Genomic DNA, 55960 nt, shown 5'->3' on the forward strand with positions numbered 1-55960 from the left:
TTGTTTGTTGCATGGGAGCTAATGAGTATTCCAACATACATTTTAGTTGGCTACATGAAAAAGAACCCAAGTTCAAATGAAGCTGCTCTAAAATATTTCTTGTTTGGAGCATTATCTTCTGCAATCATAGTTTACGGAATTTCAATTTCTTATGGACTAACAGGCTCTACAAATATTGGTGAAGTGATTCAAGGTTATTCTACACTTGATCCTTCCATGTTGCCTCTTGCATTGCTTTCAGTTGGGATGTTTATTGCAGGATTTGGATTCAAAATGGGACTTGTCCCATTTCATCAGTGGTTACCAGATACCTATGAAGGAGCTCCCCCTACAATTACTGCACTATTAGCTGCTGCAACAAAGAAAGCAGGATTTGCTGCATCGATTAGAATTATAGTTCTTGGTATGGTTGTTCTAAATCTTGACTGGACATTAGCTCTTGGAATTATTGCTGTGATGACTATGACAATAGGAAATGTGGCTGCAATTATGCAAAAGAACATTTCAAGAATGTTGGCATACTCTAGTATCGCTCATGCAGGATACATCTTGATTGGACTTGCAGTAGCACCACATAGTTCTCTTGGATTGCAGGGTTCCTTGTATCAAATTATGAATCATGCAGTGATGAAAGGTGCTGCTTTTATTGCAATAGCAGGTATTGTCACTACGCTTGCAGTTACTCATATTGACAAACTGAAAGGGCTTGGAAGAAGAATGCCAATTACTGCATTAGGTTTAGTAATTGCTCTGTTTGCACTCGCTGGAGTACCTCCGCTTTCTGGATTCTGGAGTAAATTGATGTTATTTGGAAGTGCTCTTGATGCTTCATCTGCTTTATGGTGGGCACCTTGGCTAGCAATTGCAGGTGTACTAAACAGTGCACTATCTCTTGCTTACTATGGTTGGATTACAAGAAAGATGTACTTTGAAGGAGAAACCGAAAAGAGAGTTGCAGAACCAAAATCTGTTATTGCTGTAATGATTTTCTCAACAATATTCTTAGTAGGATTTGGTGTATACCCAGAACCATTACTAAAGTTTGTAGAGTTTGCAACTCCTGTAATTAGTTTAGGTCTTATGCCTTAAACGAAGTAAATTTAATTAAATTATCTAGATTTATCTTTGCATCATTATCTGGAATTTTCCTCAACCCTGATCTAGCTTTTTCAGAATATTCTTTTAGTAATTCTTCCATTTTGTTAAAGACATCTCTAGGGTCAGAACTTTTTTTGATTAGTAAATTGAATAACTTGTCTTCATTCTTCCAATCTAGTAAATCATCTCTAATTTGATATGCTATACCGATATTCTTTCCATATTCAGTTAATGCTTCAATTTGTTCTTCTGTTCCATTAGCAATAATTGCACCAATTCTTGCTGCTACCTCAAATGCTACTGCTGTTTTGTATTCGATTACTTTTAGATAGTCATCAAATGTTACATCTTCACCTGTTTCTAATCTGCCTTCGATCATCTCGCCTTCACTCATTAGCATGGCAGTTGTGGCCAAATCTTTTGTAATTCTAGCATTGTCTAACCTTGATGATATTGCAAGAATCAATCCTAGAACAAAATCTCCAGTTAAAACACTGGTATTGTATCCATATTTGACATGGAAAGGATCCTTTTGTCTTCTCATTGTTTCGTTATCTATGATATCATCGTGAATGATTGATTCCATATGGAGAAATTCAACCGCACATGATGCTGATAGTACATTTTCATCAATTTTACCCACACTTTCAGCTGCCAAATTCAAAATAATAGGTCTAATTCGTTTACCTCCTTCTAGTGAATATTTTAGAGGTTCAATAAACTCTGATTCAGAATAAATTGCAAGTTCATTTTCCAAAGCTTGATCTATACGTTGAATATATTTTCCATAGGTTTCAAGTAGAGGATTTATCTCGATATTTTTCCTGTCCAAGATGGGCCTGATCAAAAAACTTTCCCATTAGTAAATAAATCTTGGTGCTCCAGCCGGGATTTGAACCCGGGATCTTTGCCTTGAAAGGGCAAAATGCTTGACCGGTCTACACCACTGGAACCCACGAAAATTCTGCATTATCATCATAAAATCTTTTGTACACCACAAAGATTTTTTTATTGGCGTAATTGCAGATGAATCATGAATATAATACAGAAAATTGATGAAATGATTGAAGAAAGAAGTTTACTAAAACACCCATTTTACCAAATGTGGTCTGATGGAAAATTAACACAGAAATCTTTAGCAGGGTATTCCAAAGAATATTTTCAACTTGTAAAAGCTGTTCCTTCATTTATGACTCCAATAATTGAAAAATCTCCTGAATCAGTAGTTAAGGAATTAGTTGAAAATCAGCAAGAGGAATCTGATCATATCAAACCCTGGATTGCTTTTGCAGGTGAACTAGGAATATCTGAAGATGAATTAATTTCATATTCAGGAACTGCAAAAACCCAAAAAGCAGTATCTGACTTGACTCAATTAATGAACACTTTTGATGGTGGTGCATGCGCTATGTATGCTTTTGAAAAAGAAATTCCAAAAATCAGTCAAACAAAACTTGATGGATTAGCAGAATTTTATGGAATGACAAGTCATGAAGCCACAGAATACTTCAAACTTCATACTGAAGCTGATATTAGACATGCAGCATCATGGAGAAATATACTGGAAAAATCTTCAGTTGACTCTAGCAACTTGATTGAAATTGCAGACAAATCAATTTCAGCACAAAACTTGCTGCTTGATAGCTGTTATGAAGAATACTGTTAATCTCATAACATTTTATACCTGAGAAAAAATTCCTTTGCTTAGGGCCCGTAACTCAGCTTGGTAGAGTAACCGGCTCATAACCGGTGAGCCAAGGGATCGAAGCCCTTCGGGCCCATACCCTATCTGAGTCTTTATTTGGTCCCATGATTATAGGGGGTATCATGAGCCAACACATCGAACCTTAACCTTGTGTCTGTGGAGAATTTTGTAAAATTAGTTGATGTCGAATTATTTTATTTTTAAATCCTGTTAATTTTCTATCTTTCTGTTTTTATTTTTTCAAACTTGCTATGCTATTTTCTAAAACATTCTTAATTTATCTGCTAAATTAGTTATCTCCCTTTAACTTCTCATTTTTAGTATGATGGTAATTGCTATAATTGCCATACTTATTCCAATTAAGATTAATCCAATAAACCATGTTTCTGAAAAAATATCTGTAAAATTTATGATTAGTATTCCAGCTGTAAATAAAATTCCAATAATAATGTAAATTATTGCTTTTGGTTTTATGTACACAGTGTATCATTAATTCCTATGTCATATTTAACATGATAAGCTAATTTTTGGAAAATAATCTTCGTTTTCTTTTTTGTATTATGAAAATTGAACTGTTGTCATCATGCTATTCTATTTCTGAACCGCCCGTAGGTTGTTTTTTTGATATCTGGAACGAAAATTGGCCTCAAAATAGCTTAAATTCAACAATTTAGCTTATTTGGATTTATTGCATCTTGAGTGGTAATACAACTATGTCCTCACAAATATCTCTCACATCAGTTAGTCATGCTTGTGATACATTATTAGCCAATCAAAGTATCAGATCTATTTGCATTATTGATCCTTTAGGAAATTTAATTTTTGAAAAAAATCAAAAAAACAAAATCTTTCCCTTAACTGACAAAAACTCACAATCCTTGTTTATTCAATCTGTATTGGATGTTGCATTAAAGAAAGATTTTGATGAACAAATTGGCCTTTTAAAATATAATGTAAGTTATAGGGATAAAATGAATTTCATAACTATTCCTATTTTTGGCTTTGTTGTTTTGATATCTGTAGATCCACATGAAAATTGCGAATTAATTGCTAATACTGCAATAAAAATTTATGAAATAATTTTCAAAAACTTTTCTCACTCTGATTCCTAATCTTGGAAATATTTTATTAATGTTAAATTAAGCTATTTTTGTGAAATTATTCATTTTTGTTTACATGAGTTTATAGTTATTTATTGTATAAACAATGTATGATTCATGAAATTTTGGTAATTTGTAATGATGGGAAGAGAGATTATGCAATTGAAAGATTAAAAGAATTTCAAGATATACAGACTATAGAACAAAGAAAAAATCAGAATGAAATTCTAGCCAAAGTTGAATCTGATGATAAAAACTATGTAACAACTAATGTAGTTCAAAGAATTCAAGCTATAGATGGTATAGATCAGGCATCAATTCGACCTCTTTAATTTGGCATATTTTTCAAAATATTTAAAAATAATTTAAATCCAAAATATCTATGTAAAATTTATTGAGTTTACATAAAAAATTTCTGATGTTTACATTATTTAATTGAAAAAATTTTTAATTTACAATGGCAGCAAAAAAACGTACTGCAAAAAGAAAACCTGTTAGAAAAGCAAAACGAACAGTTAGAAAAACAGCTACAAAAGCAAAACGAACAGTTAGAAAGCCTGTCAAAAAGGCCAAACGTACTGTTAGAAAAGTAAAACGAACAGTTAGAAAAGCAAAACAAACAGCAAGTAAAGCAAAAAAACGTGCTGAACAAGTAGCAAACAAAAGAAAGAGAGAACTTCTACAGGCAAATAACAAAATCAAGAGTATGAAAAAGGCTATAAAATCTGCAGAAAAATCTGCAAGAAAAAAGAACTCTATATACCAAAAAGCGTTAAAGAGAGCCAAACAAACTCTATAACCTCTTTTTTATCTTATTTAGATAATTTAGAAATAATGAGCTTAATTTATCAGAAAAATTTTCTCGATATCCTTATTGTAATAGTAAAGTAAGATATTCTACTCGTTCAAATAAACATAGGTTGGAAACTAAAGTAAAACGTATTTAAAAATTATCTACTCTGTAACACTGATTTCTGCAGAATCTGCTTGAAATCCTACTTTAGTATGAGTTCCATCACAGCTAGGCTGAGTGCTGGATTTACCACATCTGCATAATGTAACAGTTGTTTTTTTATCTACTTCTACTAACAGTGGACCGTTTTTTATTGCTTTGATTTTTACATTTGCCATTGATAAAATATATCATTTATACTCTAAAAACCCCGTTAAGCTTTCGTTTTTAATTTAAGCTAATTCTTGAAAAAGTGTTAATGTAATTTTCTATACAAATTAAACCATGACAAAACTACAACAACTACAAAAAATGGTTGATGAAAAAGGTGAGCTGATGGTCATGTCAGACACTGGTGAAAAGTTTGAACTTCACAAACACAATGTGAAGTTTGATGAGTCATCAGATCTGGTAGAAATTGATGGAGGCACAAAGAAATTTTGGCTTATTCCATCAAAAATAGCATACTACTGGACTCATGATAAGGCCAGAGAGGAATAATTCCTTTTTTATTTTTGTATTGATTATGATAACTATTACAAAATGTTTGATTGAACAAGAGTTTATCATTTGATAATTTTTAAAAATCCTTGGATTAATTTTATGGGATATGCATTTTTCTTTTTCCATTCTCATCAATAACTAATGCTCTTTTGTTTTTAGGTGATTGAACAAAATGCCAATTAACAAAAACACTTCTCTTTTTTTGTAAACCCATCAATTTCCATAATTTATCAGAAATCTGTATTCCACTTTTATCTGTGGTTTTATTCTGAAAGTCTTTTCCAGTTTCAGCCTGGGGCCTCTTTTTAGCTCTCCAATATGGATCATCATATTTATCGTTCCAACCGCCACCATTCCATGGACCTATGTGCCCAATAGGAACCACTGCTCTTGGAGGTAGTGGTGGGATAGTTAGCTGAACCCATTTTCCTTTCATTTTTGATGCAGGAAGCCCTACAAAAATACCCTCAGCCATACTGTATCCATATGCCGATTTTGATAGTTTTTTTGGAATTTTTGAAGCCTTTATGTGTGTCTGTATGTGATATTTCAAATTTTTACTTTTCATTATTTACACTAACTCAGAAAAATTATCTGTTATTCTGATTTGCTAATAACATCATTGTCATAATATTCTATGATGCTATTTTTAATGGTGATTGTTGAATCTTTTTTAAAAGAAAAAATTTCATTCCATTCTGACCTTATTCCATACAAAATTATTGATGCTCCTTCATCTAAGGCTACATATTCATGAAAAGAATTTTTTTTAAGATTCCATCTGCCTTTTAATTTACAACTTTTGAAAGCCTTGTATAATTTTACATTTAGATTTAATTGTTGATTAACACTCATGATTAACATCTTCCTTGCTTTTTTGATTTAGATAAAATTTTATTTTCATGAAAAATTCCTTCTCCCTATTTTCCATTTCTCTAATCTTTTTCTTTCATAATCTTCAAGATCTCTATTTTTTGCCATACCTTTAATGATTCTTTTTTTACATATAGTATATTATCATCAAATTAATTGAAATTCAATTAATTAGCTTATGAATTAATAATAATTATTTTGATCAGTGTAAATTATGAACGCTTCATATTTGCCTCTTACATGTACGATTCACAAAAACATTGAAGTTGCAAATACCGTTCAAAAACTGTCAGGCGTAAAGAAAGATGTGCCTGTACGTGGTGCATATGATTGCATTGTAAAAGTCGACAAATCAGTTCCTAGTGATGTTGATCAATTTGTTTTGTCTAGTATATTTTCGCTAGACAATATCAGAAGTATCCATACTTTGCATGAAGCACCACCCATAATTGTGAGATCAAAATGATTGCTCTCTTCAAATTATACAAAACATGTAGAGGTAATCATTTTTGAATTCCGGTAGTCAGATTCACGATAAAATGAAAACACAGAAGTTATTTGACACTTGTAAATTAATAGGTAGATGGAAACATGCTAATAGCTCTTCACCTTCTTCTTATGAATCTCTTGAAGATGGTGCAACCATTGAGTTTAGTATGATTCAAGCAAATTTTACTGAATCCTTCAGATTTAAGAAATTCTCTAGAATTACCATTAAAGACAGTATGATTGAATTTTATGAAGAGGATTTATTTCGATAAAAATTGTCTGAAATTTATTTTGCAGTATTATCCGTAGTTCTAACTATTTTTCTATATTTTCTTACAAGGCATATTATAAACACAAAATTACATGAATTACAAGGATCCGATAAACTGCTGGGTATGTTGTTAATATTCATACTTTTAGGCGAATTTGTTTATCTTGGAACAATGTTTGGCCTCTTTGATCTCGCACTGGAAGCAATAACTTCTATTGGTGCTGTTGCTGTTGTGTTTGGTATTGCATTACAGAACCAATTAAAAAATGCCATGTCTGGAATTAGCATCTTTTTGAGTCCTCAGATCAACGTAGGTGATTCCATTGAATTTGACTATGTTAGATGTACCATCACTGGATTGCATCTTACTAAAGTTACAGCAATTACTGAAGATGGAACAAAAATAATAATTCCTAATCATAAACTAAGTGAAGAAATGGTGCAAATCTTTTCTAGATATCGTAAAACCAGGTAAAACCTATTTTGTCAGTAAAATGCATGTAATTTTTGAAATTGGATTTTCACTGTAATTTGTGTGAAAAACTTAATTTTTAGTTATTTGTATAGATGATATCCTAAAAGAGAAAAATTATCATGCCTGGATTGAATCTAAATGTAATGACAAAATATCCTGAAGCCCTTCGGGCCCATTATTTTCCATTAGTTTTAAAATGAGCAAATCAAAAATTATCTGGCCGCAATGAAGAATCAGAGTTATATCTGAATTGATGATTGGAAGGCATTTGTCTGAGCAGCCATAAATTTACTTGTTGATTTGTTTTTTCACTTTTTCCAATACGTTTTCATCAATTAGATTTTGTTCGAATAAAGTCTCTGTAATTTGTAAAATATTTAAAATAGAATGCATTTTTACACCCAATCCCAATAATGCGTCGGCAGCTCCCTCCATTCTATTTACTATAACATATGCGTCCTTAACTGAAATGTTGACTTCTTTTAGATCTTTTACAGCATTAACCACTGAACCTCCAGTGGTGGCAACATCATCTATCATGACGACTTTCATATTATTGTGAATTTTCCCTTCGACTGATTTTGATGTCCCATAATCTTTTGGTTTACTTCTAACATAGATTAGCGGTTTGACTGTTTCTATTGCTAGTGCTGATGCAATTACTAAACCTCCTGTAGGAACTGAAACGATTGAATCAAAATTGTCTAATCCGATATCTTCAACAATCTGATTTTCAAGATATTTCACCATTTTTCTAAATTCAATAGGATAACTTGGTACTAACCTTAAATCAACATAGTATGAGCTATGTTTTCCACTAGCTAATGTAAAGTCGCCAAATTTTATGATGCCTTTTTGATGTAAAAATGTTGCAAACTCTTTTACAAATTCCATACAAAAGTTAACTACACTGGATTTATTTTGTTTTGTATTGAGAGATAATTATGCCTGAAATCTGGTTAAATTATGGAATTACTGATGTAGTTTTAGATATAAAGGCTGAAAATTTAGAGCAAAAAATTGATTCTGAAGGTAAAATTTTAGATGATACTGCGATCAATGAAAAACTAAACACTCTTGATTTATCAAAACCTATGGAACTTGTGGTATTACATAATTCGAAAACTATTCTAAAAATAATTTCTTCCCTGTTTACATTATGTGAACAAAAATCAAAACCCTTTCCAAAAATACTAACTGACAAAAGAATCCTCAATTTAGTAAAATCCGGATTACCTGAAGGCAGTTCAATTAATGAATTTGACGAGGTTGGAATTGAAAATTCAAATCTTGTTTTCATGGGGGAGATGGAATTTAATGGCTTGTTTGGTTATGAGACTATTTCCACACGTTTAATCAAAAAATTTGGCCAAGAATCTATGCTTGCAGCTTATGCAAAAAGACAAGGAAATTTTCCTACTCCTGGGCAGTATTCTGAGAGTTTAACTGAAGCAAAAAAATTTACTGACAATTTTGAAATTCAGGGAATAGAAATAGTTGCAAATTCTGAGGGAATTATAGATTTCTCAATTGGTCATCCTTCAGAAACTATATCATCAACCAAAATCCTTGAATCAAATTCTATCAAAGATATTGGTGAACATAAAACAATGGTGATTAGCACTGGAAAAGATGCAAGTAATGATGATCTAGGACACTCTCTCTCTTCTCTTTGGAATTGTTCCAATGCAATCAAAAAAGATGGTCTTGCTATTTTAGTAGCTGAATGTAAAGGTGGATTAGGTTCTGATGCATTACAACAATACATTGAAGATAGATTGACTCTAGAACAACTACGAAACCCTACTAAATACATTAACGGGATGGAAGATTTACTGTTTCTCTCTGAAATACAAAAGAAATTTCAAATTGGACTTGTTTCAATTTTACCTGAATTTTATGCAAAGAAACTCAACATGATTTCTATGCAGGGAATAAAATATTCGATGGACTATATTCTAAAAACACAAGGATCACGTCAGAAAGTTGCAGTGGTTACCGATGGTGCAAGACTTTTGTTAAGGTAAAAGCATAGGTAAGAAATCTGATGGTAACGGTGCACACAAAATTGCTAAAACTATAATTCCAATATATGCAAGTTTTCTATTTCTTGAAAGAGGAGAAACATCGTCCAATGGCATTGCACTAGGGTTTCTTGAACTCATTATTAGAATCAGAATTGCCATTAACCAATAATTTAACAAAACAAGAATTCCAATACTTCCAAAAGTTGCATATCTGTGCAATTTTACTCCAAGTAATGTTCTTGCCATATGACCTCCGTCTAATTGCCAAGCAGGCAATAAATTTAAAAATGTAATTAAGAAACCAATCCATGCCGCAAACATAACTGGTGTCATTAAAACTTCATATCCTGATCCTCCTTTTCCAAACAAAGCCAAACTTGCAGTCATTAGTAATGGCTCACCTTGATTCCATTCCATTAATCTTGAATCTTCAAATAATCCTGCTGCAATTTGAGGATCTAAAATTGGTGCAGTATATGCAGCATAAATTGAAACTATAATTGCAATTACCAATCCTGCGATAGGCCCTGCAATAGCAACATCAAATAATATTTCTCGATTGATTGTTAGTCCTCTTGATTGAATAAATGCCCCAAATGTTGGTATGCCAATAACTGGAAGTCCTGGAATAAAATATGGCCAAGTAGTTTTTAGACCATGTGCCTTTGCAGCAATAATGTGACCTAGTTCATGAATTCCTAAAATCCCTAATAATGACAATGTGTAAACTGCTGCCATTTCAAGGGGATCGCCTATTTCTACAATTGAATTTGTCCCTGACGTTCTGTAATACCCATCAATCATTACAAATGAAATAACAATGGCAAACAATATTCTTGGAGTCCATGAAGTACTCATCCATTTTCTTTGTTTATTTGGGGAAAATTTTTGAATGATGACGTACAGTTCTCCATCTCTTTTTTCTAATTTACAAACATATTTCATATCTTCTAATTTTCTAGCCAAGCCTTCAAATTTTGATTTGAAATCATCATCTTCTATTCTAAATTCTAGTGAAAATTCAGTTTTGGTAAAGTCGCTAACCTGAAATAGGGAATTGACTAGTGAAATAATGTCTTCTTGTGAGGGATCTTCCATCTGTTTAAGATTAGATTTTTCCATTAAATGGACTTTTGGTTTAAAATTAAATATTGATAATACTAAACAACATCATGCAAGTAATTCTTAGGCAGTTGGGGGATTGCAATATTAGACGCGCAGAACCAAGCGATCTAATTTCCATAATGGAAATCAATCTGAAAACTCTTCCAGAACACTATTCTGATTATTTCTATGAAAGCTTACTTGCTGAACTTCCAGAGGCTTTCATTGTTGCAGAAATTGGAGGAAAACATGTTGGATACATTATGTGTAAAACTGAATTTGGGTTTTCAAATTTTAAGAAGCTAGGCTTTGTCAAAAAGGGACATGTTGTTTCCATAGCAGTTCTTGAAGAATATAGAAGAAAAGGTATAGGAAATGCGCTTGTTGAAGAATCAGTTAACGGTGTAAAATTAAGAAAATGTGATGAATTCTATTTAGAAGTTAGATGTAGTAACACTGAAGCTGTACGACTATATGAAAAACTAGGATTTGTAATTCGTCAACAATTAAACGCATATTATCGAGATGGTGAGGATGCATATCTCATGGCAATTGAACTACAATAGTTCAAACCAATAAATAACTCACAAAAAATTCTTCGCCATGGATAAACGAAAAGGAATGGGTGTTACCATTTTTGTGCTTTGTATTGGCGGATTTTTCCTTTATGCATATTTACTAATGTTATCTGAATGGAGTCCAATTGTATTACAATTATCTGTATTAATGATTGCAGGTGGTATTTTGGGAGTTATTGCATGGATTGGATATGTGATGGCTACCACAAAACCTTCATCTGCATCAATTACCTCTGAAGATTAGTTTATTTGAAAATTTTTACATCTACAACTGTTTGATAATATCTTGGACCCACTGCTCTAACAATTTTTGAATCTAAAATTTCTGATTTTACTGGGGTGATCTTTAGATAGTGTTTTTCTGATAATTTTCCAGCTTCTGATTTTTTATCTGCATGTATATGTGAATAATAATGAATAATTCCTTGATTTTTGGTTGTTTTAATTGCAGATTCTAAAAACTCATCAGACCTTTCAGGTAACAACATCAATGTTCTATCAGATTTGTCTACTAGTTGTTTATTGATAATTTCCGTTGCATCTCCGTTTATTGAAATGACATTTCCTGCAAGTTTGTTTAAACTGCTATTTTCATCACACAATTTTGAAGCTACTGGATTGATATCAAGACTATATACGGTGCATTTCTTCTTTTTTGCCGCCATTATTGAAAACATTCCAATTCCTGCAAACATATTGGTTATTACCTCTCCATCTTGAACCAGATTGGCAATTCTTTCTCTTTCTGTAGATAGTCTTGGTGAAAAAAATGCATTTTTTACATCAACCTTGAATCTACAGCCAAATTCTTTGTATTCAGTTTCTGTGTTATCTTCACCTGCAAGAATTTCAAGATCTCTAGTACGAAATTCCCCCTCTACTGCAGAAGCTTGATAGAATACACTTCTTACAATTTTTACCTCATCTAACAATGTTTTTCCGATAATTTTCTTTTTTGAGAGTAATGATTCTGGAATTCTTACAATAATTATTTCCCCAATCTGATCAAATGCTGAGATTAATTCATCACTTTCTTCTTCTGTGAGCACATTTTCTAGTGCTTTTTTTAGCATCCGAGTCAATGCTTGTAATAGAAGTTTCCAGTTGATTTTTGATCTTTATCTAACCTGCTTTCTAATTTATTTACACGGGGTCTTAGACTTTTTTCATCTCTTCTAAATGACATGTCAAGTGATTTTAGAAATCTATTCATGGCTTCTGCTTTTGGCATAGGTGATGTAGCAATTCCTGCAGATCCTGATTCTCCCTCAAATATTATCATTGAATCTGAAATTAGATCCATCAGTTGTAAATCATGATCAATGATTATCGCTGATTTTCCAAAAGAACGAACAAATTTTTGTAAAAATTTTGCAACTGCAATTCTATCTTCTACATCCAAAAATGCTGATGGTTCATCTAGTGCATACAAATCAACTTTTTGCAATAGGCATGATGCAACGGCTACTTTTTGCAGTTCTCCTCCAGAAAGATTCTTGATTGATTTATTATACAGTTTTTTGATTTTTAATGGATCTAGAATTTGTTCTTCTTCCATACTACCTTCAACTGGATTTTCATTTGCTTTATCTAGAACTGATATGACTTCCACATCAAGATCGTTTTGAAGATATTGTGGTTTGTATGCAATCTTTAATTTTTTATCAATATGACCTACATCTGGCTTTTCAACCCCTGCAATCATTTTCATCATAGTTGTTTTACCAAGCGCATTAGCTCCCATAATTCCTAAAACTTCTCCTTTTCTTACTCTTCCAGGCTCAATTGTTACTGAAAATGAAGGATATTTTTTCTCCAGTTTAGGATATGTGAGAATATCACTACCTTCTTGAAAAATATCTGTAACTGAAGATGATACATCAAAAGAGAATTTTTTATCCCTAAATCTTACATTTTCATTTGGTAAATATCCATCAAGGAAAACATTGATTCCAACTTTTGTAGATAGAATACTTGAGACAATTCCATATGCTGTAGGTTCTCCATACAACACTTCGATATAATCACTTAGAAAATCTAGTAATGTTAAATCATGTTCTACTACCATTACACTTTTCCCAATTTTTGCCAAATTTTGTATTACTCGCGCAACACCTGTTCTTTGAAATACATCATTATACGATGATGGTTCATCAAAAAAGTAAAACTCTGTATCTTTTGATGCCGCAGCTGCAACTGCAATTCTTTGTAATTCTCCACCACTTAATTCCTTTAAACTCTGTTCCATAGAGTTCTCTAATCCTAATTCTTTGATCAGTTCTCTTGATACTCCGCGTTCATCATATTTGTCGAGGAGTTCTTTTCCAGTTCCATCAAATGCCTGAGCAATATGATGAACTTGCTGTGGTTTTATTGATGCTCTGATTTGTTTTTGTTCAATTTTTTCAAAATGTTGTTTGAGTTCTGTTCCACTGTAATGTTTTAAAATTTCATCCCATTCAGGTGGGTTATCATATCTTCCCAAATTTGGTTTAAGATTTCCTGATAGTATGTTGACTACCGTACTTTTTCCCATCCCATTTCTACCTAATAATCCAACAACTTCTCCCTTCTTTGGTGTGGGTAATTTGTAAAGTCGAAATGAATTCATTCCATACTGATGAATTTTGTCCGTAGCTAGTTCGCTTGCTAGGTTGACAATTGTTATTGCATCAAATGGGCATACTTTGACACAAATTCCGCATCCATTACAAATATCCTCATCAATTTGAGCTTTCTTTGATTCTTCGTTAATAGTGACACATTCTGCGCCTGATTTGTTGACTGGGCAATATTTTATACATTCTAAACCACATTTTTGTGGCTGACATAGATCCTGATCTAAAACTGCTACTCTATGAGTCATGTTGTAATCGAGTATTTTCTTTGCTTTATACCTATTTTGAGCATCACCAAATCCGGCGTTACGTTAATAGATGAGAATTTGACATCTAATTTCAAGCCGGCCATAGCGTTAGGGTGCGACCCAATCCCGTTCCGAACTTGGAAGTCAAACCTGACGTCGCTGTTGTGCTACTAAGATGCGAGAGCTCTTGGGAAGCAACAGTGCTGGCATTTTCTATTATACAATCAATCTTTTAATACTGACTTGATTGGATTGATATGAATTCAATGCCTAATTGTAGTGTATGTGGAGAAATATGTGACAATGATATTAGATTGCTAAACCATATGATGGAAAAACATGGTTGGAGAAATCCTAATGTTGGAACTCCTGACAGAAACAGTAGAGGATACTAATTCTATAATCTCTGCAAATAATCTAAAATCAATCTTACACCAAAACCTGTAGCACCTTTTGGATTGTATGACTTTTCTTTTGTAGAACTTTGTGTCCATGCAACTCCTGCAATGTCAATATGAACCCATGGTGTTTTTTCAATAGCATTTTTCAAAAATGCTGCAGCTGTAATAGTTCCGGCTGCTTTACCTATTCCAACATTTTTCATATCTGCAACCTCTGATTTTATCATGTCCATATAGTCTTGGTTTAATGGAAGTTCCCACACTTCTTCTGTAGTTCTTTTAGAGGATTCATTAATTTTCTTTGTTAGTTTTTCATCATTTGAAATTACTGCAGCAACATTGGTGCCAAGTGCTACAATACATGCACCTGTAAGAGTTGCAAAATCAATAATTGCTTTTGGAGAATATTGTTTTTCTCCATATGATAATGCATCAGATAGAATCAATCTACCTTCTGCATCTGTATTTAGAATTTCTGCAGTTTTTCCACTATACAGTTTGATAATATCTCCCGGCCTATATGATTCTCCTCCTGGCATATTTTCTACTGACGGAATAATACCAACAACATTGAGTGGTAGTTTTAATTCTGAAACTGCTTTCATTATTCCTAATACAGTACATCCTCCACATTTGTCAAATTTCATTTCATCCATTGCACTTCCTGGCTTTAACGAAATACCTCCTGTGTCAAATGTGACTGCCTTTCCTACTAGTACAATTGGTTTCTCATTTCTTGGTCCATGATTATGTTCTAAAATAATTAATTTTGGTTGATTTTTACTTCCCTGACCCACTGCAGAAATTCCACCAAACCCCTTCTTCTTTAATTCAGGTTCAGAAATTATACTACATTTCATTTTATTCTTTGAAATACTTCTTGCAAAATTTGCTAATGTTGTAGGTGTACATTCGTTAGGAGGTAGGTTAGCAATACTTTTAGTAAAAATAGCTCCATTTGCAACAATTTCAGACGTCTTGATGGTTTTGGAAATCTTTGTTGATTTTGAAACTATTATGGTTAAGTTAGGATCAGATCCTGTTTTCTCTGATTTGAATTTGTCAAATTTGTAAAGAGCCATTTTGCTGCCTTCTATAATTTGAGAAATTGTGGAATTTGGTTCATTTACAAAACTTGGAGGAGAAATTATAGAAAATTCTTTTAATTTCAATTCTCTAGCTTTCTGAGCAATTTTGCCTGAAACAAATCTAATGGTATCATTTGTCAAGTTCTCTTTTTTGCCTATGCCGGCAAGAAGAATTCTTTGTATGGATTTTTTTTCAGATAATGGTATGATGCTTAATTTTCCCAATTTTCCTTCCATATCTTTAAGGGATTGATTGATAACATTGGTAGTTTTTGCATCAAATTTTGGTAATCCTAAAACCTTACTATCATTTTCTAATACAAATCCGCAAAGTAGATTTGTTTTCTTTTTTGATGAATTCGCTGTTTTAATTTTCACTATAAAATTCTGTTTTTTAAAGTAATATTTAGATTTACTATAGATCTATTGTTTTACTATTTGTAATTAGACTGGATGATCTAACAAACACTGCTTTGATCGTTTTACAATCTTGTTTACAATCATCGCTACGAATTGAGAGTTGTTTTTTTGTTTTTTCAGAGAAAATGGATTTTATTAGTGGAAGCAATGCAGCTCTTCCTCCATGTGCTCTTTTATCACCAATTAGCCAAAACATGTCCAGAGCTGATTCATCCAAAATTTCTTCCCTAATTCTTTTACCGAATTCTGAATAATGTCCTACCATTGTAATTCTCCCTCTGGCGAAAAAATTGACAATTTTTACAAATTTCATACACAAATAGCATTGATTATCAAATAACATTATTGGGACATTTTCTTTAATTTCCATGATAATACATAGTAACGATCAAATTAAAATTTTACAAACTTAATATCTGAAATTCATTTTGATAGTTTATGAAATTAATTTCAAAGGGTTATGATTCCGGCAATGATGAGACTGGAGAATTTCCATGTGTTTCATGTCATACAAATTGCTGTAAAGAATATGTGATATTTGTCAATGCTCATGATGTTTACCGTCTCTCTATCGGACTGGGGTTGGCTCCTGAGAGTTTTTTAGATGTTTATGGTGCAAAGGACTATTCTTTAGGAATTAAGGTAAAAGAAGGTCTGATAGATCTTGCTTTGAAACAAAATAATGGTGCATGTAAATTCCTCGAAGAAACTAAAGATGTCTTTAGATGTACAGTAAATGATATCAAGCCTGGAGTGTGCAAATCATATCCATTTGAAATGAAAAATGGGAAATTGAATCAGATGACTAGTATGATGTGCCCTATAGATTGGGATATCGCAAAATTTGAGGAAATGATGATAACCCATCTTAAAAAAGATGAATTTGAATGGAAGTTCTATGATAAACTTGTAAAGGAATGGAATACAAAACATTGGAGAAAAAAACCATTATCTGCATTTTTGAAATTTATGTTAGATAAAGTAGAATCCTCTTTGATCTCTTGACTCTTGATGTATTCAATTAGCGGTTTTCTTTTAGAAGTAGATTTTTATTCAATTTACAAGTATAACGTTGCAAATGGGGCTTAATTATTATCAAATAAAAAAAATATTCTTAGAGCCCGTAAATTAGTCATTAAAGGAACTAATGCTGCTGGATCTGGTCATCCTGGGGGCTCTTTTTCTATGGCAGAAATTTTAGGTTGTTTGTTCAACAAATATCTAAAATTTGATCCTAAAAATCCACAATGGGAAGATAGAGATCGTTTAGTTTTATCAAAAGGACATGCTGCTCCTGGACTATTTTCTAATATGTCAGTTGCAGGATATTTTCCAGAGTCTGAAATTGAAACTTTACGTAAATTTGGAAGTAAATTACAAGGACATCCAGATCTCAAGTGTCCTGGGATAGAGTTCTGTGGTGGTTCTTTAGGTACTGGATTATCATATTCTATAGGGATTGCACTTGCTGCAAAAATTGATTCTAAAAGTCACCATGTCTATACCATCATTGGAGATGGGGAGTCTGATGAAGGACAAGTTTGGGAGGCTGCAATGACTGCTTCAAAATACAAAGTTGATAATCTGACTGCTTTTCTTGATAGAAATTTCCTTCAACAAGACTCGTACACTGAAAAAGTCATGCCTCTTGATGAAAAATTGGAAGGTGATAATATTTCTGAAATGTGGAAAGATGCGTCGCGTTGGAAAACCGGGGATAAATGGAGATCATTTGGTTGGAATGTAATTGAAATTGACGGACATCGTATAGAACAAATTAATGCAGCAATTGCAAAAGCAAATGTCACAAAAGGCGTTCCTACAATAATAATTTCTAGAACTATCAAGGGAAAATCTATAGAGCACATGGAAGACAATCCACAATGGCATGGGAAAGCTCCTGATTCTGATGTTGTCCCTATGATTAATCTTGAATTGGATTCACAGTTCATGATTTCACCATCAATTATTGCAGGAGATATGACAAATTTAGAAAATGAAATTAAACGATGTGTGTCTGGTAGGGCAGATTACATTCATCTTGATGTAATGGATGGACAGTTTGTACCGACAAAAACTTTCGATCATAACAAAATCAAAGAACTAAGACCATTAACAGTAATTCCTTTTGACACTCACTTGATGATAAATGAACCTGTAAAATATGTTAAAGACTATATCGATGCGGGCAGTGACATTATCACTGTTCATGCAGAAGTTACTGATGAATCTAGTTTTGGAGAAATTCATGATTTGTTAAAACAAAATCAAGTTGGTGTAGGATTCTCAATAAATCCAGACACTGAACTACCTGAATGGTCTTACAAATTTTTAGAATCACTTGATCAGTTAATTGTAATGTCTGTAGTACCTGGAAAATCTGGTCAAAAATACATTGAAGAGACACATGCTAAAATGTCTAGATTGAACTCTGTTCTAAAAGAACATAATTTTACAGGCTATATTGAGGCTGACGGGGGTGTAAATCTTGAAAATATTGGTTCTATATTTGCAGATGGTGCACGGGTTTTTGTTGGAGGTGGTGCTATTATTGGACAACAAGATGTTCGAGCTGCCATTAGAGATTTTAGAACTGAGGTGTTAAAATCTAGAAGACGAAATTTACTTGATAAAGCAAATGAATTAGGTGGGACCGAATTGGTAAACAAATGGATTGGCCTACACGTAATTGGAGAAAAACAAGATCAAATTAAAAAAATTGCACAGGAGGCAGGGTATCTTTGAATGAACCTATAATGACTGATATGCGTTCAGAATATTCCAAAACATTAATTCAATTAGGAAAAGAAAATCCAAACATTGTTGTTTTAGGTGCAGATACAACTGATTCGCTTAAAACTTCTGGATTTGGAAAAGAATTTCCGGAGAGATTTTTCAATGTAGGTATTGCTGAAGCAAACCTTGTAACTATTTCAGCCGGATTAGCTGCATCTGGAAAAACATCTTTTGCTAGCACTTATGCAATATTTCTACCTGGTAGGGCAGTTGATCAAATTCGAAATAATATTGCTTATCCCTCACCACCTGGAAAAAAAGGTCTTAACGTAAAATTAGTTACATCCCATGGTGGTTTATCCGTAGGTCCTGATGGTGGTTCTCATCAACAAATTGAAGATATTGCAATAATGAGAGTTATTCCAAATTTCCGAGTTTTTATCCCTGCTGATACTATTGCTGTTTCAAAATTAACACAATTAATGGCAAATGAATATGGGCCATTTTACATGAGAATGGCAAGATCTGCAACACCTTTAGTTCACTCTGATTCTCAGGAATTTCAAATTGGAAAAGGTATTACGATGAGGGATGGCTCTGATTGCACTATTGTTGCATGTGGTATAACTGTCAGAATGGCTTTAGAGGCTGCTGAATCTTTACAGCAAGAAGGAATTTCTTGTAGAGTTTTGGATATGTTTTCAATTAAACCCATTGACAATCAATTATTAGAAAAAGCTGCTAGAGAAACTGGTTGTATTGTGACAACTGAGGAACATAATATTTTTGGCGGAATGGGTTCTGCTGTAGCTGAATCTATTTCTGAATCTTATCCTGTACCTATAAAGAGAATTGGAGCCCAAGATATGTTTGGAGAGTCTGCACGAGATAATGAAATTCCATTACTCTTAGAAAAACATGGAATAACATCTTTTAATATGGCAAAACAAGTCAAAGAAATTAGGAGTAAAAAATTATGAAAATTTTCCTAGATACTGCTAATCTCGAATCAATTAGAAAATTTAACGACATGGGACTGTTAGATGGAATCACTACAAATCCTTCACTCATGTCAAAAGAAGGAGGAAATCCCAAGGATGCAATGGAAGAGATTACAAAAATCATCAAAGGTGATGTAAGTTTAGAAGTTGTCAGTACTGAATATTCAGGAATGATAGAAGAAGGTAAGCGTCTTCGTCAATATGGGGAAAATGTTGTAGTAAAAGTTCCTATGACACCTGATGGTCTTAAAGCATGCAAATCCCTATCCTCTGAAGGAATTCCTGTGAATGTCACATTGGTATTTTCTGCAAATCAAGCTTTACTTGCAGCAAAATCTGGTGCAAAATATGTCAGTCCATTTATTGGAAGACTAGATGATATTGGACAAAATGGCATGGATCTGATTAAAGAAATTAAAGAAATATTTGAACACTATAAAGATACTTTAAAAACGCAAATTCTTGTTGCAAGTGTACGTCATCCTTTACATGTTATAGATGCTGCAAAAATTGGTGCAGACGTTGTTACACTACCTCCTATAGTTTTGGATAAAATGTTACAACACCCTTTGACAAAAATTGGCTTGGAAAATTTCCTTGCTGATTGGGACAAATTAAAATCTGGAAATCCTGATATCAAAATATAGATAAAATTAACTAAGGATGAAACTATAAAAATTAAAAAATAGAGGCTTTACTACTGTGTTCCTTTATTCCTACTTTTTCTTGAACCAGTTCCTCTACCTGTAACTCTAGTCATTCCCTCAGTTGAAGGTCTGGCTTTTGGATCAGGCATGTCTCCTAGTTTTCTTGAACCAGTTCCACGACCTGTATGAACCATTCTTCCTGCTGATGCTTTTTTCCTTGCTTCTTGGATCTTTCTAAATTCATCTCCAGACCATTTTGAAGCATCTTCATCAACTTCGATAGTTCCGGTTCCTCTACCAGTTCTTATTCTAATTTTCCCCATGATTTAGGTTAAATTATCTTGTATTTAATTAAGCTCATTTTTTGTAAGATTTGCTAGTTTTAACTACTAATCCATCCTAATTTCTTGAAATACGCAAACATCATGATTGCTGGAATTGCAGATGCAATAATTACAATAATGAATGTTGTAAATGGTCCTAAGATCAAAATATCACTTCCAATTCCTCCTGGTAAATCAACATTCATTCCATAAAATGTACCAATCACCGTAGATGGAATTGCTAACGTGAAAATTATTGTTAAAACTGCAAGAACTTTGTTTGTTTTTTCAGTGCTTAACACAAAGTCTGTATCTTTGTAAATTTCCATAGTTTCCCTTGATTCTTCCAATGTCTCAATTACTTTGTCAATGTGGTCGATTACATCGTCATAATATAATGTAATTTCATCATCATCGCTACCTGAAAATCTTTTAACATTTTTTGCTATTTCTAATACAAATTTCTTTAATGGGTTCACTATTCTTCTTAACCTGTTAATTTCCCTTCTGAGTAAAGCGATACTTCTTGCTACTGGTTTTGTTTCATCAAAAACCCTATCTTCAATTTCATCAAGATTTGCAATAATCTTCCTTGATGTATGTAAAAGATCATCAACTAACACATCCAAGATTTCATGAAGTAACATTCCTGACGATCTTCCTAATAGTGTATTCTTTCTTTGTTGGTCAGAATTTGATTTACAAATATCTACTAATTCTACTAATGGCTTAAGATCCCCCTGATGAACAGTGACTAGAAAGTCCTTTCCTACAAATATTGACAATTGACTGTTTTTTGATATTGCTATTTTTTGTGCTAGTGGTGGAAAATGAAGGATCACAAAGAAGTGGTCATCATAACTATCTAATTTTGGAAGCTCAAATTTGGTCATACAATCTTCGATGTTTAATTCATTGAAATCGTATTTTTCAGCTAATTTTTCAACATCATTTCTATCTGGATTTTGTAAATCGGTCCATACAAATTTTTCACCTTGAATGGTTTCAATCTTACTTTCTATGGTTGTCTCGACTGTTTTTCTAGTGGAGCGTAACCTATTTCTGATGAATCCTTTCCTCATGTCGAAAAATACCCTGATACAACAAATTTAAAGCGATCGCTATGACCATTTTGAAACTAATTGCATTGCTGAATTGAGGCTAGAATAATCTGATTAAATATTCATTTTACCCATGGTAGAAAATAGTTAGTACCTATCCAAACAAGTCCTATGGAAATTGCCATTGCAATCCACCATTTTCGCATACATAGATTCAAAACTAGTCAATAATAAATCTACAGCCCAATTTTCAACAAAATCTTAAAGATTATTACTGGATAAACAAATTTCTTTTTTTGTGGCCTTCGTAGTACAGTGGTTAGTATAGAGGATTGTGGATCCTCGGACAGGAGTTCGATTCCCCTCGAGGGCCCTCTTAATTTTAAAAAATTCCAAACTTACTTGATTCCATCTCTTCTTTTATGGCTAGCTTAAATCTGGGCGATTTAGTTTCTACATTTTTTGTTAGCCATGCCAAAAATTTCTTATCTGTGTTTTTCCCCTTCAATTTCTCAAAATCCATACCCATCATTTCTGCCAATTTTTCAATTAGAGATTTGTTTATGCTTAACACAAAAAAGTGCCAACCAAAAGCAAATTCCGAGTCTGTCATTACAAAATCATCTTCTCCATGTACCATTTCTTCTAAAAGTGATAACTGATGAGTTAATGCTTTACTAGTTTTATCATAATCTACTGCAGAAACATTGATGTTCAATCGATTCTCCATATTTTGTTTACACAAAAACAAAATAAAAGGATTACACAGGTTATTCTTTTAATAAATATTCAAAATCTATGTCAAAATGCATCTTCATAATGTTGATGTATGTCTTAATGGATTCTGGAATTTCATCTCCACACACGACTCCTAATTTCTTTGCATTTATCCAGATTACTAATGTTTGTATGATTGTTAGAAATCGATCATTTTTAATTTCTGGTGATCCAATTGCTTTGGTATATCTTTCTGCAAATTCCCATGCTGTCACAAAATCAACACATTTTACACCAAAAATTGCCAACAACTGTTCTTGCATGCTTTGTGCTTTTTTGAATGGGACTTTATTCAAAATATATGGAAAATCTACCTTGTCTGGAAGACAATCTGGAAGAGGTCCCCAAATTGTGATTATTTTTGTTTCAGGTTTCAATTTTCCAAATTTTTCTATCATTTGATTAATTACAGTCTCATCAGTAAACCAAAATAAAATAACTGAAGCATCTGAGATCTCTGATTCTTCTATGTTTTGACAAATTAATTCTGCGTTAATTTTTTTATTCTCCAGAATTTTCTTTGTATGTTCTATTTTTTCTAAGTTATTGTCAATTCCTACTGCTTTCTTCACTCCAAATTCATTGACGGCTATCTCGATTCCTTTTTCGTCACTGCATCCTAAATGATAGAAAATATCATCTTTATCTAAATTCACAAATTTGAAAATTTCTCTAAAAGATTTTTCAGGCAATTGAACGTCTTCACCATTAAGTAAATTATCTGGAAGTGTTTCTAAATATTCTTCAATTTTCATTATAACTAGTACTTTAAACGAGAATTTATTCTCTTATGCTTTCTAATTTTGAAACTGCTTGCCATAATTGTGTTCTAACGTATGAAGGCATGTTTGGATCTTGTGTAACATCATCTAGTAAACTAATTGTATTTGCTGCTCTAACTGATAATGAATATTCTGGATTATTAAGATCTGTAATTAAATCGGTGATTGATTTTTTAATTGTTTTTGGAGTTGAATTGCTTGCAGTAATTTGCTCTAATGTTTCAATTGCCTCTTTCATTGATTTTTTATTTTGATCATCGTCAGCCATTTTTTACACCTTTTCTTAAAAATTAGAAGTATATAGTTACATCTCTACAAATACATTGTCTGATTCGACAACAACATTGTATGATGTTAAATCTCTAATTTTTGCTGGGAATTTAACTAGTTTTCCAGTTTTACAATCAAATTCTGCTGCATGCCATCCACAAGTAATAGTACAACCATCTAATTTCCCTTCGGATAAACTTGCACCTGAGTGTGTACATGAATCATCTGTCGCACAATACTCTCCATTGATATTTGCAACTAAAACATCTCTTCCATCAATCGATACCTTAATCATTTTTCCTGGTTGGATATCTGAAGTTTTTCCAGCTATAATTTTCCCCATTGAAGTTTTTATCTAATTATTCTTAATAATTTTTTGGATATGATGGAAATAAAAATTAGAGATGCTAATAATTTGGATAAAATTCCAATTTTGAAATTCTGTAAAAATACTTTTTCTTGGGGTGATTATATTGAACATGTTTGGGATTATTGGCTATCTGAAGGGAATTTGTTTTTGGCCCAAAATCAATATCCAGTTGGGTTTTGTCATGCAGTTTATTCCAAAGATCAAATTTGGATCGAGGGAATTAGAATCGATCCTAAATATCGTCGTCATAATATTGCATCAAAACTAGTAAAGCATGCTGAAACAATTGGGATGAAAAAAAATCTCCATTTTTCTTTCATGCTTATAGATACTGAAAATTCTGAATCTTTATGCATGGCTAATTCTCTAAATTATAATATTTTTCAAACTTGGAATTTCTATTCTCTAGAACCAAAAACCAATCCAAATCATAATGTTACATTTGTAAAATCTCTCAATTTGAAACTTTATTCCCACTATGTAAAATCCTGGAGATGGCTTCCCTTTGATGATGAAACATTGACGTCACTCTATAAAAAAAACTGTATTGTAAAATCTGATATGAATGGAAAAAATTCCATTGCACTTCTTACTGACTCGGAACATTTTGATAACACTTTAATCGTTACACTATTTTCAAATTCAAGTGAATCTGCATTGGAAGTTATTTCATTTTTACAAAATTTTGGTATTGAAAAAAACTATGAACGTATTCAAATTTTAACTAGGGAGAAATTGCCAAATTTTAATTCATTAGAATATAAAATTTCGTTTCATTTAATGAAAAAAACTCTAGTTTGATTTTATAATTTTTATTGTATTGTTTAAAATTCCCAAACTCTCAATTTCCATTTCTACTTTATCCCCATCTTTTAAAAACACTGCATTTGGTTTATTCAGCATTACTCCTGCAGGAGTCCCTGTAGAAATGATGTCTCCTTTTTCTAATGTCATTACTTTAGAAATTTTTGAAACAATTTCTGGAATTTTAATAAACATGTTATTTGATGAAGAATTTTGCCTTAATTCCCCATTGACCTTTGTAGTCATTTTTAGATTTTGCGGATTTTGGATTTCATCTTTAGTTGTAATCCATGGTCCACATGGTGCAAAAGAATCAAAACTTTTCCCCCTTGTGAACTGCTTATCCTTGAATTGAATATCTCTTGCAGAAACATCATTGAATACCATATATCCAAAAATTGCATTAGGTGCATCCTCAATGCTGATATTCTTACAATTTTTTCCGATAATCAAGGCTAATTCTATTTCATAATCTAACTGTGTAACAAAATCTGGGCAAGCAATATCTGAATTTGTACTGTTTAATGTAGTCCGTGGTTTGATTACGATGGCTGGATCTTCAGGTGCTTGTAATCCTTGCTCTTTTGCGTGATCTACATAGTTAAATGCTAAACAAATTATCTTATTTGGATTTGGAATTGGTGCTAACAATTTGTATTTTGAAAGGTTCTCTTCATATGGCAAATCATTAATTTTATTTTTTATTTCATCATACCATCCATCAAAAAGAAAATCTTTTACATTTTGAGGAATGGGCACACCTGTCAAGTATGTAATTTCATCTTTTGTAGATACTTTATTTCCCTTAACAAAACCATATGTTTCATTGTTTTCACATGACAATCGTGCTATTTTCATACTCAATCACTTGTGTGTAAAAATTGCTTGATTCTGTGAATCTTTTCTACAATATCCAAATCTAACAAATTGAATTTCTTCCCCTTCTTTTAATTGTAGATAATGTGGCTCTGTATAAACGTCCAATTCCTCTAAACTATTTTCATTAAATTCGTCTCCGATGAACAGAGTTTTTGGAATTACCATTTTAATTTCATGTGCTGTCTTTTGAGGAACCCACTGTATTTTTACAATGTTAGTAGTTTCACCATTCTCTACAAATTCTCCTTCTAATTCTATTCCTGATTTTGTGATCAATACATTACCTAAACCTAAAAGACGAATTTGTGTTCCTTCATCGATATTTTTTGCATCATCGCCTGAAATGTAAAAATTCCCATCGATCTCAATTTTTCTTTTTCCCATGTCATTAATTGGATGGTTTTGAATTTCAACTGATGATATTGGTACATTTCGCACTGTGAGTTTTTTAGCATTACTTACCATGAATAACCTGATACTGTCTGCATCTACAAATTTTCTGTTGAATGCTTCAAGTGAATCAAATGGTGCTAGGGTGTTTGCTTTGGTTAACCCCAAAGACATAATGAATTTCCTAATAGCTTCCGGTTTGATCCCTCTTCGTCTTAATGCCTCTAAAGTTGGCAACCTTGGGTCATCATACCATGAAACCTTGCCTTCTTCAATCAGAGGCTTGATGATTCTTTTCGAAATTGGCATTCCCTTGAATTCTAATCTTGAGAAAAATCCCTGTGAAGGCTTTCTCATGTGTAGTGCGTCTAAAATTGCATCAATCAACTCTTTTCTTAACTCAAACTCCTTTGAACGAAATGCATGAGTAACTCCGTCAATGCTATCTTCTATGGCAACAGCCATATCATAACTTGGCCAAATTCGATATTTTTCTCCTAATGTGTAATGTTTTCCTTCAATAATTCTAAACAATACTGGATCTCGCATGACTGCATTATCTGCTTTCATATCCCCACGAAACCTTACAATTGCATCTCCTGGTTTAAATTTCTCATTCATCTTTTGCCAATTTTTATAATTTTTTTCAATATTCTCAGTACTGCATTTGCAAGCTTTTCTTTCTCTTCTATTCTTGCTAATGTCTTCTCTTTTACAAGTACAAACATAAGCTTTGCCTGAATTGATTAATTCAATTCCTTTTTCATAAAATATCTCCATGTCATCTGATGTATTTTTTACGGTATCGAATTCAATCCCTAACCACTCTAATCCTACTTTGATAGCTGCATGGTATTCCATTCTTTCTGCTTCTGGATTTGTGTCATCCATTCTTAGAATAAATTTTCCATCATACATCTTGGCATATTCTGAATTGATGATAGCAGCTTTTGCATGACCAATGTGAGGATATCCATTAGGTTCAGGTGGAAATCTTGTTATGACTTTGCCTTGTTCTGCATCTTTTAGTTCTGGAAGCCCTTCCCTTTCTTTAATTTTCTCTTTAGGAATTAAAATCTCTGAAAAATTTTCTTTGATTTCTTTCTCTTGTTCTTCTAATGACAACTGATTAACTGATGAAACAATTTCAGAAATTTCTGGAGATATTTCTTTTACTTTACTTCTAAGTTCTGCTTTTGTTCCCAGAATTTTTCCTAAAATTATTTTATCTCTAGTTTCTCCTTCATGCTCAAAAGCATTTTGAAGAGCCATTTTTCGAATTTCGTTCCTAAGTTCTTCATCCATTCTAGTTCTTACCTATTACAACTATACACTTCTTTTAACTACAAAATCTAGTAATGAAATTAATTCTATTTTGGCAGGGCTTGAATATTTTACTAGTGATTTCTCGGCTTTTTCTGCGTATTTTAGAGCCTGTTTTCTCACATTTTGTTCAATCCCTAAGGATCTTATGACCTGTACAGCTTTATTGAGATCTGTTCTTGCAACTTTTGAATTTCCAAATGCTTTCAAAATAATTTTCTTGTCCTTCCCTTTTGCTAATTTAATTGCCATTAAAATTGGAAGTGATTTTTTACCTTCTCTTAGATCATTACCTACTGGCTTCTTTGTAATTTTAGGATCTCCCATTACACCAATAAGATCATCAGTAATCTGAAATGCAATTCCTAAGTTTCTTCCAAATGATGAAAGATTTGAAATATCTTTTGGTTTATTTGTTGCACATATTGCCCCCATTGCACATGACACATCAAACAGTGCGGCTGTTTTTTTACCTATCATTGTGATGTATTCTGCTTGTGAAGGAATTTTCTTTTCTTCTGCCATTTTTACATCAAGTAATTGCCCTTCACATATGTCTACACAAGCTTTGGAAAGTCTAGAAACAAGTTGCGTGGTTGCACTTGATGGTAATTTTGAATCAGTAATTACTTGAAATGCTTTTGAAAATAATACATCCCCTGCAAGAATTGCAATTGGCATACCAAATTTTTTATGAACTGTTGGAACTCCATGACGCATATCATCATTATCCATAATGTCATCATGAACTAATGAGAAATTATGTACCATTTCTACTGCACTTGCAGCTGGCATTGCATCGGAGATTTTGCCATGTAAAATTTGGCAGCTTCTAATTACCATGTATGGTCTAAGTCTTTTCCCTCCATTCACAATAAGATGTCCGGCTGCATCATAGAGTTTTTTTGGATTTCCTTTTAATTTTGAGTTTAGATACTTGTTTACTATTTTTGCATTTTGTTCAATCTGTTTAGTCTTTTTCATTTACTAATCTCCATTTGTCATCTGGTAGATGAATTTTAATTGCTTTTTGCAATTCATCATGAACTTCACTGTTCATCCATGTAGATAAGACATTTGCATGCTTTTCAAGCATAGATTTGTTGGATTTTTCTAATAATTCTAATGCAATGAGCATCCATGGGCAATAATTTTCTGGATTTGTCTTTAATTCTGCAAGTAATTCTTTTGATGAAATCCATTTTATTTCATCAATTTCCCCCTCAATTTCTTTTAGTTCTGTAGATTTATCAATAACCCCAATTAATGTTCCACAAATTTCATTTTCAGAACCAACCTCTTTGTAAGGAACATGATATTCAAATTTGTGCAGATAATCAAGAGTACCGTTAATTCCTAATTCTTCTGGCATTCTTCTTTCTCCTGAGGAAACATATGTTTCTGATTCTCTTGGATGACTAGCAAAAGTTCCATCCCAATCATTAGGCCATAGCATTTTCTCCTTAGCCCTTCTGGTTAGAACCAGTCTTCCTTCATTGTCAAACAACAGTGCTGTAAACGCTCTATGTAATTTTCCATTAGGCAAATGGCATTTTACTTTTTCTTCAGTTCCAATTGGATTGTCATTTTCATCTACTAAAATTACAAATTCTTCAGACATTTCTTTTACCTCTAAACAATGTTCCTTCAAATGTCCTATTTTTAACCGCTTTCACAATTCTTTCAGGCTTGTTTCCATTTACAAAAAACACATTCAATCCTATCTTGGCAATCTTTGATGCTTCTTCCACTTTCCTAGACATTCCTCCGGTAACATCCATCTTGTTTTCTGAAATTGTTGCTCGTTCACCTTTTAACTCGTAAATTAATTTTTTTGATTTTAAATCTGAATACAATCCATCTTCATTTAATGCAAAAATACAAAGTCTGGGTTTGAGTATTTTTGCTATATGGGTCATTATTTTATCCCCTGAAAGAATGTATGTTTTTTTCTGACCATACCATAATGCATCTCCATATGTGACTGGAATCAAACCTGTTCTTGCAATTTTTGCAATTTCTTTAATTTTTTTAGTAATGGGTTTATTTCCTGACATAAAATCTGTTGGTGGAAGAGAATATGGATTTAATTTATTTTTTAGCATTGAATCTAAAATGATTTTATTTAATTCAATCATTGAATTTTTAACAATTGCAACTCCTCTTAGATCATATTTTTTTTCTTTTGTATGCATATCATATTTTACCGACCAATAATGTCCATAGGAACCTCCTCCATGAACAATAATTATTGGTTCATTAATTTTCCTTAAACTTTTAGAAATATTCTCAATGGCTTTTTTCCTTACTGATAATGGTTTTTCTTTATTTGTGATAATTGAACCGCCTAATTTTATCAGAATCATGCTGTTCCACTTTACCTGATCAATTAAAAAGTATCCAGTCCTTTAAAATCAATTTTTACGGAAAAACAATCATAATTCTTATTTTTAAATTCATTCATGGTCTGTTCCAAATTTGATTCATTTGTAAGTGCAAAAATACATCCTCCTCCACCTGCCCCTGTAATTTTTGCGCCAAATGATTTGCTTTGACCTATTTGAATCATCTTTCTTAATTTTTCATTTGAAATTCCTAAAACTTCAAGATATTCTTGATTTTCTGTTATTTTGTTTCCTAGTTCTATGATGTTATTTTCTTTTAGCAATTCTGAAACATCTTCTACTAATTTTGATTCTTTTTTACATAGTTCGGAAAATTCATCCTCGTTTTTTTCCTTAAACTGTTTTACACTGTCTACTATAGATTTGGTTGAATGCTCTATCTCGGAATTGGCTATTACAAGATGAAAATTGGGTTCATATTTTATTTTGTTAAACCCCTTTTTCTTATCATATTCCATAATTCCACCATATGTGCAAACAGTACAATCTGCCCCTGATGTATTTTCAAAAATTGTCCTCTCAGCTTCTATTGCGAGCTTTAAAATTTCCTCTTTAGATGTTCTTTTGAATAATCTTGAGATTGCAGCAGCGCCTGCAACACAACATGCAGATGATGACCCTAATCCTACACCTAATGGGATGTCTGATTCTACATAAACTTGAATTCCAGTATTTTGATTCTTAATCAATTTATTTGCTAAATAATAAAATGGTCTTAACGGAGAATTAATTTCTGAAATTTCTTTGTTGGGTTCTAACTCTAAATTCCCAATGTTTGATTTTATGGAAATTTTATTTTCTTGAATTGTTTCTGCAGTTACTGTAATTCTTTTATTTATTGCACACAGAATAGCTTTAACACCATATACTACAAAATGCTCTCCAAAAAGAATCACTTTTGCCGGTGATGAAGCTTTAGATTTCAATAGTATACTTTAAAATTCTAAAAATTACTCGATTTCTTCTTCAGTAATCTTTGTTTCAAAATCATCAATTTCATTTTTCATTGCTTCGTCTTCTTTCAATTCCCCTCTTTCGATTAACACTTGACGAACCAATAACCAGTAAACTGTTGCTAGGGCTTTTCTTCCTCTATTGTTTGCTGGAATAATCACATCTAGATTTGATGTGATGTTATCTGTATTTGCAATTCCGATAATTGGAATACCTGCATTTGTTGCTTCAATGATGGCCTGTTCATCCACCTGTGGATCTGAAATTAAAACTAATTTTGGTTCAATGTAATATGGTAATGAGGGATTCGTTAAAGTTCCTGGCATAAATCTTCCAAGTAGTTTCTTTGAGCCCAAACTTTCACAGAACTTTTCGATTGGAGTTTCTGCATATTGTCTGCCTGAACACACGATTAGATTTTCAGCCCCTAACCTATTGATGAATTTGGCAGCAGTCTGAATTTTTTCTAATGTTAGATCTAAATCAAGCATGTAAAGCCCTTCAGGACTAGCTTTGGTGATGAATGGTTTCATGAATTTTGTCTTTACTTGGGTACCTACTCTGATACCAGTAGCTAAAACTTTCTTCTTGATGTCTGTTGCTTCAGTTTGTTGGCTCATGATGATTTTAAATCTCTGCCATACCGCGTATTAAATCATGCTCTGATAGTCGTAATAATTCATTGAGTTTTGCTACTCTTTCGCCTCCTACGATGCCTACTTTGAGCATTTTTGACTTTGTAGCAAGACCAATATGAGATATTTGAGAATCTGTGGATTCTCCAGATCTATGTGAGGTAATTAATTTGATATTATTTTGAGTTGCCTCGTTGGCAAATTCTAGAGCATCAAAAAGACTACCTGCCTGATTAACTTTTAAAATTGCTGCATTACATGATTTTAGGTCAATTGCTTTTTTCAAGATATTTTTGTTTGTAACAATGAGATCATCCCCTGCAACTAACGTATTTGGGAATCTTTTTGTTAATTCTGACATGTCTTCAAATGCTTCTTCATGAACTGCATCTTCTGCATAAATTAATTTGAACTTTTCAATGATATTTGCCGCAAAATCTATCTGTTCACCAGTAGAATTTTCAAATCCTGCCCTATCATAAACATATTTTCCTTTTTCCTCGTTCCACTGTGTTGATGATGCAAAATCTACTCCTAACGAAACTTCTTTTCCTAAAGTAAATCCTAAATTTTCACATGCTTTTGCAGAAATTTCTAATGCTTTTTGATTTTCTAGTTTTGGTGCCCAACCTCCTTCATCACCTCTACCGTTTGTAAAGCTGGGATCTTCTTTTTCTAAAACACGACGAAGTTCTTTATGTACTGATAGATTAGTTTCAATAGCATCTTCAATAGTTTTTGAACCTGTGGCACAAATTAAAATTTCTTGAATATCTGGTGTACCAGGCCCTGCATGTGCTCCTCCACCTAAAATATTTCCTAAAGGAAATGGAAATTTGAATGAAGATTCTGATGATAGTGTTTTGAACAATGGCTCTCCTAATGCCTTTGATGCTGATTCCATTGAAGCAATTGTAACTGCAAAAGCTAAGGCTCCTCCCACAACTGAATAATTTGCAGAATCGTCTAAACTTTTTAGAACGTCATGAACTCCTCTCAGATCTGATGATTCTAATCCGATAAATTTTTGAGAATTTTCTTTTAAGATTTTGAGACTTTTTTCTGGTTTTCCATCTGGAAAGCTAACTGCTTCATATTTTCCTACACTTGCACCTGACGGTGCACATACTCTTCCTAAAAACTGGTTATCTGATTTTACATCTACTTCGATTGTTTTACTGCCTCTACTATTGTAAAGAATACGTCCTTCAATTGAAGAGATCTTGGCCAAGTTATTCTAACTCAGATTGAACTTCTTGTTTTCTTCTCTGAATTGCTTCGTAAAATGGAATTACCTGTTGTATTGTTTCTACAGTAGTCAAAAGCATTCTTCTGCAACAATACCTCTCAACCCCTAAAGAATCAAGAGTTTTTGTAGGATCTTCTCCTGCTTTAATTTTATTTTGATAATCATCAAATTTGTCTGCAATTAATTTTCCACAAGTTAAACATCTAACAGGAATTAACACGTACAAAAAAGTAACCAAGGATTATAAAAACCATACAAGAAAATTTCTTTGCGGACGTCGCCCAGCCTGGCCAAAGGCGCTAGCTTGAGGGGCTAGTCTCTCAGGAGTTCGTGGGTTCAAATCCCATCGTCCGCACCACTGATTTTCAATTATCTCTCTAATCTTTGTAAAATCTTGATTAATTCAGTTCTTCTTTTTTCTTCAGTTATTACCGATCTAACATCATCAACTAGAATTCTATTTACATCAATTTTCCTTCTTGCTTCTTTTACTACTTTGTCATACATTGAGAAAGTGTATAATTGAAGATACAAATTCTCCATCACTTCAAAAATTCTAGTAGCTTCATCAATCTTATCTATTCTAATTTTATCAAATACCTGTCTTTTCAGTTCTCCAACACAATCAAGCAATCCTAAGACATATGATTCTGGCATGACTGCCAATTTTTTGTCTGATGGAATTTCTTTTCTCTCCACAATTGCAATTAAACATGCAGCCTCTACAAATTCCTGCTCTGGTGTAATCAGATATCTTTTCAACCCTTCTGTTGCTTTTTTCTTATATTTTTTTAATAATATCTCTGCTTGTTTTAGATTGTTTTTTCCAGTTTTTAAATCTCCTTTGTGAACTGCAATAATTGATTTACTGCAAAGAATCACAATTTCTCTTGTATTTTTTAATAAAAATTCTCTAGCATCTTGGGTATCTCCTAAATCCTTTGCAATTTTATTCAATGATGGTTTTACGTTTTTTAATGTCATGCTTACACATGTTTTGAAACTAGGATAAAGCCGTTTGCCAAACTCTTATTTTAGATATAATTTCATGAAAGATATGGAAATCACAGTTGATCAAATGTACAATATTGAAAATAAAGGACACGATATGGGATTCTTGAAAAAATTCATGATGGAAAATGCGGGAGCTGCTGCAGTTAAAAGATTACTTGAAAAAATTGGAGATGTTAAATCCAAAAATATTCTGATTTTTGTGGGATTGGGAAACAATGGGGGTGATGGTTTGGTTATGGCAAGGCATCTTACAGGATATGGTGCAAAAGTAACTGTAATGCTCCTTGGCAATTCTAATAAAATAAAAACCGAGGAGAGTAATTGGAATTGGTCTCTTTTACAAAAAATGCCTTCGGTAAAACTACTATCTGGAAATTCTTTGAAATTTGATTTCAAACCTGATATTATAATTGACGCAATTCTAGGAACTGGAATATCTGGAGAGATTAGGGAACCTTATGCGTCTGCAATAAATTACATTAATGAAACTGATTGCTACAAATTTGCAGTTGACGTTCCATCTGGCTTAGATCCACAAACTGGAGAAACTGCAAATATTTTCACAAAATGTGATATGACAGTAACATTTCACAAAATGAAACAAGGAATTCCCAAAAGAAAAGATTTGACAGGTGAATTATTTGTTGAAAAAATTGGAATTCCTCCTGAGGCTGAAGAGGGTATACTATGAAAGTTCACCAAATTCAAGTGGGAAACATGCAGAATTTTTCATATATTGTAGAGGATGAAGATACTGGTGAATCTATTATTATTGATCCTTCTTGGGATTTAATTGAATTGGAAATGATAATTAAAAAAAACAATTTGAAAATAAAATACATTGTAAACACACATCATCACTTTGATCACACATTAGGAAATGAAGCAATGGCTGAATCTACTAAAGCTCCAATTATTCAACATGAAAATTCGGAATTAAAACATGATATTTCAGTAAAGGATGGGGATTTTATTGAATTTGGAAATTCAAAATTAAAAGTACTTCACACTCCTGGTCATTCCCAAGATAGTATTTGTCTTATTGGTGATGGAAAAATTTTCTCAGGTGACACACTATTTGTAGGAAATTGTGGTAGAATTGATTTACCTGGAGGTTCTGCAAAAGATCTCTATCATAGTCTTTTTGATATTTTATATAATTTGGATGAAAATCTAGTCATGTATTCTGGTCATAATTACGGATCTTCTGAGATTTCTACTCTGGGACAGGAAAAAATCACTAATCATGTAATGCAAAAACGAACTGAACAACAGTTCCTTGATATGATGGGCTAGTGATTTTAATGGAAAATTTTAAACTGTTTGGAAATGTAGAGCAAGGAAAAATTTTTCTTGAATCAATAAAGAATGGAAGATTTCTTTTTTCGTTTGTAATTTCATATACTGAAACATGTGAAATTCCTGGAATTACTTTTGCAGGCGCTGACATGGATTCAATAAAATTCACTCCGCCTGCTGATGCTGAATATCTTCATTATGGATATTGTAAAACAATTGATAAAATTCCCATGACTCCTGATGGAAAACCAACTCCTGGATTGCTTACAAAAACTGCACTAGAATCTGCTAGTATTCCTCATTTGACCATTAATGCTGGAAGTAAAATTTCCCCACAACTCCCATTCTTTGATACTGGTATGGTATTTGGAAAAAACATTTCAACACAAGATGCTATGACTGATTCTCAAGTATCCCATGCTGTAGATTATGGACGAATTATTGGTAGAAGTATGGCCTCTCTTACTGATTGCTTGGTGATTGGTGAAAGTATTCCTGGCGGAACTACCACTGCATTAGCAGTATTGAAAGCATTAGGTTATGATGCCAGAGTAAGTTCTAGCATTCCAAATAATCCAGTTGAATTAAAAAATCAAATTGTTACTTCTGCCTTGGAACGAATAGACTCTGATCATCCATATAGTGTTGTAGCAAAGGTAGGTGATCCAATGATTCCTTTTGTAGCTGGAATGTTGAGTTCTGCATCTAATGTATCAAATGTAATGTTAGCTGGCGGTACGCAAATGGCCGCAGTTTTGGCATTTGCATCAAAAATCGGATTTAATGAAGAAAATACTGCAATAGGAACAACTTCTTACATTACTGATGATGACAGTGCAAATTTCACAAGTCTTGTAAAAGAAATTGCTGACATTCCTGCAATATCTGTAAATCCTGGCTTGGAAAACTCACAATACTCTGGTTTGAAAGCATTTTCTGAAGGATTTGCAAAAGAAGGAGTGGGTGCTGGTGGAAGTATTATCTCTTCAATGATCAAAACTGGAAATGATTCTTCAAAATTTTTAGAGATTGCAGAAAAAGAATATCATCGATTATTTACTTCACTGTAACTGATTTTGCTAGATTTCTAGGATAATCAGGATCTGTATTTTTCTCAAGTGCTGCATAGTATGATAATAACTGAATTGGAATTATTTCTGAAATTGGATACAACACTTCATCAATCTTTGGCATTTCTATCCAGTAATCATAAACATCACTTTCTATATCTGAAACTCCAATTACTTTTGCGCCACGAGCTTTAATTTCTCTTGCACTAGTTAGAGTATCTGAATATGTTGAATCATTTGGATTGATAATTATCACAAATACACTTGAATCCATCAATGCAAGAGGTCCATGTTTTAATTCTCCTCCTGCAATTCCTTCGGCATGAATGTATGTTAGTTCTTTTAGTTTTAGTGCGGTCTCTATGGCAATTGGATAATTTATTCCTCTGCCTAAAATGTAAATGTCTGAAATTTCCTTTAACTCTTTAGCAATCTGCTGAATTTTTCTTGGATTTTCTAATATTTTTAGAACTGACTTAGAGAAATTTTCAAAATTTATTGTTATGTCATTGTTTAGTTTTTGAACAATTTTATATAATATCACCAGTTGTGATGTAAAACTTTTTGTTGCAGCAACTCCAATTTCAGGCCCACAATTCATTCCAATTACTACGTCTGCTTCACGTGCAAGTGAGGATGTCATTAAATTAACAATTGCAATAATCTTACAATTTGCTTGCTTTCCGATTTTTACTGCATCTAAGACATCTGCACTCTCTCCACTTTGAGATATTGCAATGATGATGGAATTTTCCTCTATGCTGTCTGGTGAAAATTGTAATTCGCTTGACATTACTGGCTCTGCTTTAATTTTGACGTATTTTGATAGAATTTGCTTAGCAATTAATGCCGAATTGAAACTGGTTCCACTTCCCGTCACATAGATATTTTTTGCATTTTTTATGTAATCTGCAGTTTTTTCAATTGCTTCCATAGTTTTCTCTCCTGCTTTTAAGACAGTTTCAGGTTGTTCGTAAATTTCTTTTAATGTAAAATGTGCATAATCTCCTTTGTATGCATCTCCAAATTCTTTAGATACTTTTGTTATTCCATATTTTGCATGTTCTCCATGAAAATCTAAAATCTGAAATTTGTTTTCATCTAAAATAACAAAATTTCCATTTTCTAAATAAATTGCATCATCAGTAAATTCAATAAATCCTAAAACATCACTTGACAAAAAGAAATCATCGTGCCCAACTCCTATGATTAATGGTTCATGGAATCTTGCTGCTGCAAGTTGCCCATTCTCAAACATTGCAACAAACGCATAATGTCCTTTAATTTCAGAAACAGTTTTCATAATTGTTTCTTTGACATCTTTTGTTTTTTCATAATGTTTTTGCAGCAAATTTGCAATTATTTCACTATCTGTTTCACTTTTGAAATTATATCCTTCATCTTGTAATTTCTTCTTTAATTCCTCAAAATTTTCAATAATCCCATTATGCACTATGGCAATTTTTCCTGAATTACTTTGATGTGGATGTGCATTAAAATCGGTAACTTTTCCATGTGTTGCCCATCTTGTATGTCCTATACCTATTTTCCCAGGAAGTGAATCTAACTGAACTTTTGAATTTACTTCATTTACTTTCCCAATTCCTTTCTTTAATTCAATTTGATGATTTGATTCTGTTGCAACTCCAACACTATCGTATCCACGATATTCCATTCTTTTTAATCCCTTGACGATTATTGGTGATGCTGTCTTATTCCCATAATATCCTATAATTGAACACATTGTGATTCTCTTTGATATTGGGGTTATTTACTGATAAGCCTATTTTTTCGATTATTCTGTTGAAGAAGTTTCATCTTTTGGGGCTTCAGCCGGTGTTTCAACTGTTTTCTCTTCCGTGGCCTCTTTTGGTGCCTCACCCTCTGTTTCTTCTTCAGTAGCCTCTACTACAGGCTCCTCTTTCTTTGTCTTTTCTAGCATTTCTGGAATTTTTGATTCTGGTGCAAAATGAACACTATTCTCTTCATCAACTGTAACGGTATAAGATGGAATGTTGACTTTTCTTTCACCAATCATAATGTGGCCATGAATAACTGCTTGTCTTGCTTGATATGGTGTTTTGAATCCTAGTTTCTTTGTGACAATAGTTTGTAATCTTCGTGAAAGTAAATCTGTTGCATTTAGGTTAAGTACATCATCTAATGTTGCATCACTACTTACCAAACCTATCCTTGCAAGAGAGTTCATTAAGATTGGTTCTTTTTCTGCTCTGATTTCTTGTCTTAATGCAAGTAATGATCTGGCCTGATGTCTTACACGTGATAGTTCTGTATGTGCTTTCCATAATTCTCTTTTAGTTCTTAATCCAAATGTTCCAAGAGTTTTCAGTTCATCCATTTTTAATTCATAATTAAGAGGTCTTTTTGGTTTCCTCCATACTTTACGTGGATATTTTGGATCTCCCATTCATAACACCTATTCTTTTTTCTCCGCTGCTGGAGCTTCTGCAGCTGCTGGTGCTCCTTCTGCTGGAGCTTCTGCAGATGGTGCTGCAGCTGCTGGAGCACCTGCTCCTCCTTTCTTAACTGGAGCTGCCATTCCTCCTTTTGCTACTCCTACTGCTCCACCTTTTCTACCTGAAGTTCTTGTTCTTTGACCTCTGACTTTAAGACCACTTAGATGACGATAGCCTCTCCAACTTGCAGTAATTCTTTCTCTTTCAATATCGTTTCTTAATGTAAATGGAATATCTGATGTTAACAAATGTAAATCTGCACCAGTTTCAATATCTTTTCTTCTGTTAAGGAACCAACTTGGAAAATTGCTTGCAATTGGATCTGTAATTAATTTCTCAATTGCTTGAACATTTTCATCAGTAAGGTTTCCGATATTGGAATTTGGATTAATTTTTAGAGTATCAAGAATTGCAGTTGCAAAGTTGTACCCAAGACCTTTAATCTGGGTCAATCCGATAACCATTTTCTTTTCTCCACGGATATCGTTTCCTACAATTCTGACAATGTGTCTATATTCTTGTGCGCTCAAGTATTCAAAAATTCAAAGAATCCCCGATAAAAACCATGCTAGGCACCAAATTAGATGATTTTTCAAATATAACCATTTGTGAACTATTCATCATGCCTGATTTCAGTGTATTTTTCAACTATTTTATCTAAAGTCCTCGTCATTTGTCCAGTCATTCCCTTGAACATTCCACTGATTACATTTACAGCATTTTTTTACCCCTCTTTGAGCATCAATATCCACACAAAAACAGTGTATTCCTTTTCCAGATGGATCTTTACTACAGAGTCTTTGCATATTTTTATTGAGATCTTTTTACTAATTATCTTATTGGAATAAACATATCAAAAAGTTATAACATTCAAAACTTTTCTATTTCCTTATGAGTGAGACCTTTGATCGTGAAAAAATTGTAGATTGTATGTTCGATCCTACGACTGCTTCCATTTTAGCAGAACTTGAGGATGGCGAAAAAGAATGTTCTTTTCTGGCTGAACAAACATCAATTTCAGAATCCGAAGTTCTTCAAAGGCTATCATATTTGATTGAACATGAATTTGTCTTAAAAGATTCTGATGATGAAAAATGTATCTTAAAAGCTAACTCTGAGAAATTATCAAGTATTATTGAGGATGGTGATAATTTTGATGCGACTATTAGTGGATTGGAAAAAATGGACAGTTATCTAAACTGATTTTTTCCTGTTTTTAATACCAAAAATTCCAATTATTACAAGTCCTATCATTCCGATAATGAGAATAGATAGGGATATAGTTGAAAGAATAAGTTTTTTTCCTGTATCTGGAAGCGGTCCAATTGCACCTGTAACATAAATTTCGTCATCTACATTGCTCTCGATAATTAATTGATAAGTTCCTGATTCAAACACATCAAATTCTTTTTCAAGAATCTCATCATTTACTTTTTCAGAAATTATTTCAATATTTGATGGGTCTAATAATTTTGCAGATATCGTATTTTCCTTAAATTCCATTACTTGCACTGCAAAAATTCCAACAGGTGTAGTTTCTTTATCAATATTTACTGAAACTGTAACTGTCTCGATTGAGCTTACTTTGCCATTTCCTTGATTAATTCCTTCCAATGTCATTTGATTTTCAACTACAGATACTGCTAATCCTGCAACTATCAATAATCCAAAAATTACTGTAATTAATCCTGATTTCTGCACAGTTTCAGGATGATTTTCTTTACTTTAAACCTAATTTTTTTCAAATTTGTAATGAATGGATAAAAAAGTTAGATTGGGCTAAAAAAGTTAGCTTAGGGTAACTTTAAATAATGAATTTGCCTTTTTTTACACATCTTGAGAATTCGTCGTTCATCTGCAATGATTTTATTGCTCTCATTAGTTATCGTATTTTCGGTAATCGCATTCTTTCCAACTTTCTCTGACGCTCAATCAGAACCTAAAACATTTGTAACTCATTCAGGAGCAGTTGTTAAAACTTCAGGAGAAATATTAGATCCACTATACACTAGTGCAACTGTAGAATTTGATCCAATGGAATATCTTCGGGATTTCAATTATGGGCAAATTTCACAACTTGAAGATGGTACTACCCTAAGAGAATTTACAATTATTGCAAATGATGATAAAATAATGGAGGTTTCTCCTGGAATATTTTACAATGTATGGACATTTAATGGAACAGTTCCAGGACCTACAATTCGAGCAACAGAAGGAGATATTGTACGAATCAAATTCATCAACAACGGAGAAAAAGAACATACCATGCATTTTCATGGAATCCATCCTGCTGGAATGGATGGAGTGTTTGAACCCGTAGGAGGAAATGGTGGACAATTTTTTTATGAATTTGAAGCAGGCCCTGTTGGTGTTCATCCTTATCATTGCCATGTGATGCCTTTAGAGGAACACATTGTTCATGGTCTCTATGGGGTCTTTATCGTTGATCCAAAAGAAGGACGTGCTCCTGCTGATGAAATGGTAATGGTTCTAAACGGTTTGGATACGGATTTTGACACTGAAAATAATTTCTATGCTGCAAATACAATTCCATTTTACTATCAACATCACCCAATTCAGATAAGCACTGATGAATTAATTCGAGTTTATGTAGTTAACATGGTAGAGTTTGATCCAATTAATAATCTCCACTTGCATGGTAATCTATACAAATACTATCCAACAGGAACTGATGTTGTCCCATCATTTTATACTGATATGATTACTTTATCTCAAACTGAGCGTGGAATCATGGAATTTGAGTATCAATATCCTGGAAAATACTTGTTCCATGCACACAAAGTTGAATTCTCAGAAAAAGGTTGGATTGGAATATTCATGGTAAATGAAAACAAAAAAGGTGTAGAGTCTGAGGGGTATGGAAGTTAGTACAAAATCCTCAAAAGGAAAATTAATTGCTAGTGGTGTAATCCCATTTATTTTTCTAATCGTCTTGGTTGCATACATTTTTGGTCCTGGATCTGAATTGTTAGATTTGGGTATTCCATTGCCTGAGATAACTATGGAAAAAGTTGATTTTCTTGATTCCGAAATTCAAGTTACAGTTAGAAACACTGGTCCAATATCTGTAGAAATTGCAATGGCAGACATTAATGATAGGATACAACCAGCAGCTGTTGAACCTGACAGATACCTAGAACGATATGAAACTGCTCTAGTTAGAATTCCTTTTGAATGGAATGAGGCAGAGCCTTATAGAATTGGAATTACAATTGAGGATGGAACTAGATTTGAAAAAGAAATTGAAGCGGCAGCTCCTGCATTAGAACCAAGCCTTGAGCTTTTAGGATTTTTTGCAATTATTGGAACCTATGTCGGAATAATTCCAGTAATGATTGGATTGCTTTGGTTACCATTTATCAAAAGGATTAGTAAACAAAAATATCATTTCTTTTTGGCACTAACTGCTGGACTATTATTATTTTTAGGAATTGATTCTATTGAAGAAGCACTAGAGGTTTCAAATGAAAGTCTTGCAGGTAGCTTTAACGGAGTAATGCTTGTTGCAACTGTTTTAATTTTGTCCTTTCTTGGATTATACTATACTGGTGAAAAATTAGTAAGTAGAGCAAAATCATCTAGAATCACAAAACCTGTTGCAATTGCATTGATGATATCTATTGGAATTGGGTTGCATAATTTTGGGGAAGGACTTGCAATAGGTGCAGCAGTTGGTTTAGGATCTATTGCATTTAGCACCTTTTTGATTATAGGTTTTGCAGTACATAATACGACTGAAGGAATTGCAATAGCTGCACCAATGTCTAGAGAAAAAAATGTAATTGGAAAACTCGCTGTCATGGGATTAATTGCTGGTGCTCCTGCTATTTTTGGAGCCTGGATTGGTGGATTTGTTTATTCTCCTTTCACATCAGTTGTGTTTTTATCAATTGGAGCAGGTGCAATATTTCAAGTTATAATTACCATTTTAAAGTGGATTCGAGAACAGGGTGACAAAAATCTCTCAAGTGCTGCCATGGCTTCTGGGTTTGCAGTTGGAATGGTGATCATGTATCTTACTAGTATCTTAATCTAATATGGCTCTGGGTGTATCGTAATTACAGAATTTTTTATCTCTGTTCTAATAATATGCTCAATTTCAGATGTCAAATCATGAACTTTTTCAATTGGTAAATCTTTGTCAAATGAACAGTCTATATCTATTTTGAGAATATTCTCAAACTTCAATGATAATATTCTTCCAATTTTCTTAATGTCTGGATATTTTTCTAATATTGCCTTAATTCTTTTCTCTGTTTCAATATCCTCAACATTGAAATTTTTTGGAACCGTTACAAATGGCTCCAAATGGATAGTGGCATGAAATACTTCTGGAATCTGCTCTTGAATTTTTTGTTCAACTATTTCAGAAATTTTATGAGCAGATGAAAGATTAATTTCTCTATCTACCATTACGTGTAGATTAGAATATGTTTTCCCTTTTGTTTTATGTGTACTGACATTATGAACCCCTTTAACTCCCTCTACATTTTTTACAATATCCAAGATTTTTGCATCTAATGGGACATCCTCCCAATTAGGTTCAAAATGTATTGTAGTAGACGCATTTGAAATTTTATTTTTTATGTTTCTCTCTACACCATCGCTAATCTCATGAGCTTTATCAAAACTTGTATCTCCTCTTAATGAGATGGTAACATCTGCAAAAATTGTATCTCCTGATTTTCTCATGAGTATTGATCCTACATCAACTACTCCTTCAGTTGATAATGAAATCTCTCTAACTTTTTTTACAAGTTCTGGAGAAATTACATCCGTCAAATCTAATGCTGTTTTGTATACTAGTTTAATGCTAAGTATTGCTAATAATACCCCTAAAATTAATGCTGCAACAAAGTCTCCAAAATACAATCCATATGCAACTAAAACAATTCCTATAATTGCAACTAAAGTCGAACCAAGATCCATGAATGCATGATAAAAATCTGCTTTTAGTGTAGCGCCACCAATTTTTTTAATAGATTTCTTTAGAAGAATTATTCTAAAAAAGTCAACACCTATTGTGTAAATACCGCCTATAATTGCAAACAATCCTGGCAAGATACTTGGTGGTGGGCTTTGCAATCTGTTGATTGATTCGTAAATGAAAAAACAAGCAATCAGAAAAATTGCTATTCCTCCAATTAATCCTCCTAGCGACTCAATCTTTCCATGACCATACGTATGTTCTTCATCTGGGGGCTTTATTGCCCATCTTGCTGCTAACAATAAGACAACCGTAACTACACTGTCTAACAAAGCGTGAATACTGTCTGTAATTAATGCAAGACTGTTTGAAATTAAACCAAAAATTAATTCTACTAAAAATGCTGAAAAAATGGCTAAAAGTGAAATTTGTAACACTCTGGTCCTTTGAACAAATATTCCCATTCTTTTTGATTATTTGAATCACCTATTACCGTTTTCTAAGAAGAACTGATACGACAACATTATTTGTGATAAAATGTGGTCTTAGGAATGTGTGGAATACAAAATATTTGAGCCTATTTGCAATTTTTTCAATTATATTAATAATTCCTGTAATTGAGGTTGAGGCATCAAGTAATCCAAACTTGTTTGTCTCTGCTGAAAATCCACAATTTGACAATCATTTTTCTGGCTCTATGGTGATTGAAGTAGTAGTAATCGATCCAAATCTAAGTGATACTGGTGAAGGTAAAGGCGAACCTGATGTTACTATTAATGGAAAATCGTTACGAATGGTACAGGCAACTGATGGAAGTTGGTATGCTTATTTTGCCAATGTTGACAAAGCCAGGAATGCTGATTCTACCGTTAGTGAAAATGGTGAAGGACTAGATTTTGGAGTTTTTTGTAGTAGGAATACCTCCTCATCTGTAATTGGAATTTCCCTTTCAGAGACTGATGGATTTGCTGTGCCTCGTTCCACCCCTGATTCTACTGATGGCACTTCTTCATTTACTTCATGTACTGGTTCTCCATCTGGTACGATTTGGAATAATGTTGTTAGAAATGCAAAGTCAATTAATACAAACTCCAACGTGCCTTCTGGACAAATAGGGCTGGATCCTAATGCATGGCCATTAATCCAACTTTATTCATTTAATGATGTTACAATTCAGTACAATCCTGCTGGCCAATCACAACAAGTTTTGCTAGAGTATGATGAGATTCCAAACATTTCAATGAGTCTTGATAGGGCACTTTATCCTGAAAATGCTGAAGTTTTTTTGTTAGTAAATGATTTTCAATTAAATCAAGATCCAACAGATGAAGACTCTTGGACTTTTGATGTGGGATCCACTCCATCTGTTTTTTATCAAGCATATGATAATTCTGGTTCTGATTCTGCAAATGGTGGATCTGGTTTAGTAGATTTAGATCCATATCTTTCAAGTATTGGTTTTGAGGATAATGGACAACTTTCTATATTCAAAAATTCCGTTCTTGAATTACAATCAAATAATGAGCAACCTGATACCAGTGTTTCTAATGGACCTGTAACATATTCCGAAATTATTACACTAGTTGAAGATGGTCCAAATTCTGGTATATTTGATACTGGTGATGATAATGATCAGTCTGTCTTGAAAATTTTAAATGATGCTCCACGAGGTCAAGCTGGCTCTATTACATATAATAAAAAATCTATCTCTGTTCTAACTGGTTCTTCATCAGCTAATGTTTCTCTAGGTGATCCTACTTTAACCATCGGTGATGGTTCCCAATCATTAAAGCCCGGATCTGAATTTCCAGTAATCCTTGTTGACTCTGATCAAAACATCAATTCTGATTCACGAGATCACCTCGATGTTTACCGTGCATCAGCACTTATTCCTTCCATCACTATAGGAAATCCTATCACTCTTGGAAATGCCCAAAATGTCTTATTTCATACATCTTCTTTACCTACAGGTGATGATGCAAATTCTTCCATGCCTGATTCTAACTCTGACCGACTCTATATTGATACTTCAAACGTAGCAAATGCCTCTTATGAAATAATTTCGCTGAATTTGGGAATTTCTGCATCTACGTTAGCTTCTACTTTAATTGATGTCTCTGAATCTGATACCCTGGGAACAAATTGGATTAATTATGATTTAAGATCTCTTAAAAATGATTTAGGAATCACTGATTTTACTGATACATCCTTTTCTCTTTATTTTGGAACTCTTACTGGATCATCCATAACTATAGTTGATGCCGGTGAAATTTCGTCATCAAAAGGATTTATTCAAATGGATGATTCTGATGTTGCAGATATTTCAGATCAAAGTGGAACTGTATTTCTTGTAATTGATTTTGATTCTTCTGATGATGATTCTGGTATGATTTTTGTTTCTGATGAAAGAAACAAACAACCAATTGTTTTTGATCTTTTTTCTTTTGGATTAGAAAATGATGTGAGTATAAACAATTCTATTTATCGTTTTGAATTAGAAGAAACTCAGGATAACTCTTCTACTTTTGAAGGCACTTTTGAATATGCTGTGGCAAATCAACTAAACATACTAGATCCAAATTTCATTCAAACCATACAAACCATTGATGATCAAATAAAAATTATCATAACAGATAGATTAATTGATGAAGAAGGACTTACAATATCTTATTCCGATTTGGATGAAGTTGGTGTATTCACAACAACTTCTACAAAATCTGATGCTGCTACAAATTCTGGTGTTGTATCAACATCTTCGACAACTTTCAGATTTGGACAACCTGTAACTCTAACTCTAAAAGACGCTGATCTAAATTTAAAAAGTGACACAATAGAAAGCTATCACACTATTGATGATCCTAATTCTATCAATGTGGATACAGTAGGAAAAGATGGAGAGATATTATTAGAAATCAAACTCAAGGACATTCGTTACAAGCGTTGTACCATAAATGGAATTGAATATGGTGGATTAGCTTCTACTGGTTTTTCTCTAGTTGAAACTGGACCTAGTACGGGAATTTTTGAAGGGGTGTTTAAAATGCCTTCACAAATTTGTGATAAATCTGGAACTAAATTAATTTCCACTGCCGGTGGCAGCCTTGATGCTAAATATTATGATTCAAGAGACAATTATGGCAATCCAAATGTTTTCAGTTTGTTGAGAGATACGCCTACTTCCTTTTACAGTTCGCCAAAACTTAGTACATACGATGTTGTAAAACCCATTTCAGGAAAAGTTGAGGAAATTATTCTTTCTGGAAGTATCGATAATCCTAGAAGAGGAATCCCGTTGAAAATAATTATTAGCACTCCTGATGGGCAGACTCAAAATTTTGCTGCAACACTATCTAACAATGGTGGCTACAAATCTGTGATTTCAATAAATGAAAATTCTTTGTCAGGTGTTTATGAAATTAATTTATTTTATAATGATTCGTTTATAGAGAAAATTTCATTCACAGTTTCTAATCCTCTGATTCCTGATTGGATCAAAAATAATGCACAATCATGGTCGTCTGATAATGCCTCTGACTCTGAATTTATTGATGGAATTGAATATTTTATTGAGAAAGGACTCATCATCAAACCCTCTTCGGCAATTTCTGATTCTGAACAAAAAATACCTGATTGGATCAAAAATAATGCAAAATGGTGGGCAGATGATCAAATCTCTGTTGAAGACTTTGTAAAATCAATTCAATACTTGCTCAAAAAAGGTATCATTAGAATATAATCTGGTCAATTTTTATTTCGTTCAAAATATAAATACTCTCAACTCATGAAAAAAAATGAAAATGAGGCTAACTGGATTCTTAGCATTTGCTTTATTGTCAATTTCAATTTTATCTTATGGTATTAGTGGTGCTGCATTTGCAACCAGTGATCCTAATCCTGCATTACCTGTATCTACTGATTTGGATATTGTTTCAAATGGTGGGTCTGTAAAATTATCTGGAACTATCAAAGATTATGATTCTTCATCTGGAAAAGGACTTACATTTATCATAAAATCTCCCGACAATAATATTGTCGGTATTGGACAACTGACACCAAGCTCTGATGGCTCTTTTGCAAAAAGTATTGTTGCTGGTGGCCCTCTTTGGAAATTAAATGGTGATTATATTATTGAATTTCATTATGGTGCAGATTCATCCGAAGTTTCAGTAAATTATGTTGGCGCTGATTCAGAACCTGTTGTCAATAAACCAACAGAACCAGAACCAAAACCTGAGCCCGAACCAGAACCAAAACCTGAGCCCGAACCAGAACCAACACCTGAGCCAGAACCAACACCTGAGCCAGAACCAACATGTGGAGCTGGCACTGAACTAGTTAATGGAATTTGTCAAGTGATAAAAACTGAAGAACCAAAAGGTGGTGGTTGTTTAATTGCTACTGCAGCATATGGAACAGAATTAGCACCACAAGTTCAGTTCCTTAGAGAAATTAGAGATAATACTATAATGAGTACTTCATCTGGAATTGCATTCATGTCTGGTTTCAACCAATTGTACTATTCCTTCTCACCAACAATTGCTGATATGGAACGAGAAAATCCTATGTTCCAAGAAGCTGTAAGGGCATTTATCACTCCTATGATTTCGACATTATCTATTATGACATTAGCTGATGATGGCTCAGAGGCTGAAGTTTTGGGATTGGGAATTTCTGTAATTGCATTAAACTTGGGTATGTATATTGCGGCTCCAGCATTAATTGGATTCAAAGTTCACAAACATATCAAGTCTAGAAAATAATCTGTTTTCACTCTAGGTTATTATACTGAAACACCTTGGATAATTCATGCATATTGAATATGAGGAATTTGAAACAATTGAAGATATTCTAATGTATATGACATCTGCTGCTCCTCCCATGAAAAACACCATGCCGATTAATTCTTACAAAGGCTATGTGATGTCTTTTATTCCACTAAGTCCTGCAACTGGAGAAACTTATCTTATGCTTTATGTAAAAGGCTCCCTTGAACCAGGAATTTATGAATTTGATGTTTCATCAAAATCATTTAAAAAAGTTGAAAGTATTGAAAGGGCAGACAAAGTTTACTTTATCTGCCTAACTCCTAAACGAAATACAATAGCAGATATTGCGATTGAAAATCTATAATTTTTTAGTTTGAATTTTAGGTGCAGATACTGATCTACTTCTAGCATATTTGTCGATTATTTCGTCTGGAGTTCTTCCATTGAATAGATCCTTGCAGAGTCCTCTAAGATATCTCATAATTGCCCAAGTTCCAGCTTTGAGAATTCCATACATGAATACCTTCATTGGAGGACCGTATGTCTTATTTCTTAGAATAATTGGAATAATGTCATTAATTACACGTAAATTATTTTCCCAACATTTCCAAAATAGGGTAAATTGTGCTTCATTCAAATTCCCAAAATGCATGGAATTCTTTTCACTAAAGTCTTGGTAAAGTAATGGTGCTACCAAACCTCTAAAGTCCATTTCTCTAAAGTCGCTCATCATGTCTATAGTATATTGAATATCGTCAGGTGTTTCATCAGGCCATCCAATTATGATTGTCGCAGCTGGGAACCAGTGATTCTCATTTAGAATTTTTGCACCTTCTCTTACAACACTTCCCCATTCTTCAGGTGCAAATGGTTTTGTTTTAACTCCTAGATGCTTCTTTACCATGTCTGGTGCAACTGTTTCAATTCCTAGATTTGTTGCAAGCCATCTTCCAGTTTTATCCTGCTGGTTAACCTGTGAAATTTGTTGCATTAATAATGGATCTGCCGCTACAGCAGAAAATGTCATATGTGTTGTACCAATAAAGTTTGCACCTAGGCCTTTGAGCCCTTTCCACAAATCAACTATGGCATCTCTATTTGGTACAAAGTCTCTATTATCACATCCATAGAGTAACATTTCATCTGAATGTAACCATACAGAATCAAATCCATAATCTAAGTTAATTTTTGCCTCATGCTGTAATCTCTCTAATGGGAGATCTTTCTTTGATCTTTTGTTTACATCACAAAAGTCACATCCTCTTCCACAACCTCGCATTGCTTCAATTAATGAATTGATAGTAGGGCCTTCAATAATTGGAATATTTTCAAGGTTTCTTACAAAACAGTGCATAAGTTCTGGCGCATCATTTTTTTCTAAATCTTGAAACAAATCCACTGCTAATTCATCAGCTTCCCCAACAACAACTGTATCAATTCCGTGGATTTTCATTCTATCTGATTTAGCTAATTCCCAAGCCCCATTTCCTCCAACTACAACTTTAAAATCATATTTCTTTTTGAGTTGAATTATGCTAGCACACATTTTTTTAAATTTCATTGCGACATAGGATAATTTTTCTGGGGACATTGTTGTTGTAACTGGAGCCATTCCTAATGGATCCATCACATTGATTCCTACAACTTTGGTGTCTGGTCCAATTGATTTCTGTAACATTTCAGGATGTGCCATGAATACATCTTCTCTTTTGTATCCTCCTTGAATTAACGAACTCTCAATTCTTCTTAGTCCTACTTGAGCAACTTTTACTTCACCTGTAATTGGATCAGTTTCTACAGAAGGACAAAATACTTTATCGAAAACCCATTCAGGTAAAACCTCATATGGTCCACATGCGATAAATCCATACAGAAAATTTCCTCGATAATTTGTCATTAAACTACGATCAGCAGTAAGAACAACACGTTTGCCAGCCAATTACCCAACTTCGTTTAGGTATCTTATATATGATTTACGAGGTATGTTAATCCTGAATTTTAACTTGAATAATTTTTTTTGATTGCCCTGTTTGCAATATTTGCTGCTATCCCTCCTGCAGCAATACCGTTATCAATATTCACTACAGATAGTCCTAAAGAGCAACTTTGAAGCATAGATGCTAAGGCTGCTATTCCCTTTTCACCATATCCATACCCCACTGATGTTGGAATTCCAATAATAGGAATGTCTACCAAAGTTGAAACTAGAGTAGCTAATGCTCCCTCCATCCCTGCAGCAACTATGATACAATCTACATCCTCATTGATCATTTTTTTTAAAATTGGAAAAACTCTTTGGATTCCTGCCACTCCTACGTCATAACTTGTAATGCATTTACAATTCATTGCCTCGCACATCAATCTGGATTCTTCAGCTACTCCTATATCCGAAGTACCTGCGGTCATAATTCCAACTTTCCCCCCATGAAATTTTATTGGATTTTTAAAAAGTAATAGCGATGATGAATTTTTCCCAGTCTTAATTTTCACTTTTAATCTCTTTGCAAATACTAGAATTTTTGGATAGTCATTTTTCTTTATTCTTGAGATGATTAGTGAATTTGTTTTTTCTAGAGTTTTTTTTGTAATTTTTTTAATCTCATCTAATTCTTTTGTTTCAGCAAAAACTACTTCTGGAATGCCTCTTCTTTTTCTTCTATTGATATCTATTTTTACAAATCCTTCGACTTCTTCAATTGAATAAAGTGATAATAGCTTTTTTGCATTATTAATTGAGATTTTTCCTTCTTTTACTGATTCTAAAATTTCATGAATTTCCAATGTGATATTTTCTTTATTAGTATAAAAAAAGGCTTAGATTTCGATACCTGAGATGGCGCTTTTTACACTCGCAACTGCTTTATCAAATACTTGTCTTTCTTCATCATTTAGATCCAATTCAATAATTTTCTCAACTCCTTTTTTACCAATTATTGCCGGAACTCCTATTGTTACATCTGAATGACCGTATTCTCCATCAAGATATGTTGCAACTGGAATGACTTGTTTTCTATCTCTTACAACAGATTCTACAATTGCAGAAATTGCATTTCCTGGTGCATGAACTGTAGCGCCTTTTAATTCAATTACTTTAGCTGCTACTTGTTTTGTATTAGTTACTAATTCATCCAGTTTCTCTTTAGGTAGAAAAGTTGATAATGGAATTCCTGATACGGATGAAAATCTTGGCAGTGGTAACATGTTTTCTCCATGTTCACCAATTACTAATGCTCTGATGGAATCACGAGAATGACCTGTTGCTTCATGAATAAATTGTCTAAATCTTGATAGATCAAGCATTCCTCCCATTCCAAAGACTCTACTTCTATCAAATCCAGAAACCTTGTAAGTAATGTAAGCCATAGGATCAAGTGGATTTGTTACTGGGATTATCATTGAATCATCTGCATATTTTTTTACATTCTCAACTACGCTCTTTACAATTGACGCATTAATTTTCAAAAGATCCATTCTGGTCATTCCTGGCTTTCTTCCGGAACCTGCCACAACAACGACAACATTTGATCCCTTCATATCTGCAAAATCGTTTGATCCTTTTACTTCTACATCAATTCCTTGCTCTGATAACATGTGATTGATATCCATGGCTTCTCCTTGGGGGAGACCTTCAGCAACATCTAGTAATAATATTTGATCATCTAATCGCTTTAATGCTGAAAATAATGCGGCATCTCCGCCTACTTTACCTGAACCAATAATAGTAATCATGAAAATTCGTGCTAAATTTGAATAATTAAATCTAATGAAATTCCTGAAATATTAGTCGAATTTATAAGCATTTTTGATAAATTTTAATTATGGTTCTTGTGATTGATCCCCAAATTGCTGGTATATCTGGTGATATGCTTCTTTGCTCATTGGTGGATTTAGGAGCTGATAAAAATAAAATCATTAATGGAATCAAAGAATCTGAAAAATTTCTTTCAAACTCTACAATAAAAAAAATTGATTTTAGCAAAGTCAAAAAACATGGGATTGAATCTTTACAACTGATTTTAGAAATTGACGAAGAAATTCATGAAAGAAAAGGACTAGAAATTAAAAATGCAATTGTTGATTCTGCCAAAGAAATTAATCTTTCAAAAAAAGCAAAATTGTTTGCTGAATCTTGCATTAACACTCTAATCTTATCAGAATCTAAAATTCATGGTATTCCTGAAGAATCTGTTCATTTTCACGAGGCCTCAAGTATTGATACTCTGGTAGATATTATTGGAATTACAATTGCATTGGAAGATTTAGATTTATTTGATGAAAAAATAGTATGTTTGCCAGTATCAGTAGGGGGTGGGTCTGTAACGTTTTCACATGGGACCATGTCCAATCCTGCAAGTGCAATCCTTGAGATTTTTAAAAATTCAAAGTTGACAATTAAAGGAAATGATGCTAACGAAGAACTGACAACTCCAACTGGTGCCTGTATTTTAGTAAATTTGGCACATCAATCCGTAAAATACTATCCCTCAATGAAAGTAGAATCTATTGGATATGGGGCAGGTCAAAAAGACTTTGAATCTTTTTCAAATGTTCTAAAAATTATTAGAGGTTCTGAAAATAATTTTGAAATTGACTCTGTAAAAATCCTTGAAACAAATGTTGATGACATCTCAGGAGAAATCTTGGGAAATCTGATTGAGAAAATCATGGTGAAAGGAGCACGAGATGTCTCTATTTACCATGGAATTACAAAGAAAGGAAGGCCAACAAATCTTGTATCTGTGATTTGCACTGATGACACTCTTGATGAAATAGTTGATACATTGGTGTTGGAGACTGGAACTTTGGGAATTCGAATTTCTGATTCTGATAGGTTTATTGTTCCTAGATCAAATCATAATGTTTCTATATCTTTGAACGGGCATACTTTTCAGGTACATTACAAAAAATCTTCATTTAAAGGAAAAGTTGATTTTAAAATAGAATTTGATGATCTTAAGAAAATTTCGAATATAGTTGATAAATCCATTAAAGAAACAGATGTATTGCTGAGAAAAGAAATTGAAAAATTGGAGGTGGATAATGACCACTCTTGAAAATCTTGCAAATTGGTTTGAGGACAAAAATAAGGTGATGATTGCACTTTCTGGTGGGGTTGACAGTGCGTTAGTAGCATATGCTGCATTCCAAAAACTAGGAAATTCTGCTATTGCCGTAACTGCTGATTACAAAACTTTGTCTGCAGAAGAACTTGATACTGCCAAGCAAATTTGCTCAGAGATTGGAATCCAACAACTTCTTTTGGATTATAGCGAACTTGAGAATGAAGATTTTACAAAAAATGATTCAAATCGATGTTTTCATTGTAGAATGGAATTGGGTGAGCATTTGGTTAAATTGGCAAATGAGCATAATGTGGATGTAATTGTTGATGGGACAAATCTTGATGATTTGGGTGATTTCAGGCCTGGAATTGAGGCATTAAAACAAAATGGAATCCGTAGCCCCCTTGTAGAGACAAATTTTTCAAAATCAAAAATTAGAGAAACTGCCAAAATGATAGGACTGTCTGTACATGACAAGCCGTCCAATTCATGTTTAGCATCAAGAATTCCTTGGGGGCAAAGAGTAACTGCGGAAAAATTAATTCGAATTGAATTTAGCGAAACTATAGTTAAACAACTAACCAATGTGAAACAAGTTAGAGTGCGTGATATAGATGGCTCTGCAAGAATTGAAGTTGAAAAACACATGATATCTAAATTTGATGAAATGATCTTAAAACAATTAACTGAGAAATTAAAGATGATTGGATTTAATTCTGTTGAAGTTGATCAAGAAGGGTATAAACCAGGAAAAATTAATGTGATTGCAGATTGATTTATCTGGATAATGCTGCATCCACTCAAATTCATGAAGATGTTTTAAATTCAATGTTGCCTTATCTTAAGGAACAGTATGGTAATGCGTCATCGATTCATAGATATGGCAGAATAGCTCACAAGGCAATTGAAAAAGCCAGAAAACAAATAGCATCACTGATTAATGCAGACCCTTCTGAAATTTTGATTACGTCTGGTGGCACTGAATCAAACAATACCGTCCTAAGAGGTATAACTATGGGTAATGCTTGTAATCATGTTATTACATCATCAATTGAACATGATGCTATTTTGGAACCCTGCAAACAACTAGAAAAAAATGGTTTAACTGTTGATTATCTTCCTGTTGATAAATTTGGCACGGTTGATCCTTTAGAATTAAAAAATCATCTATCTGATAACACTTGCCTTGTTTCGATAATGTTTGGCAATAATGAAGTTGGTACCATCCAAAAAATATCTGAAATTGCTAAAATATGTAATGAAAAAAAAATCCCATTTCATTCAGATGCTATTCAAGCCGTGGGCAAAGTACCCATTGATGTTAAAGAATTAGGCATAGATTTACTCTCAATTTCTTCTCATAAACTTCATGGCCCAAAGGGAATTGGTGCATTATACATAAAAAATGGCATCAAAATAGATCCTGTGATTTTAGGTGGTGGACAAGAACATGGACTACGTTCTGGAACTGAAAATGTTGCAAATATTGTTGGATTCGGTAAAGCATGTGAAATTGCAAAAAATAATTTAGATGAAAATATGTTATATGTTAAAAATATTCGAGATTTACTCGTTGACAAGATATTGCATGAAATTCCTAAAGTGACTCTTAATGGTCATCCTATTTCGAGATTGCCAAATAATGCGCATTTTACATTTCTTGGTGTCAACGGTGAAGACCTTATCATAAAACTTGATGAGTATGGGATTGCAGCTTCTACTGGCTCTGCATGTTCTGTTAATACACAAAGAGCTTCACATGTTTTACAGGCAATGGGATTTTCTCATGAGCAAATTACAGGTTCTTTAAGATTAACTGTGGGGATATTCAATAATGAAAAAGAAATTGAACAGACAGTAACTTCTCTGAAAAAAATTGTTGAAGAACTGAGATCATTTTCTCCCTTTAAAGAAAAGTATTCTTTTACTTCTAAAGTCTAGATGCTAATTTGAAATTTATTTCTAGTAACTAAAACAGTCATCATAGTCCCGACAATCAAAACCAACATTACAATTGCTCCAAATTCAGGAACAACATAGGTTCCAATAATTTCAATGTCTGAATCCCCTTCTTCAAATTCAATTGTTATCACTCTGGATTCTGAATGAACTACTGATTCTTGGTATGCTACTTCTATTCCGTCTATCAAAATGATAAAAGTATCATCTTTACCATCTTGTTTTTCTGCCCCTATGAATTCTCTTGGTAGATCTAGTGTTATCACTCCTTCATCTGTTGCATTGATTTGCACTATCACACCAAAAATATCTGAATCTACTACCATTTTTTTAACCGTTCCCCCTTTGATGGTGTATTTTACATCAAAAGTTCCATGACTTCCTGCATCTACTTCATAAGGTTCTGTTGTTTCGACCACTTTTGATTTTGGAGTAAATGAAAATTCAGTTTCAGTTTGATACTCTTGATATGATGCTATGATTGTATAGTCTCCAGATTTTTTCCATAATGCTCCTTCTGCAAGGAATGTTTTTGTAAAACTACCGTCTTGTGCCACTGTAAGTTGTGCAACATCTACCAAATTGCCTTCATTAAATAATTGTAATATTACTGGTGTTTCACCGATCACTGTTTTTACATTTCCTGAAACTACAATTGCATCTCCTTCATCATAATTATTATCATCAGTTTGAATTGAAATTAATGATTCTTGTGCAAATACTGTACCTGTAGAAATTACCAATAATGCTATTAATCCATAAAAAATTTTTAAATCCACAAATTTCAAAATACTCGTTTGTATATTT

67 protein-coding genes, 4 tRNA genes and 1 rRNA gene (1 of these 72 running past the window's edge) are annotated in these 55960 nt (G+C 33.1%); 34 read left to right on the forward strand and 38 right to left on the reverse strand.

Annotated features, from left to right (window positions below; translation table 11 throughout):
• Positions 1–1089, forward strand: partial view of an NADH-quinone oxidoreductase subunit N gene (locus tag NSED_RS01345; RefSeq protein ID WP_014964450.1) — the 3' portion only. The gene continues 396 nt to the left of window position 1, outside the view; the window shows 1089 of its 1485 coding nt (coding positions 397–1485); its start codon lies off the left edge, out of view; it ends in the stop codon at positions 1087–1089.
• On the opposite strand, the gene NSED_RS01350 is transcribed toward NSED_RS01345, so the two are convergent.
• A complete protein-coding gene (locus NSED_RS01350; protein WP_014964451.1) occupies positions 1079–1930 on the reverse strand; it encodes a polyprenyl synthetase family protein in 852 nt (283 codons plus the stop codon). The genes NSED_RS01345 and NSED_RS01350 overlap by 11 nt on opposite strands.
• Before the next feature lie 42 nt (positions 1931–1972).
• Positions 1973–2051, reverse strand: a tRNA-Glu gene (locus tag NSED_RS01355).
• 80 nt (positions 2052–2131) lie between these two features.
• Between NSED_RS01355 and NSED_RS01360 the strand changes: the two genes are divergently transcribed.
• Together NSED_RS01360 and NSED_RS01365 are read left to right on the forward strand one after the other, a co-directional pair.
• A complete protein-coding gene (locus tag NSED_RS01360) occupies positions 2132–2764 on the forward strand; it encodes an iron-containing redox enzyme family protein (RefSeq protein ID WP_014964452.1) in 633 nt (210 codons plus the stop codon).
• Between the two features lie 41 nt (positions 2765–2805).
• Positions 2806–2879: transfer RNA gene (locus NSED_RS01365), tRNA-Ile, on the forward strand.
• Between the two features lie 227 nt (positions 2880–3106).
• Here the strand turns inward: NSED_RS01365 and NSED_RS10395 are convergent.
• A complete protein-coding gene (locus tag NSED_RS10395) occupies positions 3107–3283 on the reverse strand; it encodes a hypothetical protein (protein ID WP_016940030.1) in 177 nt (58 codons plus the stop codon).
• 233 nt (positions 3284–3516) lie between these two features.
• Here NSED_RS10395 and NSED_RS01370 point away from each other — a divergent pair, with 233 nt between their 5' ends.
• From NSED_RS01370 to NSED_RS01380, 3 genes are all read left to right on the forward strand, one after another.
• Positions 3517–3915, forward strand: a complete 399-nt coding sequence (locus NSED_RS01370) for a DUF6659 family protein (protein WP_014964453.1) — start codon at positions 3517–3519, stop codon at positions 3913–3915.
• A gap of 98 nt (positions 3916–4013) precedes the next feature.
• Positions 4014–4235 carry a hypothetical protein gene (locus NSED_RS01375; RefSeq protein ID WP_014964454.1) on the forward strand — a complete coding sequence of 74 codons (222 nt, stop codon included), beginning with the start codon at positions 4014–4016 and terminating at the stop codon, positions 4233–4235.
• A gap of 125 nt (positions 4236–4360) precedes the next feature.
• Positions 4361–4702, forward strand: a complete 342-nt coding sequence (locus NSED_RS01380) for a hypothetical protein (RefSeq protein WP_014964455.1) — start codon at positions 4361–4363, stop codon at positions 4700–4702.
• A gap of 155 nt (positions 4703–4857) precedes the next feature.
• Here the strand turns inward: NSED_RS01380 and NSED_RS10105 are convergent, their stop codons facing one another.
• Positions 4858–5034, reverse strand: coding sequence for a CDGSH iron-sulfur domain-containing protein (locus NSED_RS10105; RefSeq protein ID WP_014964456.1), 177 nt, complete (start codon positions 5032–5034; stop codon positions 4858–4860).
• A gap of 106 nt (positions 5035–5140) precedes the next feature.
• Between NSED_RS10105 and NSED_RS01390 the strand changes: the two genes are divergently transcribed.
• The gene (locus tag NSED_RS01390; RefSeq protein WP_014964457.1) at positions 5141–5356 is read left to right on the forward strand and encodes a hypothetical protein; all 216 of its coding nucleotides are present in this window, start codon (positions 5141–5143) and stop codon (positions 5354–5356) included.
• 100 nt (positions 5357–5456) lie between these two features.
• Here the strand turns inward: NSED_RS01390 and NSED_RS01395 are convergent, their stop codons facing one another.
• Together NSED_RS01395 and NSED_RS01400 are read right to left on the reverse strand one after the other, a co-directional pair.
• On the reverse strand, positions 5457–5927 hold the full coding sequence (locus NSED_RS01395; protein ID WP_014964458.1) for a hypothetical protein: 471 nt from the start codon (positions 5925–5927) through the stop codon (positions 5457–5459).
• A 29-nt stretch (positions 5928–5956) separates the two neighbouring features.
• A complete protein-coding gene (locus NSED_RS01400) occupies positions 5957–6214 on the reverse strand; it encodes a hypothetical protein (RefSeq protein WP_232212304.1) in 258 nt (85 codons plus the stop codon).
• Positions 6215–6446: 232 nt separating this feature from the next.
• Here NSED_RS01400 and NSED_RS01405 point away from each other — a divergent pair, with 232 nt between their 5' ends.
• The 3 genes from NSED_RS01405 (at position 6447) to NSED_RS01415 (ending at position 7467) form a co-directional block, all read left to right on the forward strand.
• Entirely contained in the window at positions 6447–6698 is a 252-nt protein-coding gene (locus NSED_RS01405) for a hypothetical protein (RefSeq protein WP_014964460.1), read from the forward strand.
• A 73-nt stretch (positions 6699–6771) separates the two neighbouring features.
• Positions 6772–6993, forward strand: a complete 222-nt coding sequence (locus NSED_RS01410) for a hypothetical protein (RefSeq protein ID WP_014964461.1) — start codon at positions 6772–6774, stop codon at positions 6991–6993.
• 123 nt (positions 6994–7116) lie between these two features.
• On the forward strand, positions 7117–7467 hold the full coding sequence (locus NSED_RS01415) for a mechanosensitive ion channel domain-containing protein (RefSeq protein WP_232212305.1): 351 nt from the start codon (positions 7117–7119) through the stop codon (positions 7465–7467).
• Positions 7468–7755: 288 nt separating this feature from the next.
• On the opposite strand, the gene pyrE is transcribed toward NSED_RS01415, so the two are convergent.
• On the reverse strand, positions 7756–8361 hold the full coding sequence (pyrE, locus tag NSED_RS01420) for an orotate phosphoribosyltransferase (protein ID WP_014964463.1): 606 nt from the start codon (positions 8359–8361) through the stop codon (positions 7756–7758).
• Between the two features lie 50 nt (positions 8362–8411).
• On the opposite strand from pyrE, the gene NSED_RS01425 reads away from it, so the two are divergent.
• A complete protein-coding gene (locus tag NSED_RS01425; protein ID WP_014964464.1) occupies positions 8412–9494 on the forward strand; it encodes a nickel-dependent lactate racemase family protein in 1083 nt (360 codons plus the stop codon).
• Here NSED_RS01425 and NSED_RS01430 read toward each other — a convergent pair.
• Positions 9486–10592, reverse strand: coding sequence for a site-2 protease family protein (locus tag NSED_RS01430; protein ID WP_026090014.1), 1107 nt, complete (start codon positions 10590–10592; stop codon positions 9486–9488). The two genes, NSED_RS01425 and NSED_RS01430, sit on opposite strands and share 9 nt — an antisense overlap.
• A 74-nt stretch (positions 10593–10666) precedes the next feature.
• Here NSED_RS01430 and rimI point away from each other — a divergent pair, with 74 nt between their 5' ends.
• Together rimI and NSED_RS01440 are read left to right on the forward strand one after the other, a co-directional pair.
• Positions 10667–11164: a ribosomal protein S18-alanine N-acetyltransferase gene (gene rimI, locus NSED_RS01435; RefSeq protein ID WP_014964466.1), complete on the forward strand. Its 498-nt coding sequence runs from the start codon at positions 10667–10669 to the stop codon at positions 11162–11164.
• Between the two features lie 37 nt (positions 11165–11201).
• Positions 11202–11420, forward strand: a complete 219-nt coding sequence (locus NSED_RS01440) for a hypothetical protein (RefSeq protein WP_014964467.1) — start codon at positions 11202–11204, stop codon at positions 11418–11420.
• 1 nt (position 11421) lies between these two features.
• On the opposite strand, the gene NSED_RS01445 is transcribed toward NSED_RS01440, so the two are convergent.
• Positions 11422–12249, reverse strand: coding sequence for a class I SAM-dependent methyltransferase (locus tag NSED_RS01445; protein WP_014964468.1), 828 nt, complete (start codon positions 12247–12249; stop codon positions 11422–11424).
• A 5-nt stretch (positions 12250–12254) separates the two neighbouring features.
• Positions 12255–14042 carry a ribosome biogenesis/translation initiation ATPase RLI gene (locus tag NSED_RS01450; protein WP_014964469.1) on the reverse strand — a complete coding sequence of 596 codons (1788 nt, stop codon included), beginning with the start codon at positions 14040–14042 and terminating at the stop codon, positions 12255–12257.
• A gap of 92 nt (positions 14043–14134) precedes the next feature.
• Here NSED_RS01450 and rrf point away from each other — a divergent pair.
• Positions 14135–14254, forward strand: a 5S ribosomal RNA gene (gene rrf / locus NSED_RS01455).
• A 54-nt stretch (positions 14255–14308) separates the two neighbouring features.
• Positions 14309–14437, forward strand: coding sequence for a hypothetical protein (locus tag NSED_RS10895; protein ID WP_272942436.1), 129 nt, complete (start codon positions 14309–14311; stop codon positions 14435–14437).
• A 2-nt stretch (positions 14438–14439) separates the two neighbouring features.
• Here NSED_RS10895 and NSED_RS01460 read toward each other — a convergent pair whose 3' ends face one another.
• Both NSED_RS01460 and NSED_RS01465 read right to left on the reverse strand, forming a co-directional pair.
• Entirely contained in the window at positions 14440–15909 is a 1470-nt protein-coding gene (locus NSED_RS01460; RefSeq protein WP_014964470.1) for a leucyl aminopeptidase, read from the reverse strand.
• Between the two features lie 37 nt (positions 15910–15946).
• Positions 15947–16321, reverse strand: a complete 375-nt coding sequence (locus NSED_RS01465; RefSeq protein ID WP_014964471.1) for a hypothetical protein — start codon at positions 16319–16321, stop codon at positions 15947–15949.
• 68 nt (positions 16322–16389) lie between these two features.
• Here NSED_RS01465 and NSED_RS01470 point away from each other — a divergent pair, with 68 nt between their 5' ends.
• The 4 genes from NSED_RS01470 to fsa all read left to right on the forward strand — a co-directional run bounded on the left by NSED_RS01470 (position 16390) and on the right by fsa (position 20335).
• Positions 16390–16956, forward strand: coding sequence for a YkgJ family cysteine cluster protein (locus NSED_RS01470; RefSeq protein WP_014964472.1), 567 nt, complete (start codon positions 16390–16392; stop codon positions 16954–16956).
• Between the two features lie 129 nt (positions 16957–17085).
• Complete coding sequence (locus NSED_RS01475; RefSeq protein ID WP_232212316.1) at positions 17086–18696, forward strand: ribulose-phosphate 3-epimerase; 1611 nt, start codon at positions 17086–17088, stop codon at positions 18694–18696.
• Positions 18693–19667, forward strand: coding sequence for a transketolase family protein (locus tag NSED_RS01480; protein WP_016940035.1), 975 nt, complete (start codon positions 18693–18695; stop codon positions 19665–19667). Before NSED_RS01475 ends, NSED_RS01480 begins: the two co-directional genes overlap by 4 nt.
• Positions 19664–20335 carry a fructose-6-phosphate aldolase gene (gene fsa, locus NSED_RS01485; RefSeq protein ID WP_014964475.1) on the forward strand — a complete coding sequence of 224 codons (672 nt, stop codon included), beginning with the start codon at positions 19664–19666 and terminating at the stop codon, positions 20333–20335. The genes NSED_RS01480 and fsa overlap by 4 nt, the downstream gene beginning before the upstream one ends.
• A gap of 50 nt (positions 20336–20385) precedes the next feature.
• Here the strand turns inward: fsa and NSED_RS01490 are convergent, their stop codons facing one another.
• Together NSED_RS01490 and NSED_RS01495 are read right to left on the reverse strand one after the other, a co-directional pair.
• A complete protein-coding gene (locus NSED_RS01490) occupies positions 20386–20658 on the reverse strand; it encodes a hypothetical protein (RefSeq protein ID WP_014964476.1) in 273 nt (90 codons plus the stop codon).
• 59 nt (positions 20659–20717) lie between these two features.
• Positions 20718–21740 (reverse strand): magnesium transporter CorA family protein, encoded by a 1023-nt coding sequence (locus NSED_RS01495; RefSeq protein WP_014964477.1) that lies wholly within the window; start codon positions 21738–21740, stop codon positions 20718–20720.
• Positions 21741–22020: 280 nt separating this feature from the next.
• Between NSED_RS01495 and NSED_RS01500 the strand changes: the two genes are divergently transcribed.
• Positions 22021–22092, forward strand: a tRNA-His gene (locus NSED_RS01500).
• A 9-nt stretch (positions 22093–22101) separates the two neighbouring features.
• On the opposite strand, the gene NSED_RS01505 is transcribed toward NSED_RS01500, so the two are convergent.
• The 4 genes from NSED_RS01505 to NSED_RS01520 are packed head-to-tail and all read right to left on the reverse strand — an operon-like array spanning position 22102 to position 23891.
• The gene (locus NSED_RS01505) at positions 22102–22449 is read right to left on the reverse strand and encodes a hypothetical protein (RefSeq protein ID WP_014964478.1); all 348 of its coding nucleotides are present in this window, start codon (positions 22447–22449) and stop codon (positions 22102–22104) included.
• A 40-nt stretch (positions 22450–22489) separates the two neighbouring features.
• Entirely contained in the window at positions 22490–23251 is a 762-nt protein-coding gene (locus tag NSED_RS01510; RefSeq protein ID WP_014964479.1) for a class I SAM-dependent methyltransferase, read from the reverse strand.
• Positions 23252–23276: 25 nt separating this feature from the next.
• Entirely contained in the window at positions 23277–23546 is a 270-nt protein-coding gene (locus NSED_RS01515) for a stationary phase-response protein (protein ID WP_014964480.1), read from the reverse strand.
• Between the two features lie 36 nt (positions 23547–23582).
• A complete protein-coding gene (locus NSED_RS01520; protein WP_014964481.1) occupies positions 23583–23891 on the reverse strand; it encodes a Rieske (2Fe-2S) protein in 309 nt (102 codons plus the stop codon).
• Between the two features lie 39 nt (positions 23892–23930).
• On the opposite strand from NSED_RS01520, the gene NSED_RS01525 reads away from it, so the two are divergent.
• Positions 23931–24719 (forward strand): GNAT family N-acetyltransferase, encoded by a 789-nt coding sequence (locus NSED_RS01525; protein ID WP_016940036.1) that lies wholly within the window; start codon positions 23931–23933, stop codon positions 24717–24719.
• On the opposite strand, the gene NSED_RS01530 is transcribed toward NSED_RS01525, so the two are convergent.
• The 9 genes from NSED_RS01530 to NSED_RS01570 are packed head-to-tail and all read right to left on the reverse strand — an operon-like array spanning position 24711 to position 32777.
• Positions 24711–25580 carry a fumarylacetoacetate hydrolase family protein gene (locus NSED_RS01530; RefSeq protein ID WP_016940037.1) on the reverse strand — a complete coding sequence of 290 codons (870 nt, stop codon included), beginning with the start codon at positions 25578–25580 and terminating at the stop codon, positions 24711–24713. The genes NSED_RS01525 and NSED_RS01530 overlap by 9 nt on opposite strands.
• A 6-nt stretch (positions 25581–25586) precedes the next feature.
• Positions 25587–27296, reverse strand: coding sequence for a glutamate--tRNA ligase (gene gltX / locus NSED_RS01535; protein ID WP_014964484.1), 1710 nt, complete (start codon positions 27294–27296; stop codon positions 25587–25589).
• Between the two features lie 21 nt (positions 27297–27317).
• Positions 27318–28298, reverse strand: a complete 981-nt coding sequence (locus NSED_RS01540; RefSeq protein ID WP_014964485.1) for a polyprenyl synthetase family protein — start codon at positions 28296–28298, stop codon at positions 27318–27320.
• Positions 28285–28935 carry an isopentenyl-diphosphate Delta-isomerase gene (gene idi / locus NSED_RS01545; RefSeq protein WP_026090015.1) on the reverse strand — a complete coding sequence of 217 codons (651 nt, stop codon included), beginning with the start codon at positions 28933–28935 and terminating at the stop codon, positions 28285–28287. The genes NSED_RS01540 and idi overlap by 14 nt, the downstream gene beginning before the upstream one ends.
• Positions 28928–29680, reverse strand: coding sequence for an isopentenyl phosphate kinase (locus NSED_RS01550; RefSeq protein ID WP_014964487.1), 753 nt, complete (start codon positions 29678–29680; stop codon positions 28928–28930). Before NSED_RS01550 ends, idi begins: the two co-directional genes overlap by 8 nt.
• Positions 29681–29703: 23 nt before the next feature.
• A complete protein-coding gene (mvk, locus tag NSED_RS01555; protein WP_014964488.1) occupies positions 29704–30645 on the reverse strand; it encodes a mevalonate kinase in 942 nt (313 codons plus the stop codon).
• Positions 30646–30669: 24 nt separating this feature from the next.
• Complete coding sequence (gene rpsB / locus NSED_RS01560) at positions 30670–31293, reverse strand: 30S ribosomal protein S2 (RefSeq protein ID WP_014964489.1); 624 nt, start codon at positions 31291–31293, stop codon at positions 30670–30672.
• A gap of 7 nt (positions 31294–31300) precedes the next feature.
• Positions 31301–32539, reverse strand: a complete 1239-nt coding sequence (eno, locus tag NSED_RS01565) for a phosphopyruvate hydratase (RefSeq protein ID WP_014964490.1) — start codon at positions 32537–32539, stop codon at positions 31301–31303.
• Position 32540: 1 nt separating this feature from the next.
• Positions 32541–32777: a DNA-directed RNA polymerase subunit N gene (locus NSED_RS01570; RefSeq protein WP_014964491.1), complete on the reverse strand. Its 237-nt coding sequence runs from the start codon at positions 32775–32777 to the stop codon at positions 32541–32543.
• A 50-nt stretch (positions 32778–32827) separates the two neighbouring features.
• Between NSED_RS01570 and NSED_RS01575 the strand changes: the two genes are divergently transcribed.
• A tRNA-Leu gene (locus tag NSED_RS01575) sits at positions 32828–32915 on the forward strand.
• A gap of 11 nt (positions 32916–32926) precedes the next feature.
• On the opposite strand, the gene NSED_RS01580 is transcribed toward NSED_RS01575, so the two are convergent.
• On the reverse strand, positions 32927–33541 hold the full coding sequence (locus NSED_RS01580; RefSeq protein ID WP_014964492.1) for a translin family protein: 615 nt from the start codon (positions 33539–33541) through the stop codon (positions 32927–32929).
• Between the two features lie 73 nt (positions 33542–33614).
• Between NSED_RS01580 and NSED_RS01585 the strand changes: the two genes are divergently transcribed.
• From NSED_RS01585 to cobT, 3 genes are read left to right on the forward strand one after another with little or no spacing between them, the layout of a single operon-like run.
• On the forward strand, positions 33615–34262 hold the full coding sequence (locus NSED_RS01585; RefSeq protein WP_014964493.1) for an NAD(P)H-hydrate epimerase: 648 nt from the start codon (positions 33615–33617) through the stop codon (positions 34260–34262).
• On the forward strand, positions 34259–34867 hold the full coding sequence (locus NSED_RS01590) for an MBL fold metallo-hydrolase (RefSeq protein ID WP_014964494.1): 609 nt from the start codon (positions 34259–34261) through the stop codon (positions 34865–34867). The genes NSED_RS01585 and NSED_RS01590 overlap by 4 nt, the downstream gene beginning before the upstream one ends.
• Before the next feature lie 8 nt (positions 34868–34875).
• Complete coding sequence (gene cobT / locus NSED_RS01595; protein WP_014964495.1) at positions 34876–35940, forward strand: nicotinate mononucleotide-dependent phosphoribosyltransferase CobT; 1065 nt, start codon at positions 34876–34878, stop codon at positions 35938–35940.
• On the opposite strand, the gene glmS is transcribed toward cobT, so the two are convergent.
• The 4 genes from glmS to NSED_RS10400 all read right to left on the reverse strand — a co-directional run bounded on the left by glmS (position 35927) and on the right by NSED_RS10400 (position 39223).
• Complete coding sequence (gene glmS / locus NSED_RS01600) at positions 35927–37684, reverse strand: glutamine--fructose-6-phosphate transaminase (isomerizing) (protein ID WP_014964496.1); 1758 nt, start codon at positions 37682–37684, stop codon at positions 35927–35929. The two genes, cobT and glmS, sit on opposite strands and share 14 nt — an antisense overlap.
• Before the next feature lie 51 nt (positions 37685–37735).
• Complete coding sequence (locus tag NSED_RS01605; protein WP_014964497.1) at positions 37736–38368, reverse strand: 30S ribosomal protein S4; 633 nt, start codon at positions 38366–38368, stop codon at positions 37736–37738.
• Positions 38369–38377: 9 nt separating this feature from the next.
• Positions 38378–38947, reverse strand: a complete 570-nt coding sequence (locus NSED_RS01610) for a 30S ribosomal protein S13 (RefSeq protein ID WP_014964498.1) — start codon at positions 38945–38947, stop codon at positions 38378–38380.
• Positions 38948–39070: 123 nt separating this feature from the next.
• Entirely contained in the window at positions 39071–39223 is a 153-nt protein-coding gene (locus tag NSED_RS10400; protein WP_016940040.1) for a hypothetical protein, read from the reverse strand.
• Between the two features lie 85 nt (positions 39224–39308).
• Between NSED_RS10400 and NSED_RS01615 the strand changes: the two genes are divergently transcribed.
• Positions 39309–39620, forward strand: a complete 312-nt coding sequence (locus NSED_RS01615) for a helix-turn-helix domain-containing protein (RefSeq protein ID WP_014964499.1) — start codon at positions 39309–39311, stop codon at positions 39618–39620.
• Here the strand turns inward: NSED_RS01615 and NSED_RS01620 are convergent.
• Entirely contained in the window at positions 39612–40118 is a 507-nt protein-coding gene (locus NSED_RS01620; protein WP_014964500.1) for a hypothetical protein, read from the reverse strand. The genes NSED_RS01615 and NSED_RS01620 overlap by 9 nt on opposite strands.
• A 159-nt stretch (positions 40119–40277) precedes the next feature.
• Between NSED_RS01620 and NSED_RS01625 the strand changes: the two genes are divergently transcribed.
• Positions 40278–41306 carry a multicopper oxidase domain-containing protein gene (locus NSED_RS01625; protein WP_026090016.1) on the forward strand — a complete coding sequence of 343 codons (1029 nt, stop codon included), beginning with the start codon at positions 40278–40280 and terminating at the stop codon, positions 41304–41306.
• Positions 41296–42474: a ZIP family metal transporter gene (locus NSED_RS01630; protein WP_014964502.1), complete on the forward strand. Its 1179-nt coding sequence runs from the start codon at positions 41296–41298 to the stop codon at positions 42472–42474. Before NSED_RS01625 ends, NSED_RS01630 begins: the two co-directional genes overlap by 11 nt.
• Here NSED_RS01630 and NSED_RS01635 read toward each other — a convergent pair.
• Complete coding sequence (locus tag NSED_RS01635; RefSeq protein WP_026090017.1) at positions 42471–43823, reverse strand: cation diffusion facilitator family transporter; 1353 nt, start codon at positions 43821–43823, stop codon at positions 42471–42473. The genes NSED_RS01630 and NSED_RS01635 overlap by 4 nt on opposite strands.
• Positions 43824–43936: 113 nt before the next feature.
• On the opposite strand from NSED_RS01635, the gene NSED_RS01640 reads away from it, so the two are divergent.
• From NSED_RS01640 to NSED_RS01650, 3 genes are read left to right on the forward strand one after another with little or no spacing between them, the layout of a single operon-like run.
• Complete coding sequence (locus NSED_RS01640) at positions 43937–47101, forward strand: alpha-2-macroglobulin family protein (protein WP_014964504.1); 3165 nt, start codon at positions 43937–43939, stop codon at positions 47099–47101.
• Positions 47102–47156: 55 nt separating this feature from the next.
• The gene (locus tag NSED_RS01645; RefSeq protein WP_014964505.1) at positions 47157–48125 is read left to right on the forward strand and encodes a CFI-box-CTERM domain-containing protein; all 969 of its coding nucleotides are present in this window, start codon (positions 47157–47159) and stop codon (positions 48123–48125) included.
• Positions 48126–48171: 46 nt separating this feature from the next.
• On the forward strand, positions 48172–48495 hold the full coding sequence (locus NSED_RS01650; protein ID WP_014964506.1) for a hypothetical protein: 324 nt from the start codon (positions 48172–48174) through the stop codon (positions 48493–48495).
• Here NSED_RS01650 and NSED_RS01655 read toward each other — a convergent pair.
• The 3 genes from NSED_RS01655 to NSED_RS01665 are packed head-to-tail and all read right to left on the reverse strand — an operon-like array spanning position 48490 to position 51860.
• Complete coding sequence (locus tag NSED_RS01655; RefSeq protein ID WP_014964507.1) at positions 48490–50070, reverse strand: B12-binding domain-containing radical SAM protein; 1581 nt, start codon at positions 50068–50070, stop codon at positions 48490–48492. The genes NSED_RS01650 and NSED_RS01655 overlap by 6 nt on opposite strands.
• Positions 50071–50129: 59 nt before the next feature.
• Positions 50130–50912, reverse strand: coding sequence for a nickel pincer cofactor biosynthesis protein LarB (gene larB, locus NSED_RS01660; RefSeq protein ID WP_014964508.1), 783 nt, complete (start codon positions 50910–50912; stop codon positions 50130–50132).
• Positions 50913–50945: 33 nt separating this feature from the next.
• The gene (locus NSED_RS01665; protein WP_014964509.1) at positions 50946–51860 is read right to left on the reverse strand and encodes a malate dehydrogenase; all 915 of its coding nucleotides are present in this window, start codon (positions 51858–51860) and stop codon (positions 50946–50948) included.
• An 89-nt stretch (positions 51861–51949) separates the two neighbouring features.
• On the opposite strand from NSED_RS01665, the gene larC reads away from it, so the two are divergent.
• The 3 genes from larC to NSED_RS01680 are packed head-to-tail and all read left to right on the forward strand — an operon-like array spanning position 51950 to position 55135.
• Positions 51950–53185, forward strand: a complete 1236-nt coding sequence (gene larC / locus NSED_RS01670) for a nickel pincer cofactor biosynthesis protein LarC (protein WP_014964510.1) — start codon at positions 51950–51952, stop codon at positions 53183–53185.
• On the forward strand, positions 53172–53969 hold the full coding sequence (larE, locus tag NSED_RS01675) for an ATP-dependent sacrificial sulfur transferase LarE (RefSeq protein WP_014964511.1): 798 nt from the start codon (positions 53172–53174) through the stop codon (positions 53967–53969). Before larC ends, larE begins: the two co-directional genes overlap by 14 nt.
• A complete protein-coding gene (locus NSED_RS01680) occupies positions 53966–55135 on the forward strand; it encodes a cysteine desulfurase family protein (RefSeq protein WP_014964512.1) in 1170 nt (389 codons plus the stop codon). Before larE ends, NSED_RS01680 begins: the two co-directional genes overlap by 4 nt.
• Here NSED_RS01680 and NSED_RS01685 read toward each other — a convergent pair.
• Positions 55132–55932, reverse strand: coding sequence for a PEFG-CTERM sorting domain-containing protein (locus NSED_RS01685; protein WP_014964513.1), 801 nt, complete (start codon positions 55930–55932; stop codon positions 55132–55134). The genes NSED_RS01680 and NSED_RS01685 overlap by 4 nt on opposite strands.
• Positions 55933–55960 lie beyond the last annotated feature (28 nt).

The sequence above is a fragment of the Candidatus Nitrosopumilus sediminis genome (assembly GCF_000299395.1).
Lineage (GTDB): Archaea > Thermoproteota > Nitrososphaeria > Nitrososphaerales > Nitrosopumilaceae > Nitrosopumilus > Nitrosopumilus sediminis.

Excerpts from the sequence above, each read along its gene's own strand:
- NSED_RS01360 (WP_014964452.1), top strand. The coding sequence starts at position 2,132 with ATGAATATAATACAGAAAATTGATGAAATGATTGAAGAAAGAAGTTTA.
- NSED_RS01370 (WP_014964453.1), top strand. The coding sequence starts at position 3,517 with ATGTCCTCACAAATATCTCTCACATCAGTTAGTCATGCTTGTGATACA.
- NSED_RS01375 (WP_014964454.1), top strand. The coding sequence starts at position 4,014 with ATGATTCATGAAATTTTGGTAATTTGTAATGATGGGAAGAGAGATTAT.
- NSED_RS01380 (WP_014964455.1), top strand. The coding sequence starts at position 4,361 with ATGGCAGCAAAAAAACGTACTGCAAAAAGAAAACCTGTTAGAAAAGCA.
- NSED_RS10105 (WP_014964456.1), bottom strand. The coding sequence starts at position 5,034 with ATGGCAAATGTAAAAATCAAAGCAATAAAAAACGGTCCACTGTTAGTA.
- NSED_RS01390 (WP_014964457.1), top strand. The coding sequence starts at position 5,141 with ATGACAAAACTACAACAACTACAAAAAATGGTTGATGAAAAAGGTGAG.
- NSED_RS01395 (WP_014964458.1), bottom strand. The coding sequence starts at position 5,927 with ATGAAAAGTAAAAATTTGAAATATCACATACAGACACACATAAAGGCT.
- NSED_RS01400 (WP_232212304.1), bottom strand. The coding sequence starts at position 6,214 with ATGAGTGTTAATCAACAATTAAATCTAAATGTAAAATTATACAAGGCT.
- NSED_RS01405 (WP_014964460.1), top strand. The coding sequence starts at position 6,447 with ATGAACGCTTCATATTTGCCTCTTACATGTACGATTCACAAAAACATT.
- NSED_RS01410 (WP_014964461.1), top strand. The coding sequence starts at position 6,772 with ATGAAAACACAGAAGTTATTTGACACTTGTAAATTAATAGGTAGATGG.
- NSED_RS01415 (WP_232212305.1), top strand. The coding sequence starts at position 7,117 with ATGTTGTTAATATTCATACTTTTAGGCGAATTTGTTTATCTTGGAACA.
- pyrE (WP_014964463.1), bottom strand. The coding sequence starts at position 8,361 with ATGGAATTTGTAAAAGAGTTTGCAACATTTTTACATCAAAAAGGCATC.
- NSED_RS01425 (WP_014964464.1), top strand. The coding sequence starts at position 8,412 with ATGCCTGAAATCTGGTTAAATTATGGAATTACTGATGTAGTTTTAGAT.
- NSED_RS01430 (WP_026090014.1), bottom strand. The coding sequence starts at position 10,592 with ATGGAAGATCCCTCACAAGAAGACATTATTTCACTAGTCAATTCCCTA.
- rimI (WP_014964466.1), top strand. The coding sequence starts at position 10,667 with ATGCAAGTAATTCTTAGGCAGTTGGGGGATTGCAATATTAGACGCGCA.
- NSED_RS01440 (WP_014964467.1), top strand. The coding sequence starts at position 11,202 with ATGGATAAACGAAAAGGAATGGGTGTTACCATTTTTGTGCTTTGTATT.
- NSED_RS01445 (WP_014964468.1), bottom strand. The coding sequence starts at position 12,249 with ATGCTAAAAAAAGCACTAGAAAATGTGCTCACAGAAGAAGAAAGTGAT.
- NSED_RS01450 (WP_014964469.1), bottom strand. The coding sequence starts at position 14,042 with ATGACTCATAGAGTAGCAGTTTTAGATCAGGATCTATGTCAGCCACAA.
- NSED_RS10895 (WP_272942436.1), top strand. The coding sequence starts at position 14,309 with ATGCCTAATTGTAGTGTATGTGGAGAAATATGTGACAATGATATTAGA.
- NSED_RS01465 (WP_014964471.1), bottom strand. The coding sequence starts at position 16,321 with ATGGAAATTAAAGAAAATGTCCCAATAATGTTATTTGATAATCAATGC.
- NSED_RS01470 (WP_014964472.1), top strand. The coding sequence starts at position 16,390 with ATGAAATTAATTTCAAAGGGTTATGATTCCGGCAATGATGAGACTGGA.
- fsa (WP_014964475.1), top strand. The coding sequence starts at position 19,664 with ATGAAAATTTTCCTAGATACTGCTAATCTCGAATCAATTAGAAAATTT.
- NSED_RS01490 (WP_014964476.1), bottom strand. The coding sequence starts at position 20,658 with ATGGGGAAAATTAGAATAAGAACTGGTAGAGGAACCGGAACTATCGAA.
- NSED_RS01495 (WP_014964477.1), bottom strand. The coding sequence starts at position 21,740 with ATGAGGAAAGGATTCATCAGAAATAGGTTACGCTCCACTAGAAAAACA.
- NSED_RS01505 (WP_014964478.1), bottom strand. The coding sequence starts at position 22,449 with ATGGAGAATCGATTGAACATCAATGTTTCTGCAGTAGATTATGATAAA.
- NSED_RS01510 (WP_014964479.1), bottom strand. The coding sequence starts at position 23,251 with ATGAAAATTGAAGAATATTTAGAAACACTTCCAGATAATTTACTTAAT.
- NSED_RS01515 (WP_014964480.1), bottom strand. The coding sequence starts at position 23,546 with ATGGCTGACGATGATCAAAATAAAAAATCAATGAAAGAGGCAATTGAA.
- NSED_RS01520 (WP_014964481.1), bottom strand. The coding sequence starts at position 23,891 with ATGGGGAAAATTATAGCTGGAAAAACTTCAGATATCCAACCAGGAAAA.
- NSED_RS01525 (WP_016940036.1), top strand. The coding sequence starts at position 23,931 with ATGATGGAAATAAAAATTAGAGATGCTAATAATTTGGATAAAATTCCA.
- NSED_RS01530 (WP_016940037.1), bottom strand. The coding sequence starts at position 25,580 with ATGAAAATAGCACGATTGTCATGTGAAAACAATGAAACATATGGTTTT.
- gltX (WP_014964484.1), bottom strand. The coding sequence starts at position 27,296 with ATGGATGAAGAACTTAGGAACGAAATTCGAAAAATGGCTCTTCAAAAT.
- NSED_RS01540 (WP_014964485.1), bottom strand. The coding sequence starts at position 28,298 with ATGAAAAAGACTAAACAGATTGAACAAAATGCAAAAATAGTAAACAAG.
- idi (WP_026090015.1), bottom strand. The coding sequence starts at position 28,935 with ATGTCTGAAGAATTTGTAATTTTAGTAGATGAAAATGACAATCCAATT.
- NSED_RS01550 (WP_014964487.1), bottom strand. The coding sequence starts at position 29,680 with ATGATTCTGATAAAATTAGGCGGTTCAATTATCACAAATAAAGAAAAA.
- rpsB (WP_014964489.1), bottom strand. The coding sequence starts at position 31,293 with ATGAGCCAACAAACTGAAGCAACAGACATCAAGAAGAAAGTTTTAGCT.
- NSED_RS01580 (WP_014964492.1), bottom strand. The coding sequence starts at position 33,541 with ATGACATTAAAAAACGTAAAACCATCATTGAATAAAATTGCAAAGGAT.
- NSED_RS01585 (WP_014964493.1), top strand. The coding sequence starts at position 33,615 with ATGGAAATCACAGTTGATCAAATGTACAATATTGAAAATAAAGGACAC.
- NSED_RS01590 (WP_014964494.1), top strand. The coding sequence starts at position 34,259 with ATGAAAGTTCACCAAATTCAAGTGGGAAACATGCAGAATTTTTCATAT.
- cobT (WP_014964495.1), top strand. The coding sequence starts at position 34,876 with ATGGAAAATTTTAAACTGTTTGGAAATGTAGAGCAAGGAAAAATTTTT.
- glmS (WP_014964496.1), bottom strand. The coding sequence starts at position 37,684 with ATGTGTTCAATTATAGGATATTATGGGAATAAGACAGCATCACCAATA.
- NSED_RS01605 (WP_014964497.1), bottom strand. The coding sequence starts at position 38,368 with ATGGGAGATCCAAAATATCCACGTAAAGTATGGAGGAAACCAAAAAGA.
- NSED_RS10400 (WP_016940040.1), bottom strand. The coding sequence starts at position 39,223 with ATGCAAAGACTCTGTAGTAAAGATCCATCTGGAAAAGGAATACACTGT.
- NSED_RS01615 (WP_014964499.1), top strand. The coding sequence starts at position 39,309 with ATGAGTGAGACCTTTGATCGTGAAAAAATTGTAGATTGTATGTTCGAT.
- NSED_RS01625 (WP_026090016.1), top strand. The coding sequence starts at position 40,278 with ATGATTTTATTGCTCTCATTAGTTATCGTATTTTCGGTAATCGCATTC.
- NSED_RS01630 (WP_014964502.1), top strand. The coding sequence starts at position 41,296 with ATGGAAGTTAGTACAAAATCCTCAAAAGGAAAATTAATTGCTAGTGGT.
- NSED_RS01645 (WP_014964505.1), top strand. The coding sequence starts at position 47,157 with ATGAAAATGAGGCTAACTGGATTCTTAGCATTTGCTTTATTGTCAATT.
- NSED_RS01650 (WP_014964506.1), top strand. The coding sequence starts at position 48,172 with ATGCATATTGAATATGAGGAATTTGAAACAATTGAAGATATTCTAATG.
- NSED_RS01665 (WP_014964509.1), bottom strand. The coding sequence starts at position 51,860 with ATGATTACTATTATTGGTTCAGGTAAAGTAGGCGGAGATGCCGCATTA.
- larC (WP_014964510.1), top strand. The coding sequence starts at position 51,950 with ATGGTTCTTGTGATTGATCCCCAAATTGCTGGTATATCTGGTGATATG.
- larE (WP_014964511.1), top strand. The coding sequence starts at position 53,172 with ATGACCACTCTTGAAAATCTTGCAAATTGGTTTGAGGACAAAAATAAG.